This is a genomic window from Marivirga sericea (assembly GCF_900177665.1).
Lineage (GTDB): Bacteria > Bacteroidota > Bacteroidia > Cytophagales > Cyclobacteriaceae > Marivirga > Marivirga sericea.
The window spans coordinates 1-57,671 of record NZ_FXAW01000006.1; the positions used below are offsets into that span (position 1 = coordinate 1).

Genomic DNA, 57,671 nt, shown 5'->3' on the forward strand with positions numbered 1-57,671 from the left:
ATGACCAAAACATCGTTTACGGGGATGCGATCCCCGCACTATCCATCAGCTACTCAGGTTTTGTCAATAGTGAAGACCAAACGGATTTAACCACTACACCAACTGCCATCACTATGGCAGGTTTGAACAGCGATGCAGGTGATTATGTCATCTCAGTCTCCGGTGGAGTATCAGCTAATTATGCTTTTAACTATTCAGCTGGAAACCTCAACATCGCTAAAGCAGATCAAACCATCACCTTTGATGCCATTGAGGATAAAACATTTGGGGACAGCGATTTTGTATTATCTGCAAGCAGTGAAAGCGGATTGCCCGTTAGCTTTTCAATCAGTTCAGGACAAGGATCTATCACTGGAAACACGTTCAGCATTTCTGGGGCAGGGGAAATAACCGTTGAGGCAACCCAGGCTGGTGATACCAACTTTGAACCTGCCTTACCTGTAAGCAGGACCTTTGAAGTTTTAAAAGCGCAAGCAGACATTCAAGTTTCAAATATTTTACAAAATTTTGATGGTAATCCTAAAGAAGTGACAGTAAGCACACAACCCGAAGGACTTAGCTTTACTATTACCTACGATGGAAGTACAAGCCCTCCTTCAAGCGCTGGCTCATATACGGTCGAAGTGAATATAGTAGAGGATAACTATTTCGGCCAATTAGTTTCAGAATTAGTAATCAATTCAGCCCCGACCAGCACCGGCATTCCTGATCAACAAGAAGCAGAAGATGGTGGTCCTGTGCAACTCAACTTATTGAATTATTTTAATGACGTTGATGATGATAATGCTGACTTAACCTTTGAAATTCAAGGCAATTCCAATCCGGTACTATTTTCTCAGGTTGCAATAACAGATAACCTATTAGCTCTAAGCTTTGAACCCAATGCCAATGGAACTAGCATTTTAACTATTAGGTGTATTGATCCCAACGGCTTATTTGTTGAAGATGCCTTTGAACTAGAGTTAACACAAGTGCAAGACGTACCTTTCTTTACCAGTTCACCCATTACTGAAGTATTGCAAGACCAAGAGTACCAATATTTGGTTACTGCTGATGATTATGACATAGAAGATGCACTTAGCATTTCAAGTATTATATCATTGCCTTCTTGGTTAAATTTAAATGATAATGGTGATGGCACAGCCTTGCTATTTGGATCAGTAACGAACACTAATATCGGGACATATGGAATTGCCTTAAGAGTAGCGGATGACAATGGAAACAATACCAATCAATTTTTTGATATCGAAGTACTTAATGTAAATGATCCTCCTTTGTTTACGAGTTCACCAGTAGTAGAAGCAGTGGTAAATGAAAGCTATAGCTATTCCATTAGCACAGAAGATATCGATGAAGGAGATGAAGTGTCAGTTTATGCAATTGAAAAACCTTCGTGGTTAACCTTTTCCACAGAGGCCCTTCCATTAGGTGCTGCTATTTTGCAAGGAACTCCAACAAATGATGACAGGAATAGCTCTCAAAATGTAAGACTTGCAGCAGTTGACATTGATGAAGACAGTAGCTTCCAAACTTTTGAAATTGAAATAGACTTCCCCAACACAGCACCTTTCTTCACTTCAACACCTATAACAGCAGTTTTACAAAATGAAAATTATGAATATCAATTGACTGCTGATGATTTGGAAGGTGATGTCTTAGAGATTAGCGCTTTAACTTTGCCAAACTGGTTAACTCTTGACGAAGAAAATTGGGTTTTAACCGGGATTCCTGAAAATGAAAATGTAGGAACAAACCAAATCGCGATAGAGGTCGAGGATTTCCTAGGATTAAAAAACACTCAGGAATTTATCATTGAAGTTGAAAATGTAAACGATGCTCCAACAATCATTTCGACCCCTATCCTGACCGCTGTACAGAATCAGTTGTATGTGTATACTATAGAAACTGAAGATATTGACAAAAATGATATAGTAGAAATTGTAATCCTTAATAAACCAGATTGGCTGAACTTCGACAATCAATCATTACTAAGTGGAACTCCTACAATTGAAGAGGTAGAGAATAGTCCTTTTGAGATTGAAATTCAAGCTAAGGATAATTCAGGTGCAATAGATATTCAGCAATTTCAAATTATTGTCCAAATAGAAAATATAGCCCCTACTATTGATCCAATATCAAATCCTGCTGCCATAAATGAAGATTCAAGGGAAACTTTCAAGATAAATTTAACCGGAATTTCCGATGGAAATGACAATAGTCAAGCTATTGAGTTAGGTGTAACCACAGATTTACCTGACTTATTTGAAGAACTTTCCATCGAGTATCAATCGCCAAATGATAAAGGAGAATTGATATATAAAATTCGTCAAGACTCATTTGGGATTGCTACCATAACCATTAAAGTGGAAGATGATGGTCCTAGCTCCATAAATTTTATTGAAACATCTTTTCAAATAGTGGTAATTCCCATAAATGATACGCCAACATTTACTTCTAATCCTATAGAAAGGGCTCAACCCAATGAGTTTTATCAATACATTATTGCAGTTTCTGATGCTGACCCCGATGATGAATTAGCTATTGAAATAACTCAAGGGCCAGATTGGTTAATATTAACTGATAACAAAAATGGGACAGCAATTCTTGAGGGACAAGTTCCAGAGGACGCCATGAGTAATGAAATCTTCATTGCTGTTTCTGATTTGCAAAATGCGAGTAGCATTCAATCATTTCTATTGAAAATAAATGAGCCTCCAGTTGTAAACGATTTTACTGTTCAAACAGATGAAGATATCACTTATCAATTTGAAAAATCAGAATTCACAAATCATTTTAATGACCCAGAAGGTGATGATATTAAGGAAATAAAGCTATTCTTTTCTAGAGGAAGCTTACAATCAAATGGTACAGAAATTAATTCAGGAGAAGCAATTAAATTCAATGAAGGCCTAGCAGTACAGTACATTCCACCTCAAAACTTCTTCGGTAACCTCAACTTAGAATGGTCAGCAAGTGACGGTTTCATATTTTCTGATTTAGCAAGTATACTTATGGAGATCGATACAGTAAATGATAAGCCTTTATTATCAAATATAGAAAATTCAATTTTAGAATTCGTGCAAGGCTCAGAACCCGTTTCCTTAACAGAAACCATTACAGTCTCAGATATTGATAATTTGACAATGGACACCGCTTGGGTTCAAATCTCTGAAAATTATATTTCTGCAGAGGATAGATTATTTCTAAGCGATCTTAACATCAATGATATTGCCTTCGAGTTTAATAAAAGTTCTGGATTACTATTGATTACAGGCAAAGCATCAAAATCCGATTATGATTTAATTTTACGTTCAGTTAGTTATCAAAACATTAATCCAAGCTCAAATAATACAGATTTAAAAAGTGTGAATTTCAGTGTAAGTGATGGCGAAAGTCAGAGCGAAGCAATTTCTAAACAAGTTCAATTAGCAAATGTGTTACCTGAATTAGATTTTGTAAATGCCTTCACTCCAAATAGTGATGGAGTAAACGATACCTGGGATTTCAAAAATTTAGAAGCTTTTGAGCAAGTGAATATCTCGGTGTATAACACTCAAGGTGTAAGAGTATACCAGTGTGCTGCAAATGATTGTGAATGGGATGGTAATTTTAATCAACAAGAATTGCCGTCAGGTACTTATTTTTATTTAATTAAATTAAATAATGGCCGGAGAAAATATGAAGGGAATGTTACAATCCTTAGATAAAAAAACTGCAATAAAAGCCATTGCACTATCTATTATAGTGATTTTTGGGATGCTGGACTCTGTTTACGCTCAGGACGTGTTATCACGCACTCAAATATTTCATGCAATAGAATGGCAAAGTCCTGCTATGGCAGGTATACAGAATAATATGTCTGCTGATATCATGTATCGCCAAGCTTTGAATGGCTATGGAAATCAGTCTGGTTATGTACAGGCAGGATTCTTTTACCCCATCAAAGCAGCTGAAGGAAATAGCTTAAAAAACTCCTCATTTACCCTCAGCAATCCAGAGAGAGCTGAAGAATTTTACAACTCAAAAACGGCCAGAAGGAAACAGGGGGTTGGACTTCAACTTAATTCTATTAAGCTAGGCCCTCTAGATAGAACAGAAGTTAAAGGATTCTATGCGTATCATTTACCCATAAACAAAACATTTAATTTGAGTCTAGGAAGCGCACTGAAATTCCAACAGAACAGTATAGGATTAAAAAGTCTTACCGTCCGGGATGAAGCTAATGACGAGTTATATCAGAAATTAATTAATAATAATTCTGGAAGACAATCAAATGTACAAATGGATTTATCTTTAGCCTATTATAGTGACAAACTATATTTAAGTTTTGTATCCAATTCTATTTTTACTCAGTCATTTCAAGCGACTGAAATGTCAGCATATATGAATGACGGTATAAATTTTAGTCTTTTGGCAGGATACAAATGGAACTTAAATTCTGAATTGACTCTTTTGCCAAATGTAGAATTAAATTACTTTGCAACCACTGGTGGTCAATACAAATCATCAGTAAGGCTGAAATATAAAGAATTAGTCTATATAGGAATGGGAATGCATCATAATTTAAAATGGGCAGGATTGTTTGGATTTAATATACCTGGCAATTTTTTTATAAATTACTCTTATGATTATTATACAGGCTTTATACGAGAGTTCTCTAATGGAGTTCATGAAGTAAGCTTAAGTTTTCTGTTTAAGAATAAAAATTCATCTACACCTTATACATGGTAAGATTATTGTTCACTCACATCTTAGTCGTTGTATTTCTTTTAATAAATGTCCCTGTTTTTGCTCAAAAACAAGTTGAATCGGTAAAGAGGCTTTCCGAAAATATCAATACGGAAGCAGAGGAAATACTGCCCCTATTGAGTCCTACTGGAGACAGTTTGTTTTTTGCTCGGATTTTTCATGAATCTAATGTGGGTGGTAAGTTTAGTGGTTCGGATATTTGGCTCAGTACCTTTGACAAAAGTGATTTGAGGTGGACAATAGCACAGAACAAACTGAAGGATTGGAATGATAAACGGAATAATTTCATAATTGGAATAAATCCCAAAGAACGAATTATCTATCATAACAATCCTAAAAATCCAGAGAAAGGCATTCGATTTGTTAAAGAATTAAATGGCAATTGGACAAAGTTAGAGAATATTTCTCTTGAAGGAATTCCTAATACTGGGTATCAAGGATTATATGTAAGCCCTGATTACGAAGTAATAATAGTTTCTATGAAATTAGAGAAAGGATCAGGGAAAGAAGATTTATATATTATCACTAAAAATAATGCAGGCAAATGGTCTAAACCCATTAGCTTAGGCTCAACTATCAATACCCCTGAATCCGAAATATCTCCTTTTCTATCTGCAGATAAGAATACCTTATATTTTGCAAGTAAAGGCCACAGTGGGTATGGAGATATGGATATTTACAAAGCAGAAAGACTCTACAAAAGCTGGACAGTATGGAGCAAACCTCAAAACTTAGGAGAGAAAATTAACTCTGAAGCATTTGATGGCTATTACAGTGAATATGGTGATAGTTTAGCGTACTTTAGCAGTAATAGGGAGGACGAATTGAGCGATATATATGAAGTAAAATTCAAGCCAATAGAACTGCAGAAATCGACTACTATGCCAGTAGTAATTGGTAGCAGTGTCAGCGAAAGAATTTATCTAAGCCAAAAAGAAATCAAAGAACTATTGGGCTTCAAAGTACTTCAACCTATAGAAGTAAAAGTCAATAGTAATATTTCAGAAAACGAAGTGGCTCGAGAACTGATCTACTTTTTATCTAATAAATTAAAAATTAATAAAGAGGTGAAACTAGGAATTACAGTGAGTGCGCATCCAAGTATCAATACAGAGCAAATGGTGAAAACAGGATCAGATATTGCATTTTTTATAGCTAAAGAAATGAATAAAAATGGCATCCCTCAACAAAGAATTCAATATGAAGGCGTTACCATTGAAAATGAGTTGTATTCAAATGAAATCATTTTTCTAGTACGTTTTGTTTTTTTTAAATAAGCATAAAAATCAACAACAAATCTTCTAGGTTTAAAAGAGTGTGATACTTGCCAGGCACTGATGACTTTGTCGAAAAAAAGAAATCCAATTAGATTAAAAATATATTAATTTGTAGATTTACCATAAATTGTATAAGCTATTATAATGAAGAAAAGGGTTTATTTTGTTGATTTTGCAAGAAGTTATGCAATTTTTTTGGCGCTTTTTGATCATTCACTAAACGACTTTAATATATGGACAAACTACCCTTTTGAGCAATATGCTTCAATCAAGCTTTTTACAAGTTCTGCAACTCCTACATTTCTTTTCCTATTCGGGATGATGTTAGAATTGGTGTATTTGAAAAGATTGAAATCAAAAGGCTTGTCTTCTATACGTCCACAGCTCATAAAAAGAAGTCTTCAATGCTACTTAGGTTTCATGCTTACCTCATTAGCTGGATTGATTGGAGGCTATTTGACAATAACTGGTCTGTTTGGCTCGTCCTTTTTTGCAGTAAACAATCATTACGGTAATATTCTTAAAATATATTGCGTCCTTATCATCTTAGCTATGCCTTTATTACTCTTTAGAGAGAAATATGGGATTTGGCCAATTGTTATCATTTGTTGCTCTTATTGGTTATTCTACCCTATCACAAGCCAGATAGAAGTTACAAATGGTAATATTAATAATTTCACTTCTTCCATGTTGGGAATCGGAAATAGTGGTGGACCTAGTGTATTGCATTCGCTTTCCATCGTCTCTGTAGGAATGTTATCGGCTAATTTTATTGACTTTAAAGACAAGTGGAAGTTTCCTAGAATGAATCTTACGCTATTATCTCTATTGGTACTTGGTATTGCTATATACCTGATTTTCACTCCATGGAATGAATTTATCGAAAATTACTTCTCAAATACCTTTAGAAACAATAATCACCCGCTTTATTTTCTTGTATCCTTGAGCCTTGCCATCATTTTAGTACTGATTTTCTCTGTTTTGATTCCTGTGGGGATACAGCTAAAACCATGGACTAAGTATCTACTAGTATTTGGCAGAAATTCTCTAAGTGCCTTTACATTAGGGAATATAATTTTGAATCTAATATACACGAAAGCAAAAAATTATTCATTTAGCTTACTTGCTTCATTTGGTTTTATACTATTCGTTTATGTAATATTGTTTTTATACGAAAATTATCAAGTCAGAAGGAATGAAAAGAAATTAAAATATGTAAATAAATAATTTCAGAGTGTTATTCAAGCTTCTCTTCATAGAATCAGTTCATAAAATTGATGTGATTTATAAGATTTCACTGTAGTTTTGTATACGAAATGAAACCAAGAAACGATTGAATATGAGTCATTGCCTTTTCCGGCTCTCCAATTGTTAAATGGCACATTTTTTTACCATATTTGATTAAAAAATATTATAATATATAATAATGGATATCTTATACCTATTAAGAGTATTGTGGAGAAAAAAGTGGATTATCATAATGATTCCCGTTGTTTCCGTTATTGCAGCAATTGTATTTACAAGCAGTTTAAAACCCACTTATAAGGCCAGTACGCAAATAGCCACGGGGTTTACTACCAATGAGGGTGTAAGTATCACAGATGAAAAATTTAGTTTAAGAGAGGCCGATGTCAAATTCAGCAATCTATTGGCGACTATGAAATCAGGTACTGTTTTTAATATGGTATCATACAGTATAGCCGTAGACAAACTACAAAAAATTCAGACCGATGAAATTACTGCATTAACTTCCTTTACAGATCAGCAATTAGAAATCGTTCTAAACCTATTAAATGACAAACTCTTAGAACAAAAAACCTTAAATATCAATGAGGAAAATGCTCAATTAGTTATAAAGGCATTGAAAGAACTTAATTTAACATTTGGCAGATTCAACGAAGGTTTTGAAATAAGAAGAATTCCAAATACAGATTACATCAATGTGTCATTTGTATCACCAGACCCTGAGTTTTCAGCCAATACAGTAAACACTTATTGTGAAGAGCTTTTACGCTATTACGTTACATCTAAAAAGGAGTCGACCAGCGAATCAGTAGCTTTCATCAAAGAACTGGTAAAAAGAAAAAAAGAGGAACTTGATAACAAAACTGAAGCATTGCAGACTTTCAGATCGCAACATAATATGGTTTCAAGTCAACCGCAAGGTGAAACCCAATTAAGCCAAGTATATACCCTCGAAAGTCAAAGAGATGAGATAAATAATGAGATTTATGGACTTAGATTAAAATTAGAAAGTTTGAAGTCAAGTTTGTCTAATAAAACCGGTGGTAATGACAAAGGATCTACTTCAAATCAACGAATCATTGATCTAAAAAAGAAAATTGACATAATGAATGAGCGTTTTATAGGTAATGTTACTAATAACGCTAATCTTCTTGATTCACTTAACCTATTAAGACAACAGTATAGGATGGAGTTAAGCATGATGGAAAGGGGAGGTACCTCTGCTCAAGCTAGTAGCATGACCGCAGCCGAAATTCAAGAAGAAATTAGCAATACCGAAATTAATATTCAGGTACAACAATCACGGCTTAGCAGCGTCAATGAAAAGATATATAAATTGAGAGGAAGCATGACAGGCTATGCTAGTAATGAGGCTATTTTAAACACCTTGGAAAGAGATGTAAAAGTAGCGTCCGATGAGTACTTAGCAGTCGTAAATAAATATAATGAAGCGCAAAATAAGCTAATGGCATCCTCAGGTACAATTAGACAGGTTTATAAAGCCTCACCCCCAGCTAGTCCTGAACGCTCAAAAAGATTACTAATAGTCGCTTTGGCTGGTATTGCAAGTTTGGGACTTTCCGTATTTGTGATAGTTGCAATTGAAGTATTAGATAGTAGCATAAAAACGGTAGATCAGTATCAAAGAAAGGTAGGTTTACCACTTGCTGGAACCCTAATTAAAATTGACACTAAAAAATTGAACTTCCCTGCTTTATTTAGTAAAAAGCAGGAAGATAAAGACCTTGAATTATTTAAACATTTTTTAAGAAAGATTAGATTTGAAATAGAAAATTCAGGTGGTAAGACATTTTTAGTTACTAGTCCAAATGAAAAAGAAGGGAAAACTTTTATTACCTTCTCCTTAGCTTTTGTTTTGAGCCTTGTGAAAAAACGGGTGCTGATTGTTGATACTAATTTCAAAAATAATTCATTAACAAAATGGCTTGTGGTACCTAAGAAAAACCAAAAATACATTGATCAAAAATCACGAGGTTCGGATGAATTAAAAATATTTGAGAAAGGAGATAACCCCGAAATCGATAATCCACAAATCGATGAAACTGAATTTGTAACACCAACAAAGTATAAAAATATTTTTATAATCGGAAATACAGGTGGAAACGATTCACCTGAGGAGATTTTTCACAATAAAGACTTTCACAGTTTAGTAGATGCACTAGAAAATAATTTCGATTATATATTGCTCGAAGGTCCTTCTTTAAATGAATACTCCGATTCCAAAGAACTAATGAGATATGTAGATAAGATAATCCCGATTTTCTCAGCAGAATCATCTATTAGGCAAATGGATAAAGAATCGATTGAATTTTTTGAGTCTCTAAGTGACAAACTAACCGGTGCTATACTTAATAACATTGACCCAAAAAATATCAATGTTTAAGATCAGTTACAATTTTGATTACTAGATACTTAGTACGCTTTTATCAATTTGGAAAGCCAGACAGTTGCAAAAGCCTTGCAATATTACCAACATATCTTGACAAGATATAATTAGTAAATAGTAAAATGGCAAATTAGAAAATTAAGAAATGCTGTACCTTCGAATTTACAAAAGCCTAGAACTTTACTACCTGAAAGTACATAGTAGATCTAAGCAACTCTGATAACAATAATGTCATAGGAAATATCAAAAAGTACTCTCTAAACAGCTATTAAAAGAAAAGGTGTGAGATGTGGATTAACCCCTACAAAATTGCTATTCTTTCACTTTTGATTTTTTCATTATTTTTTCCTGTTTCTGGATAATTATCTGCTTCGCAATTCTTTTACCGCTTTGCACATCTAATTGATTTTCTAAATCATGCTTCTTGATGTATTTCAGTCCTCGTTCTACATGATGCATTTTCACGTGCTTGAGAAAGGAATCTTTCAAAAGATCTGGATCAAAAGCCTGAAATTTTATATGCTTTCTGCCTATACTATAAACTTGCTCAATTGACTGTAAATCGGTTTTGTACAGCTCTTCCAGAGCATCTCGAACATCCTCTTCTTTAATTTCATCAATAGCCTTCAACAAATCATCAATTGTAATTCCCTTATCCTCAGAAATTTTCATCACATCTGATACTTTGTTGTTTATTGAATCAGTAATTAAATTGAACCCATTTTTATACCGTTCAGGAATTATTGAAGCATATTTCTTATTCACAATAGCATCAGCAACAATTTTTGGATAGACATATAGGTACCCCATATAGCCAATTGTAATAAGTAATGTAGTTAAGGAAAATACAACGATTATGATCTTGTTCTTTTTCATGAAATAGGCAGTTGATAGATTTTATATGGAATTTAAATAATAAATACTTGACCAAAAAATTTTTTTTATCATAACTAATTTCAAAACAAAATCAGTAATTTCGATAAATACCTATTGTAGCGTGTTGAATTAAGTTAGATTTGAATTGTAATAGACAAAGCAAAATTATCACCTAATTTCCTTACTCTTTTTATATTTTAAGTAAAATTAAGAGCTCCACTCTTCACGATTTGTTATGAAAAAGAAAGCCCCGTCCAGAAAAGAAAAAAAACAAGAGAAAAGTACTGCTGCTACTAAGAAGATCAATATTTTTCTATGCATCAGCTACGTAATCCTAATCTATCTGATTATTTTTCTAAAAATAACTCTGATTGAATAAGTAACATGAAGTCAATAAATAAAAGTACTCTTCTTCTAATTTCTACTTTAGTATTGATTGCAATAATATTACCATATCTGATGGTACATATTTCTTATTTAATCGCACCCATGCTAATTTTAGTATTGCTAACCTTGTTTTTTGTTAGCATCACTATGGTCAATTATCAAACTGGAATGTATCTAGTTTTTATCTACGGATGCCTTTTCTCTCTTCTGAGTAGACTTTTAGGTGACATGATTCCCTATGGGATTTTATATGATCTTATCATTCTGCTCACTTTTATAGCAATGGTCATAAAAGTAAAAAGCCAAAAAGGATTTCTTTGGAAAACCTCGGAGCCAATTGTCATCATACAATTTATATTCTACTCATACTTTCTCTTACAAATTGCCAACCCGAACAGTGTAAGCATAATGGCTTGGTTCGATGCCGCTAGATTTATCATATTATTCCTACTCTTTTATGTTTTCATTCATCTCTTTAAAAACAAAGAGAGTATAAAAAACTTCACCAACTTATGGATCTTAAGCGGATTGATTGTCGCTATGTATGGTGTTTTTCAGGAATACGTTGGCTTCCGAAACTTTGAATATCAGTGGTTAACCGCTGATCCCCTAAGATTCCAACTATATCACATTTGGGGGCATATTAGAATTTTTTCTACTTTGTCGGATCCATCGGCATATGGGCTTTTTCTAGCTTTTACAGGTACAGGCTCACTAATTCTTGCTATTGGCCCAGGTAGTTTCTCAAAAAAATCAAGTTACTTAGGAGCTGCCTTGATTATGTATTTTGGAATGTCTTTTTCAGGAACAAGAACTGCTTACGCAATGATTTTGATAGGAACTGTCTTGTTTATAATAGCCAACCTTAGAAACCCGAAAATCCTTATAGCAAGTTTCGTCTTAGTCATGATTTTTGTCATTCTAATGGTTGGCCCTTTTTATAGTGGTCCCATTAATAGAATGAGATCTACCTTTGAATTATCTGAAGATGCCTCCATGTACGTTAGAGATGCAAAGAGAATTAGACTGCAAAGTTATGTCAAATCTCATCCAATAGGTGGAGGTTTAAACACTGCAGGAAATGAGGGTTTACGTTACTCTAGAGGGCATCCATTAGCAGGTTTCTATTCGCCTGATAGCGGTTATCTTCGAACAGCTTTGGAAATGGGTTGGATAGGCTTACTAATTGTAATATCCTTAAATACAGCAGTTGTCATCAAAGGTATTCGTAATTATTTCTACCTTAAAGACCCTCAATTAAAAGTATACTCCATGGTTTACATGGTGCCTTTCTTAGGGTTATCAGTAGCTCATTACACACAAGATGCACTGTATCAAAAACCAATAAATATTCTAGTAATGGCAACTTTCGCTTTAATGATCAAACTTAAAGATGTAGACACTACTCTGGAAGGCGATGCATAAGCACCATTTCTTAATAGCGATATTATTTTACTTTTATAACAATCATTATAACATTTTTAATAATTTTGCATAATTGTAAGATTGACTAAATAAAAACTCATGAGAATCCTCTTCGCAATATGCTTGCTAGCTTTTAGACTTAGTTTGTTTGCTCAAAATGTAGATTATAACAGAATTATATTACCTCCAAATAGCGAGAATATAGAATTTTCAGAAAAATTAGTTCAGCTGGCTTGGAAGAATCACCCTGACAACATTACTCAACAGGAACAAGTGGAAATCTCGCAAATAGATTTAAAAATATCAAGAAGAAGAGGATTAACTAACTTAAGGTTTGGTGCTAACTTAAATGAATTTAATATCGATCCTTCCAGTGATTTAGGGAATAGGTCCTTATTTTTCCCAAAATACAATTTCAGCATGTCGTTCCCTTTGGGAGACTTATTCCTGAACCCATTGGAGAATAAGCAAAATCAAATCTTAATAGAGATCTCCGAAAATGATTTAAAAGCTGCCAAATTATTAGTTAGGCGAAATGTTTTACAAGCGTATAATGATTATTTATTAGTAGAAGAAATTTACAAAATACAACGGTTAGCGATGGACAATGCAGAAACCAATCATGCTATTGTTGAAGAAAGTTTTGAACAAGGAGAAGAAACTTATGATAAGTACACTGCTAGTTTCAACAACCTAAATCAAAGGAAGATAACTCTTCTTCAGGCAGAAAGAGACTACAAAAACGCTAAACTAACTTTAGAAGAAATGATAGGTGTTCCATTAGAGAACATTAATTAAAACATCTTCTTTTAATATCATCATCTTAAATCGTCATCACCGCCATTCTTAAAATCATTGGAACTCGATAAAAGTAAAATAGTAATTCTTGCACTATCAAAATGGGATGGGGAATATTCATCCACTACCTTCTCTTTGGCCAAGGCATTTAGTGAAAAGAAAGAAGTTATTTACATCGATAAACCGGTTACTTGGAAGGACTACTTGCTAAGCGTTTCTAAGAAAAAGAAACCAGGTGCTATAAAAAACAAATTCTTCTCCTATACCCTCGAGTATCTGAACGATAATCTAATTATTTTCTATCCTCCAGCAACAATCCCTATCAACTTTCTACCTAAAAACTTTTTATATAAAAAATTAAAGAGGATAAATGAAAAGATACTTTTCAATTCTTTAAACAAATGCTTAGAAAAGTTGAACTGGGAAAAATTCATCTATCTCAATATATTTAATCCATTTTTTGATCATACCAACCATATCCAACCAATTCTCAGCATCTATTATACTGTCGACAATATTTCAGAATCAGCTTATGTTAAAAAACATGGGGTCTGGTTAGAACCAGATTTAATGAAAAAAGCTGATGTAAATCTAGCCACATCACTTATGTTAAAAAAAGCTGGTGAAAAATATTCTAAAAAGATTTATCACCTCCCAAATGCAGCTGATTTACAGATTTTCAACTTCGACAATAACTATGACAATCCAAAAGAACTAGAAAACATTAGTACGGAAATAATTACGTTTGTTGGCCACCTTGACATGCGAACTGATATTGAGATTCTAAAAACTGTTTTATCCAATCATAAAGACAAAACACTACTTATTATCGGCCCAATTTCCCTACCTAAAGAAATAATTCAAGACCTTAGGCACTACAAAAATATTTTATTTGTAGGTGCACAACCTATTGAAAGAATACCTTCTTTTTTAAAATACAGTAGTTGTACGATCATACCATTTAAATGTAATGAGTTAACAAAAGGAATATATCCACTAAAAATTAACGAATACCTAGCGATGGGACTACCAGTTGTATCAACATATTTCTCAGAAGACATTACAAATTTTGAACATTCCATTTCTTTAGCTGAGAATCCTGAGCAATTCTCAAATTTAATCGATTGGGAAATCAGTAATAATACCTCCACAAAAATTTCACAAAGAATTAAAATTGCAAAAGAGAATACCTGGCCTAAAAGAGTAAGTCAATTTTGGGAAATTTTAAAAGAGCAATAGTATAGCTCTTTTAATTGGTATGCTACAAAGTGCAAGACTTACTACTCTACAAATTGCCTTCAAAAGCTGACAGGCTTGCACCATTTCATGAGTGAGTGAGTGTTAAGTCCTTTAAGCCCAAAATATCAATGAATAATTCCATTAAATTTACAGCTTAAATGTTCAAACGCTTTCTGAGCAATTCTTTTAATAACATCTAAAGTCACATACCTGATCACGTATTGATTAGTCAGCCTAATCGCCAAATAATACTTGCAGCAACATTTTCATTGAAATTCACTAAATTGAACTGACTATTGAAACCTAAAACACTTTTAAAACTAAACTTTCTGAAAATGAGCCTGACAATCAAACCAATCTTAAGAGAAATAAAAATACTTCTAAAAAATGACAAAATCCTTGCTGATAATTATAAAACCGTAAGTCAACTACTTTATTCAGACGAAAACAGTTCTAAAGCAGACCACATTATCGTTAATATGCTTCCAACCCAGCTAAAAGGAAAAGTAAATGATGACCTAGAGCGTGCTGCAGCATCTGTTTTAGAAAGAGTTGTTTTAGGAGCACTTATTAAAAAACAAAAGCCAAAGAAAGTATTTGAAATAGGTACATTTAGAGGTTTTACTTGTTTAGCTATGGCAGAGAATGCACCTGAAAACGCGGAGATATATACACTAGATTTACCGCCGGAATTGAGTGCTAAGAACATTGCAGAAAAGTATTACAAAAAAAGCACCAGCTCAGGTTTTCATCAAATGGACAAAGCTGATATTGATAGGTCTGTCGGAATACTCATTTCACTATACAAAGGTAAAAATAAGATAAGTCAACTTTATGATGACTCTTCTAAAATGAATTTCTCAGCTTTTAAAGGGGAGATAGATTTTTTCTTTGTAGACGGCTGCCATGCATATGATATGGCCAAGAAAGACACCCTAACGGCTTGGTCCTGCTTATCCAAAGGTGGAATGATTGTGTGGCATGATTATACTTGGAAATCAGTAAGAAAAGCCATTAAAGATGCAAAACTTAATACCTCTATAACTTACGTTAAAGAAACTTCATTAGCTTTTGCTATCAAATCATAATTGGGGGAGCGTTTTATTAGATAGGTTGAATAATTTTTATTTAATCACTAAAATTAAATATTCGCCATTGAATTAGCTACGGATATTTCTCAACTTCCCTAAAATGCTCCTTCTATTTTTTTCATCAGGAAATGTCCTTTGTCCAATTCTAAGTTGTTCTAAACACTTTTTGACAAATTGTAGCTCATAGTTTATTTCTACAAAATAATTATGAGCTTACAGAGTAAAACTATTTTTCAGTAAAAGATTTCTGTAACCAAGAATAAATAATCTGACTAACATTTTTATACTAACTTCTTTAATTAATTTTATGAACACTCAAAACAGATTAATGAAAAAGAAATTCACTCAGATACCTGACTTTTTAATCATAGGAGCAGGGAAATCAGGCACCACTTCTCTTGATAATTACTTAAAGCAGCACCCTGAAATATTTATAAGTGAACGAAAAGAACCTAACTTTTACGGCTATGAATTGAATCAGCTATCTGATTTCTCAGTGAAGTCAGAAATTAACCATTACACAGACTCCGTGACAAACTTAGAGGATTATTTAAATTTGTTTTCTTCCGCAGGTCAACAACAATTAAAAGGTGAAACTTCCAATACGTATATGTATCATAACACTGCGGCCGAACGGATTCAACATTATAATCCTGAGATGAAATTAATTGCTATACTAAGACAGCCAGCTGAAAGACTGTACAGTAGATTTTTGCACTTAGCAAGAGAAAATGAACTCCCTACTGACAATTTTTTAGATTGTTTGGATAAGGAAAGTATTTGGTGGTGGAGAAACGATCTTGTCAAAGAAGGTTTTTATGGTCAATATCTAAAAAAGTATTACGAATTATTTGATCACAGTCAGATAAAAGTATTTCTTTTTGAAGATTTGAAAAATCACCCTGAAAAATTATTTAAAGAAGTGTTCCAATTCCTCAATATTGATTCAGGTTTTGAACCAAATCTATCAGTAGAATATAATCAATCGGGATTCATAAAAAACAAAAAAGTCGATGCCATCTTTGGCGGAAAAGGAATTATCAACAGAACAATGAAGTTTATTCTTCCGAAGAAAATTATATCTTCTTTAAAAGGAAATATCCAAGTCCAAAAGAAAATTCAATCTCTAAGAAGCAAGAATTTACATAAACCAAAATTAAAGACCGAACTAAAACAGCAAATAACAAATGAAATATATCTTGAAGATATTAAAGAATTGCAAAAATTAATTGATAGGGACTTAAGCCACTGGCATTCCAGTTAATAGGTTTCATGCAAGTAGTGCTAATCACAAAACTCTATTGTTTCAGGTAGTTCTAGGCTGTATATTTTTCCTCCTAAAATTCCGCTCGTCAGCTCATCAGTAATCAAAAGACGCATTTCAATTTCATCGAAATCAATCGCCTCTTTTTGACTAAAGTGACTTAATGGATACGCCTGAAATTTACCGCTGAAAAAATCATCGTCTTCAAAGCAGCTAAAGAAAAAAATATTGTTATGCGAAAGAAGAGCCAAAACATTACGCTTCTCTATCAAAGCCGCCCCGGTAATCCAGTTTTCGAACATACTTCCGTCTCCGGTATAAAATGTATCCATTAATTGTGCAATATGTTCACCCGGTTGGTCACTTAATTTATATAATTTAATTTCTCCTTTGAAAGGCTTACCTCTGCTCTTGGAAAACAAGTAAATACTATTATTAAAATGAATCATTGCTTCAATATCAAATTCTAACATGCCACTCCCAGGAGGAAAAGCCTTTTGGTCAGATAATTTAAATCTTATAATTTTAGCTGTAAATATCTTTTTAGTAATACTGTCCGGATTAGGTACTATATAAATTTTCAAATCTCTTCTATCGTTTTTATTATTCCCAAAATCACCTATATAGAAGTTGCCTAAAGTATCAGAAGCTAGATCTTCCCAGTCCTTCATGTTATTGTTCAAATAGACCGTATTAATGATATCAAAGGAATCTCTACTAAGCTGGTACAAGACCGGTTTTCCATGATCATTAATAGTCCAAATACTCCCTGCATCTGTAAGTTCGAGACCTGAGGATCCCTTTAGTATCTCAGGTAAATCAGATAGCTGCTTAAGCTTCTGAGAAAAAAGTAACGAAGATGATAGTAAACTTAGAAATATAATAAATGCTCTTATTTGTACCATACTAATCTAATGTTTTAGTCAAATCAAGATCTCAATAAACGCTTAAGTTAATTTTTTACTGAGTATTTCTTTTTTACATCATCAAGCTTATCTAATAATTGCTCCCCTTTTGATCTAAGAATAGACTCTTGACTTAAATAAGGATCCAAAGATTTAATCATTTGAAACTCATCTACTACTTTCGGAATAATACTTCTATCCTGATATTTTTTAAAGATTCCAATTATCGGACTCAGAGATGACAATGGTAATGGATAGCCAGTCTTTTCTCTTATCACATTTCGTGTAAAACTAGTATCATCATAAAGTGACCTTATTTTAAAAGGGTCATATCCTAAATTAAAAGTAGACGTCCAGTCCTTCCATTTGAAATCATTAATCCCGCCATAGGCTTTTGCAGGTATCCAAGGAACTCTTAAAGCATCAGCAACAACAGCTCCATGCATTGCCTCTGCAATCAATACTTCTGTCTGTTTTAATTGTGTGATAATACTTTGGCTATCAGAAGTAGGATCAATCAGATGGACATCAGACATTTCACAAATAACTTTCCAATCGTACTTTTGCATACTTTCCCAATGAGGCATATATGCGTATTTATATTTCTTATCAAGCACTTTTTGGTCCATGTACTGAATCAGAATTGCACCATCACTTATCGCCAACTTCTTGTCGATTTTTAATGCTTCACAAGTCAAAGGGCCCCTGACGCAAAAAATATCAAATGAATCATCTATTTTTGGTATAGCGCCATAGGCGAATCCACTACTAAATACAATTTTCTTCTTCGCTTCTCTTACATTTTTTAACCCTAAAATAGAGCCGATTCCCACGAATGATGTTTCTGGATCAGAATCAAAAAAATCAGGTAAAAAATGGTTGAAAATGTAAGGGTTTAGCGCATCGCCAAAATTATTTGACTGAAAGTAATTTAATATCATTAATAATTAACATTATGCGACTCAATAAACATAATTCAAAAATAATTAAATACTTAATAACATTTCTATTTATAAGATTAATTTTGTCCATTTAATTATTAGTATTTTATATTTATTTACATGTAGTTCATACTGCTGAAAAAGCGTCCTACATAGTAATGAGATTTTAAAGAAATCACATACCACAGCTCAATAATATGAACACTAAAAAATTTATCATTTCAAGGCTAGTTCCTCAAAGATTTGAGAAAATGCTCCGTAGTTTCAGAGATCAGTTCATCAGAAGCTACAAGATAGAAAAGTTGCCTAAAGAGATATACAGTAAAGAACTCAAGTTTTACAAGGTGTCTTTTTGCATAACTTGCATGAATAGACTTTTTCATTTAAAAAATACTCTAGAAAAAAATATTCTAGATAATAGAACCTACAAAAATCTTGAATTTATAGTCATTAACTATAATTCCAAAGATCATCTAGATAAATGGATGAAACAGCATATGCTGAAATATATAGAATCAGGAATAGTAAAATATTATAAAACAGATGATCCCAGCTCATTTCACGCGTCAAAAGCTAAAAATCTGTCCCATTTATTAGCTGAGGGAGATATTGTATGCAACCTAGATGGCGATAATTTTACTGGAAAAGACTTTGCATTTTATATTAACTATATGTTTAATAAATACGAAGAAGATCTATTTCTCCATTTTACTAAAAAGCCATTTTGGGGAACAGAAGGCAGAATGGCTCTTTCAAAAGAGAATTTTCTTAAATTAGGTGGCTATGATGAAGATTTATTACCCATAGGGCATGAAGACCATGATTTGATGAATAGGGCAAAAGCATCTGGGTTTAAATATTTGAAGATAGAGATTGAAAATTTTCTTAGATATCTAAGTAATACCGAAAAAGAAAAAGCAGAAAACTGTGTGGATGACTCCACAAGCTTTTATGTGTTAGAAAAAGGTAATCAAGAGAAATCTAACGAGAACATCAACAATGGCAAACTAATAGCAAATCCAAGTGGGACAGAAAAATTTACACTATTCAAGAATTTCTCTACTGATCCTATCCCATACCCTTGAACGATTTTATGATCTAATGCAGAATACTCATTTTCTGATGTATACTTCTACAGAATCAGTTTTATAACCCGTAGGAGATAAAAACTTTGCGCTCATCTCATAATTATCTAAGGCACAATCTCTCACTTCATAAGGAAAAAAATTATTTACATCGGGCATATCTTCAAATAGGATAATATCAAACTCTGAATTCTTTATTGCATTACAGAGCATCTCTATTTCCCTATCAAAAACAGCCACCCCCTTGTGAAACCACAAAGGAAATTTTTGTCCATGTGGTGGCTCATAATTCAGCTCGTAAGCTAAAAAAGTCAAATTAGACATATTCAATACTTTCAGGTTCTCTTTCTTGACTACGGGTAAATTCTTGATGTGGATTAACCCCTCCATAGTATTTTTAGGGATTTTAATCCTATTGAGCGACTTAAAGTCTGATTCAATCCAAATTACAGGTTCATTTTTCACTACTGTATCGGCTTTGGCTGCCCAATTACCCTTTGCCACCACATCCGAAGGAGGAGGTGTTAATAAAGAGGGTGCTACTTTTGATATTATCGGTTGGGAGTACTTCCAATAATTATCTGATTTCCAGAAAAATATGAATATGAGGACAACCAGAAACACAATGGAATTCTTGAATTTCACTGCATTTTGCAGGGCATATAAAATAAAAGCAATTGCAAAACTATGAAAATACAAGTTAACCGTTGGAGGACTAAAACTTGTAACCTGAATAATTGTAGCTTGAAGAATAATGCCAATAGTAAAGAGCGCAAACAATACAAAGTTTTTATCTCTCAAGCTTGCTTTAAACCCTTCCTTATTGATTCTTAAACTAATGATGATGACAACTGCCAATAAATGACCTTTGAGCCATTCCGATCGAGCAAAAATATCATTAATAAAGTGATAACTGCTTACTCTTGAATAATGAGGGGATTGACCATAATTAAACCAATAGCCAAAATCGTATTGTAGAAATGGCAGTACCAATGTTAAGTAGAAAAAAATAAAAGAAGAAATTGCAATCAAAAGAGATTTCCAATTTCTAGAATAGACAAAATCAATGATTAAAATACTAAAAACGAATAAAACTGTCAGGGCTCCACCATCTTGTTTCGTCAACAAAGCTAACCAGACAAAAAAGAAACATATAATTAGGTAGTAAAATTTAGGCTTACTTTTTACATAAAGTAGAACAAAATACAGCGCAATTAACTCAAAGAAAAATACGGTATGATTATACCAAGGCCAAAAATTAATAAGGGTAAATGAAAGGCACATAACAAGAATTGAAAAAAATACTGTAGCCTCATCTAACTTGAAAAGTTTTAATATACCTCTGAAAGTAAATAAACTAATCAAATTGATGAAAGCCTGTGCCTTTACCAATGTAATCATGTACGGACCAAATATTTTAAAAAAGATAAATGGGATGATCCAAAACCCGTAGCCTAACGGCATTCCAAAATCTTTATACGGTATTTGACCCAAAAACATTCTATAAGCACCTTCCCAAGTCACATAAATATTTACTCTAAAAGGAAATTTAAGTAACAAAGGCAGTAAAGAGAAAAGGAGTATTAACCCAAAACCAAACCACTTAAGACTATCATTTTTTAACTCATACGAGAAACGCATACATTTACTAGTTGAAGAGCTGCAAAAATATTAAAAATATTTAATATCTTCTTAGGTTATTAATATTAATTATTCTTTTAACTGGTTGGGAGTTTAACCTACATTGTGTGAAATAAATTGTAGCGACTTATCGTATTTTTCTTACAAAATATCTATTTACAGGAATTTAATATAACTTTACATATATAGCCTATAATCTTAATGTAATCAGCTAGCGTCATTCTATTTACTATGAAATATTTTAAAAATCCAGAATGGATTAATAAGACATTACTTCAGATAAAAAATTATGACTCCCTGCAAGAGGACATTTTCAATGACATTAACTATAGATTAGATGGTATCATTTCTAAAAAACCAGAGGTCTCAGTTATCATCTCAGCTTGGAATGAAGAGGTTAATATAATTCGCTGTATTGATTCTCTCTCAAAATTAGAAACAAGCATACCTTTTGAAATAATTGTTGTAAATAATAATTCTACTGATAGGACCGACAAAAGTATCAAAAAGCTCCACGTAAACAACTTCTTTCAGCCTATTCAAGGTTGTGGACCAGCGCGACAATTAGGACAAGAACAGGCACAGGGAAAGTATATATTATTAGCGGATGCCGACTGTTTATATCCGCCCAAATGGCTGGATTTAATGTTAGAACAGTTAAAGAAAGACCAAGTAGTCTGTGTTTATGGGCGTTACTCTTTTTTAGCAGATTCTAAATGGTTACGCTTGAAACTGTCTATTTATGAAAGAATGAAAGATTTGATGGCAGAAATCCGTGCTTGGAAAAGACCCTACTTAAATGCCTATGGGATAAGCATGGGATACCTGAGAGAAGCTGGATTAAAGGCTGGATATATACAGCATAATACCTGGGGGGATGATGGAAGGATTGCATTTGACATGATGGAATATGGTAAAATCAGGCAGGTAAAATCGGCGGAGGCCAGGGTTTGGACAGGGTATAGATCACTTTTAAGAGATGGCAGCATCACTAATGCTTTTATAACCAGAGTGTTTAAAGAGCTGCTTAGACTTGGTGATTATTTTAAAAAGAAAAAAGATCATGACACTCATAAATCTGCAAACCTTCCTCATTCAATTGATGAAAATTTTCAACTTTTAAAAAATAAATTTAAGAGGCGCAAAAAATAAAATCTAATCTACTTATTCTGTTTATGGGAGGAATCATTATCTTAAATTTAATTCGAAGCAATGTTCAGTCAAGCTAAAAATATACATGTACCGTATTGGATTAAATTGATACGTCCCCACCAATGGATCAAAAATTTATTCCTTTTCCTTCCTGCTTTCTTTGCAGGCATCCTTTACAATTATTCACTATTTGCGAATCTATTCCTGGGTTTTTTGGCGTTTAGTTTTGCCGCTAGTTCCATTTATATTTTTAATGATATTCAGGATGCAGAAAGTGACAGAAATCATCCTATTAAAAAATATAGACCTATCGCATTTGGCAAAATCTCAAGTACTCTCGCATACGTTATGATGGGTATATTACTCTCTATATCTATATCAATATGCTATTTTCTAAGTAGCGCATTTTCATCAATAGTAATTCTATATCTTTTTTTGAATTTGTTTTATTCACTAGGATTAAAGAAAATAGCGATTCTTGATATCATTATTGTATCAAGTGGCTTCGTCTTTAGAACTTTAAGCGGTGGGATAATTGCAGATGTTCCCGTTTCAAAATGGCTTGTTTTGATGATATTTCTACTGGCGTTATTTTTAGCAATGGCTAAAAGATTAGATGATTTGTTACTAGAAAAAGAAACTGGAATAGTAGGTAAGAAAAATGAAGGGAAATACAACATTCCTTATACCACCTCTGGAATTACAATGTTAGCCGGAATTCTGATTGTATGCTATATCATGTATTCCATTTCAGAAGATGTGATGGGTCGTCAACACAGCGACCAAGTATATTTAACAAGTATTTTTGTTATAGCAGGAATCTTAAGATATCTTCAAATCATTTTGGTGGAAAACAAAAGGTGGTCGCCTACCAGAGTTCTTTATAAAGACCCTTTTATTATTGGCACTGTTTTTCTTTGGGCTGCTAGCTTCATATTTATTATTTATTTTTGATACAATAATAACATACTTTTAATTTCAAAATCATCCTTTAAAACAACCACTTAACATGTGAATCTACTATAAAGATTAGACCAACTTTTATTAAAAATAAATGATAGAGCTATGAATATTATCCACTTATAGTAGTAAATTTATCTAAGGATATTTGTAGTCAAAAATCGTTTTTATTGAATGCCCAGAAATAAAAAAAGCATATCAAACTGGAATAATTTTCCAAAAATAGAAGCAGAAGAATATTCAGTAAACTACCAAGCTGATGCAATTAAAATCATTCAAAACACAGATCACTCCATTATTGGTCGCGGGAATGGTAGGTGCTATGGGGATGCATCATTAGCGAAACAAGTTATTTCAACTCTCAAACATAATTGCATCCTATTTTTTGATACTCAAAATGGTATTATAGAGTGCGAAGCTGGTATTCTATTTAAAAACCTCGTTGATTTTTTAGTTCCAAAGGGATGGTTTCTACCAGTAACTCCAGGTACAAAATACATTACCCTAGGTGGAGCAGTTGCTTCAGATGTTCATGGTAAGAACCATCATAAAGAAGGTAGCTTTTCAAAACACGTTTTAAGCTTTTCCATAATGATAGAAAGTGGAGAAATACTTGAAGTCAGTTCAGAAACCTACAGTGATTTATTTAGCGCAACAATGGGCGGAATGGGGCTAACTGGCCTAATACTGTCCGTAAGATTTCGACTAAAAAAAATTGAGTCCGCCTATATCACTCAACAACAAGTTCAAGCCAAAAATCTCGATCATGTCATTGATCTATTCACGGAGTATAAAAACTCTACCTATACAATGGCCTGGATAGATTGCCTAGCAAAGGGAAAAAATCAAGGTAGAAGCATTATGTATGCTGGCGAACACAGTCAAATAGCGGAACTGCCTAAGAAAAAGCATGATCAACCTTTATCAATTCCAAGTAAAAGAAAAATAAGTGTGCCTGTCAATCTTCCCTCTTTCGCACTTAATCGGTTCTCGGTAAGCGTCTTTAATCAGTTTTATTACACTACTCACCCCTCTAAAAGAAACCAAATTATAGATTATGATAGCTTCTTCTATCCGTTAGATTCGCTCTTGGAGTGGAATAAAATGTATGGAAAGAAAGGTTTTATTCAATATCAGTTTGTAATTCCTTTAGCCGACAACGCGGCAGGACTAAAAAAAATATTAGATAAAATAAGTCAAAAAGGATGGGGCTCATTTTTAGCAGTCTTGAAACTGTTTGGTCCGCAAGACAGCATAATCTCATTTCCTATGGAAGGACTGACCCTTGCATTGGATTTCCCTATCAAAAAAGGACTTTTCGACTTTTTAGATGAATTAGATAAAATTGTGGAGGCACATGGTGGTAGAATCTACCTATCTAAAGACGCTAGAATGCAAAAAGAAACTTTTGAAGCGACTTACCCAAATTATAACAGATTCATTCAAACAATTGAGAAATTCAATCCCAATAAAAAATTCAACTCTCATTTATCGAAAAGAATCGTCTATTAATCGATATAACTTACACAAGTTGTTAATAGAGGGTTTTTCTCCTCTAACCTAAAATCCAATCATTTAAGTTTGCGTCATTAAATCTATTGCAAACTTTAAAAACTGAAATGACACAATTCAATATAAAAAATAAAGGAGTCCTGTATTATAATCAAAGATTGTACATTCCAATACAGATTTGTTATTAGAATACATTGTCTACTCTAAAATCTTTACCCTGTAAATATTCTTCAAGTGATAATTACTAAATGTATTCCGCTTTAGTCTAATAACCAATACGAGACTGCAAAAAAGTTCGAATAATATGGGATTCTTAAATTTTCTCAACTCATAACCCATTTCATTCACTTCTCTTCAATTATATCAAATCACACTTAAAAGTGTATTAAAAATTCAATCAACATGCGTACTCATAAAACACAGTTCAACAACCTACTTGCTATAAAAAAGATAGTACTAGCAAGCTTTTTACTATTATTCATTTCTACTTTTGAACTTCAAGCGCAACAATTAGCGAAAGTCTCTTCCAATGGAATAGGCTTTTTAGAATATTTGCCAAGCAATTATGACTCGAATGCAGATCTCTATCCAGCCATAATATTTTTGCATGGGAGCGGAGAGAGAGGAGATGGTTCTGCAGCTTCGCTTGAAGCGGTAAAAAAGCATGGCCCGCCAAAACATATCAAAAATGGTGAGACAATGTGCTTTGATAATAACGGTGTTGAAGAATGCTTTATCGTTTTATCCCCTCAAACATCCAGATGGACTTGGGTAGGGTATGAAATGATCCCGTTTGTAGATTATGCATTAGAGACTTACCGCATTGATCCTGAAAGGGTGTATCTGACTGGATTAAGCATGGGTGGCGAGGGCACTTGGAAAGTAGCCTATTCAGAAGAAAATACTACGAATCGCTTTGCAGCACTTGCACCTATCGCAGGCAGAGGAAATTACCAAGACGCTTGTATAGTAGCAGGCCATGAATTAGCTGTCTGGGCATTTCATGGAGAAAATGACGGAGCAATTAGCTTATTTGCAGGAAAGAGTCCTATAAATGGCATGAACCTCTGCAATGCAGACCCTGCACCTATATTTACGGTTTATGAAGGAGTTGGGCATTCGGGTGCATGGCAAAGAGCTTATAAAACTGATAACTCCCTACACTCACCAAATTTATATGAATGGTTTCTTTCGCAAAAAAGACCTGCTACAACTCATGATGATATACCAACTGCACCTGATAATTTAGCTAGTGGTTTTAAGAACGACAATCAAATAAGCCTAAACTGGGATGATAATTCAAATAATGAAACTAATTTCCTAATCGAAAGATCAATCAGTTCAACTACTAATTTCAGTGTAATTCAAAGTACTGAAAGCAATGTGATACAATATAAAGATACTAATTTAACACCAAACACTCAGTACTACTATAGAACAAGAGCTAAGAATAATAATGTCTACTCCCCTTACTCAAATGTTATATCCGTTAAAACTAATGAATTTGTATCTAACGAACCTCAAAGTGTACATATCATCGATAATGAACATCCATCAGTAAGTAAAACCGGAGATTGGATCGTAAGTACCGCAGGCGGTAGCAATAAATATGAAACGAATTATCTCCATGATGGAAATAATCAGAAAGCAGAGAAGGAAATTACCTTTGACGTGGAGTTGGAATCGGGAAGATATGAGGTTTTTGCTTGGTGGTATGCTTACCAAAACAGAGCCTCAAATACACCTTTTGAAATAAATAGTGACGGTGGAACTACTACTGTTTATAAAAACCAAAAACGGAACAATGCTCAGTGGATCTCACTTGGAACCTACGATTTCTCATCCAATGCCATCGTTAAAATCAGTAATGAGAATACAGATGGATATGTGGTTGCAGATGCACTGAAATTTGAATCAGTTGAAACCTTCAGTCCCCAGCCACAATCGGAGCTAATTCTGGATAATCAAGACCAAGGAGTAAATACAAATGGTAATTGGGCATCTAGTTCTTTCGGTGGTAGCAATAAATACCATGAGGATTATTTTCACGATGGTAATGCCCAAAAGGGCAGCAAGAGTGTTAGCTTTAGTACTGCTGTTAGCCCGGGAAATTATGAGGTCTTTGCGAGGTGGTATGCTTATAGCAACAGAGCTACAAACACACCTTTTGAAATAGTCTCATCAACTGGATCTAATACCATTATTAAAAATCAACAACTAAATAATGCGGAATGGGTTTCATTAGGGATATATCAGTTTGAAGAGGTTGCAGAAGTAATTATAAGAAATAATAATACTGACGGCTATGTTGTTGCTGATGCTATCAAGCTAGTACCAACTTCCACGGCTGCAATGGAAGCGAAATCCACACAACCAACAAATACAGAAGAACTACAGATATCTTCTCTTGATGAATTGACGGTTTTTCCAAATCCTGTCCATAACACTTTTACTATAAATTCTCCCTTTGAAGAGCCAATTAGATTTCATTTAAAGATTAGAAATCAAAGCGGACATTTAGAATGGGAACAAATTGTAGAAGAATTGGGAGATATTAAAATACATTTAGACAGAACGCTTATCAATAGTGGTACTAAGTACTTAAGTATCGAAGTGGCAGGCCATCCAATCAAGATACTACAACTACTAATGCTGTAATCCTGTCATATAATAATACTAAAAGAATGACCCATTAAATGATGGGCCATTCTTCCATTTACGCAAGTTCCCCTCCTTCTTACAAAAATCTGAACTATGCACTACCCTTACAAAGAGGGTAACCAAAACACATCAATGCTTCCTTTTTATTCTTCATGTTTGATACCCTTCCTAAGCCTATAATAAAAGCAAATAAATGGGCTTCTATAACCTCAAATCAAATAATTTGAAAAGCTAAATCGCTATTCCCCCTTGAATGGAATTACTGCAGTGACTTTGCGATGAAAACCTTAATAACTAATCAGTTCGTTTCTATTTTAAGTCTTCTAATTCACCTTTTTATTTGAGAATTATTTAGGTAGTTTTAAATATCTTTATGTAAGATTATTTCAAAACTAATTGTCTTCAGTTAACACAGATATGGTAACTCCCTTAAATGTAATCAAACACAGCTTAAAATGAATATCTTAATATTAGGAGCCACTTCTGACATGGCAAAAGCACTGGTTTCAGAACTAGCCAACGACAAACATCACTTTTTTTTAGCAGGGAGAAATATTAATAGGCTAGAGCCTTTTTCAAAGGATTTGCTGATCCGCTTTGATGCACAATCAACTCTAATTGATTTTGATGCACAAGACTGTGAGTCTCACGAAGAATTTTACAAGCAACTAACTCTAAAACCTGAATGGGTCATTAGTTTTATTGGTTATTTAGGTGATCAATCCATAGGACAGACTGTTTGGGAAGAATCCAAAAAAATCATTGAAATCAATTACACAGGAGTCGCCTCTATCCTCAATATTGTTAGCCAAGATATGGAATCCAGAGGTTCAGGCTCAATAGTTTGTGTTTCATCAGTTGCTGGAGACCGTGGCAGAGGTAGCAATTATTTATATGGCAGTACAAAAGCTGGTTTAACCGCCTATCTTTCTGGATTGCGAAATAGATTATGCAAAAAAGGAGTGCATGTAATGACAGTAAAACCTGGGTTTGTTGATACTCAGATGACAGCCGATCTCGATTTACCAAAACCAATAACAGCTAGTCCCGAGCAAGTTGCTAAAGCAATAATAAAAGGACTAAAGAAGCAAAAAAATACCGTTTACATACTACCTATCTGGCGATTGATTATGTTTGTCATCAGAAATATCCCTGAATTTATTTTTAAAAAATTAAAGCTTTGAAGCGTAATCTGGCACTATTTGATTTTGATGGGACTATCTCCAAGAAAGACTCAATGTGGGAGTTTCTTAAATTCTATTCTGGAAAAAATAAAGTTTATGCACTTTTTCTAACACACGCATACTGGTTCCTTTTAATGTACTTCAACATTACTGAAAAAGGGAAAATAAAAGAAAAAATATGGGTCAGCTCATTCAAAAACGCTTCAGTAAAGCAATTTCAGATTAAAGCAACTTCCTTCTCCTTGAACATTTTGCCAACCTTCCTATATAAGGAAGCATTGGAAAAACTACGTGAGCATCAAAATAATGGCGATAGGGTCATAGTGGTATCAGCTTCTGCGGAGGACTGGTTACAGCCCTGGTGTGAAATAAATAATATAGAACTAATAGCTACAAAACTGGAAAAAAAAGACGGTAAATTAACAGGGAAAATGGCAACTTTAAATTGCAAAGGACCCGAAAAAACCCGTAGGATTAAGGAATTACTGAATCTTGATGATTATCAATCTATTTACGCTTATGGTGATTCTGAAGGAGATAAGGAGATGCTACAGATTGCTACCTTTCCAAATTACAGGATATTTAAAAAATAACTTCTTTTACAATTGTCTCTTATTAAGCACGATTTATCTAAAACTTCTTCCCTTAAGTAAGCGATAAACACTGTGTTAAATACTTGTGCTTTAATTGATACCTAGCTTGATTCTAGCACCGATAAAATCTTGGGAATTAAGAAACTATCATTTCACCATTAACCTCTTCGCAAACGTTCTTTTGTGATGAATAATTTGAATCGTATAGGTACCGGAAGCTAAATCGTCAATATTCAAGGAATATTCACTTTTGCCTTCCTGCAAAGTACTGCTATGCACTTCCCTACCAGTCAAATCAACTATTTTGATATTTACAGATTCATCCAATAATTGACTAAGCGCAATATTTATTTCTGTTGAAGCCGGATTAGGGTAAATCATTAAGCTAAAGGACTCTTGTTCAGCATTGCTACTGATTTGATATTCATATACATCTGAGAAGACTTCGCAAAAACCATTCGTAACACTAACCGAGTATGCACCCATCGCTGAAGCTAAAAGTGTGCTGCCAGTCTCCCCTTCAATAGGGTCTTCATTAAAATACCATTGATTTCCCGATTGACTACTTGATTCTAACAATCCGTCCTTTGATGTGATGAATGGCTTATCTATCCCATCGACATTTACAATAACTGCTTTCCGTTCTACACTTTCACAACCGCTTGAATTCACTGCACTATAAAAATAAGTGGTCGTATCATATAAGATTTCTGTCTCATAGGCAGAAGTATCTGACTCATAGATTGGATTTTGAGCCGTTTCACTTAAGTACCATCTATAAATCAAGTCTTCCTGCTTATTATCGACAACAATCCATGCTGGTTCACCAGCACAAATATTCATAGGCTCTACAGTTTCAAGAACCGGAGGAGAATTTAAATTAATTACAAGGGAATCATCAAATTCCATACTACTACAAATAGTTGATTGAGCCTTTACCCTTATCACATTCTCTCCGTTGGATAATTCACTATTAGCTACTTGAAAGCTTATGTTGGTTCCAGTCCCTAACTCTTCTGCCAATATCTCCCCCTTAACCAAAACACTGTAGGTAACACCTAGCTGAGATCCTGACAATCCCACAATGCTGTATTCATCATTCACACAAACATCAGAGGCAGAACTGAACAATTCAATTGACATATCTAGAGAATCCACCAAAACTTTAACCGCTTCCCTGACCTTACTTTCACAACCATTTGAATTTACTGCCGCATAAAAATAGGTGGTCGAGCTGTCTAGAAGAGGCGTTTCAAAAGTGCTTGAAGCTGACTCTAAAATAGGATGATTATCAGATTCGTTTGCATACCATCTAAAACTTAGGTCGTCTTCAGTAGGTTCAACGGTGATTACAGTTGAGCTTCCTTTGCATATTGTTACTGGTAAAACTGCATTTACATTAGGCAACTTCAACCTATCTATTACTATTGAATTATCAAGTTTCACCACTTTGCAATTCGTAAATCCTGCTTCAAAACCAATAATATTTTCTCCAAAATCAAGATCTTCAGCATTAATAGTTAAGCTTATGTCATTTCCAGTACCAACTACCTGATTATTCTGATAACTTCCATTCAGCATCAGGTTATAAATCACATTTTTTTGTGAACCTTCTAAAGTAACAGCTACTTGATTTTCACCTTCACAAACAGTAGAGCTCGATTGAGTCAAGTATAAATCCTGTGCTATTTCCGGCTTCTTAACGACTACTGTAAAACGATCTATCGCTGATGGACCCGTACTATTGACCACTTCAAAATCATAATTAGTTTCAGGGGTAATTCTTATTTCAGTATTGCTATAATGATCAACTAAACTAAACAATTCTCCATCTTGAAAAGACTCCAACTGCTCAAAACTTAAGGAGTAGTTTCCGGTGGACATATTGCTTGTTACTAGTGAAACACTATCTTGACAAAATACTTCAGGCAACTGATTAATAGCTAAATCCACACCATCTTTCGTTGCAGAAGCAATATTAAATATACCATTTGCTCTTTTCCTTCCATGAACATAAGGATTATACATTTCTGAGCCTTCAGCGCTAAATTTTATGAAGGCTTTATCTTCCAAATTATCTTTAGTTAGGCTTACTACTACAACAGGGGATTGAGATGCACTATTTCTGTAAAAACTAGTGTTATTCTGCTTCACCTTTGCAGATTCTGTGATACGTAATTGTGGATTTGCTTCTATAGCTTGTACCCAAAATCCTTGACCAATAGCTATCTCACCATCAAACAAAGACTCATTTACTCCTACCCCTGCATAATAGAATTTTCCTCCACCAGGATAATCTGCATCCCACACAGATACTATTGGTCCAAGGCCTTGACTGGTCCAACCTGTTGCTCCCCATTGAATAGGAGATTGATATGGATTGGCTACTAAATTCCATCCGTCTCCCAGGCCCCCATTAGCAAGTGGATCACCCGTACCAGGTGTTAATGAAAAATCAAAATCACCCTGAACTGCCTCTCCCGAAAGCTCTAATGTAAGAGGATTATTAAGATCCCTCATGTAAACCGCAAAGCCTTTTCCTGGCTCCATAACCTCTTGATTGCTCACAGTGGGATAAGCCATCCATTTTGCTGTTTGAGTTTCATCATAATAGAATACAGAGGGGCTACTTCCCAAGCCCGAACCTGTAGAACTACCAGTAAAAGCACCTGTAATCGCAATATGTTCTTGCCAATCAGCAACGGTGGCATTTTTCACCATACTTCCATAATACCTATATAATTTGCTAGCTGGAGGAGCTACATATCTCTGCGCCTTTATAGCACCCTGAATCTCCCCTCTATTTTGTATTTCACTAATATAGGCCGTTCCTGCAGCAGTAGAGACCATTGTTAAATTACCTCTTACATCCACAATACCATCTATAACCTCCAGTTCTTCTGAGATATGAAGTGGAGAATTGATTTCAACTTTACCGAGATTGACCATGTCTGCAACCAATGAATTTAGTGTATCGCCTCCTGGCTCAAAGTATAAGTGCGAAGTTAAGGTAGAAGTAGAATGAATTTCCAAATTACCGTTGTTAGATTTGATTTTTCCAGTTTGATTTTCGGGGTTAATAACTCCTCTACCGTTAACCACCAAATTGTGCGCGCCAATATCCAAACTCGCCCCATCTTCTATTATAATTCCTCCTCCTGCTGCGTTTCCTACACTTACTTGCAAATTAGGACTTTCCGTATTGAAGACCACATCGGCACCATCTCTCACTTGCAGTGCATACAAATTAATATTTTCACTAAACGTTTCAATCTGTTGTGAACCTGTTCCTGCCATCACAAGACTTAACATTTGTCCTGTTTGAGCACTAGCTCCAATTCCATGAAAAGAAACGGATCCCTTAGCCACTATTGTGGTTCCGTTTGGATCTACGCCATTCATCGCTACTCCATCAGATACATTTAAGGTACCTTCAATGGTGACATTACCGGCTTCAAATTGCTTTGTGGAACCAGTACTACCTAAATTGAGATTACCATACTTAGCAGCTGGTATAGCACTATTTGCCGAATTAAAACTTACCGTTGAGGATGGGTGCATCTCTATAAATTCAGGTGAGGTATCTACATTTATGTCTACGCTGGCATTTGACAGTGCAGATATAGTACCTGTGAAATTGGCATCAAGGGTTAAAATCACATCATTTGAAACTTGTAACCTTGAACCAGCTCCTGAGATTGTCCAATCACTACCTAAAGTAGCATTGCTATTTAATATAAATAAATGATTTTCTGAGGTGAAGTCGGTTGGTGCTGTACCGCTACCATTTTCCTCTGAATTCCAGCTGTTCACATCATTTAAACCTCCTGATGGTTCGTAATAGTAAGTGATTAAACCGCCTGCAGCTGGGGCTGTATTGATAATTAAATCATTTGAGAATGCGGATTTATTACCATTCCTATCTACAGACCTTACGGTATAGAGATATTCGTAATCGGGAACAAGACCAGTTACACTTAGAGTAGCTTCTTTGGTAGTCGCGATCAATGCGCCATTTTGATACACTTCGTATCCACTTAAACTGACATTATCTGTGGCCGTATTCCATAACAAATCTAAGCTGTTCTCTGTAATATTATTGGCTACTAGGTTTTGAGGAACAGAAGGTGCTATCCTATCTAAAGCTACATCAGCCGAAAGATGCTCTTCTATTACAAGGGAATTAAAAAGACCATATTGTGCCGCATTTTCATTGGAAGCATCTACCTCAAACAAAATTGTGCTATTATCGTCAGGAAAAACATCATGAATAGTAGATGTCCGGTATCTATTGCTTTTACCAAATCCGGTAACTGTTTTTTCTCCTACGGTATAATCTGTAATGGCAAACAAGGCACCTCCATGTGATCCCATAAAAGTAAGATCATAGGCCATATCATCAGATAAATTACTTAAACGAAATAAACCAGGAGCCGCATTCGGCTCAAAATAATAGTAGGCCTGCATGACTGCTGCTGGATAAACCAGACCTTCACTAGTGAATCCATTTTTATTGTTACTACCATCACCAATATCCTCTATGGATAATTCCACTCCAACAGCGTTACTCTCCATATCGATTAGATTATCGAAAACAAGACCTGTTGTTGGTACTCTGTTGGTATTATTCCATGGGGCAGCTGCCTGCAAATAGTCGGAAATATCCGTATTAATATTAATCAATATCTTATTATTAATAGTAACTGCGGCTTTCTCAGCTGTGAATTCAGAAGTGCTATTGGCTGAAATAGCTCTCACCTTATAAATCATTGCGGTATTTGGAACCAGGCCATTATGTAAATAATACTCCGAATCGGATGAAACAGTATTTAATAAAGTAAACGTTTTCCCAATTTCATCCGTCACATAAATTTCATAACCAGTTTCATTCACTGAATTATCCTGCCATCTCAACTCTATTTCTGTCTTCGATATACCCTTTACCATAAAATCGGATGGTTCAAGCGGAGCCTCTCCTGGAATATTTTCTCTTACTACCAAAGCATTGATAAACATCGCCTCTGTTAGCGCATCAAACCGATCTAAAACGATATCAATTTCTCCACTTGGATTCGGTTGAATTCCGCTAAAAGACAATATGTTATCTTCATTTTTTGTAACGTTTATATTGTCGCGATTTTTGTTTTGAACAGTGAAATTTGTTTCCGTATTTAGCCATTCGTTACTTGATGATAACAACTCAATTGTATAGAGTTTTGCATTATCCAATCCCGTCAGCTTTAAAGAGGCTGAAGTATTGTTACTGCGCCAATAATTTTGAAACACTTCATCTTCAAAAATAAAGCTATTACTACCACTTGACATACCATCTGCTGCAGCAATAGACCATCCACTTCCTATTTCCAGACTTATGTTGCTGGCTACCCCATCAAAATCCTCTATAGAATTGTAAGTGGTTCCTTGAGCAAAACTTCCATCTATATTATTCCATGGGGAACTAGCGTTTGCATTATCCCCAAAGTTCAAATAAACAGTATTAGCGAAATCATTATCGACCACCTGAATATTAAAAGACACTTCACTACTTAATCCAAAAATATCGGTTGCTTCCACAATATTATTACCGTAAAAACCAGCATCATTTGCAGCTGGATTTAAATTTAAGACCCCAGTACCATCTGCATTATCAACTAATTCTACGAAGCCAGGTAAGGACGCCCCATTTAAGATGATGTCATCTCCTTCAGCATCTGTAGCAGTTAATGGGATTGATAGGGTTTCACCCACAGACATGGTCACATTTTGGATAGTAGCTAAAGCAGGAGCACTATTTTGTGTAGTTATAAAAGCTACTGAAGACTCTGCAGTGCCGGTTGAATTTACCGCTCTCACTTTGTAGTAATAGGTAGTGTTTCCGCTTAAATTTTCATCTGTATAACTTCCTTGATTAGCAGCTACTGAGGCAACATTTTCAAATGGTCCAGTTTCTGAAACTTCAGACCGATCGATTTCAAATCTTTGTTCATTGTTAGAGTTATCATTCCAAGTCAATTCAATTTCAGAATTGGACACTGCTGTTAACGCTAAGTTGGAAGGAGCTGCAGGAGGCAAACCATCTTCGTAATAAACATCAACGACCATTCCATTTAATATAAATGTAGTACCCCCGCTTACCGCCACCTGTAACACACCTTGAGAATTAGGCTTTATTTTTTTAAAAGTGACCGTATCTGAAGTGTTATTATAAAAATTAATATTCCTACTCGTACCATTAATATTAATTGCAGTAAAATTAGAAGCTTGCAAAATGTTAGATCCTGCGTAAAACGATAAATCGTAAGATAAACCAGGATTTAAATTTCTAAGCTCAAAATTTGCACCTCCACCATTAAACTTCCTTAAATAAGACTGGACTACTTCTACTGGAAAAAGTTGAGAACTCAAGGTGGATGTTTCATTGTTTTGGTACCAACCGCCACCAACGAAATGTATTATTTCATTCGTAACACCATCATTCGAGAGCAAAGGAATTTCTTGTTTGGCACCGAAACCTGCGGGTATATTAGTCCATGGTGAAGGTGCGTTGCTACCATAATTCACGAAAACTGAATAATTTCTATTTACAGATTCGACAACCAAATTAAAGGATACCTCAGAAAACCCTCCATTACCATCGCCTGCTAATAATTTGATATTATTGAAGATACCTGATTGATTTATTTCAGGAGAAATAGTAAACGTGCCACTTCCATTTCCATTATCAACAAATGAAACAAAAGCAGGTTCATTTGAAGCAGACAGCACTAAGGAACTAGGTGTTTCATCACCTACAATTACCACGAAAGAATTAGTAAACCCTTCCTTCATTACAATATTACTAATAGGCGTTACAACTGGATTTTCATTATTGCTTATAGTAACTAAAAAACTTTCCGAATCCGTACCTCCAGAGCCATCGTCTGCAATCACTTCAACTGTATATACGTCAGCATTTATTAAATCCGACACTATAGTTAATTGACCTGAACCATAGCCGTTATCCGTGAAACTCATAAAAGTAGGCAAGCCATTGGTAAAACTAAAAGTTATTGGGTCACCATCAGGATCATTGGCTATAATAGGCAATTCCAGCGTGTTGCCATATTTTACTGACCTGTCAATGATTGACTCAATTACAGGCGGATTATTATCAGTAGTTATATTTAGTGTAGGTGTGAAACCCGAAAAGTTACCATCTCCTTTGGCTCTAATTCTATAATAGTACGTACTGTTCCCTTCTGTTTGTTCATCTAAATAGGTCATTATATCAGATGCTGTGGTATGTATCAATGTAAAGGTTGATTCGACTGATGAGGTAGATCGGTAGATTTCAAATCCTACTTCAGTTGTGGCATTATCTGACCAATTTAACCTCACTGAACTGCTGTTTTCTACTTCTAAACTTAAATTACCAGGCGCTGCCGGTGCCGCAGGGTTGGCCGCTGTAGTAGCAGGAACTGGCGTTGTAAAAGCAGAGCTCCCGTTTAAATTAATGGCTTTAATTTTATAATAGTAAGTTGTACCACCCGATAAATTAGTATCGCTCCAACTTACTGCATTTGCAGCAGCTAAATGCACCAATTGATACCCTAAATTTTGGTTGAGAGAACGATAGATTTCAAAATTATCCTCATTATTACTGTTATCCACCCAACTTAAATCAATTTGCTTATTGGAGATAACTGTTGCTTGAAGACCTGAAGGCTGAGCTGGAAAACCTGATAATTCAAAGCTGTTATTGAATAGTCTGTTATCTGGTATATACTGCTTACTTATTCCAGGCCCTTGCCATCTTACTTCCAAACACTGGCCCCCTCCATTTTCAAACATAGGCACCCTGATCGCTGCTAAACCTGCAGGTAAATTCACAGTACCACTGCGTTGCTGGCAACCATGAGTACCATCGTTATCAACAATTAACTGATTATTGATGTATAACTTTGAACCATCATCTGAGTTAGTAAAGAATGTGTACTCTCCTGCAGTTGGAATTTCGACAAGACCTTCAAAAATAAATGCAAACCGATCTGAACGCTCTCTTACACTTATATCAAAATTATTCACTATGCCTGTTTTTATAACAGTCGCATTTGATTCTATCTGATCAACACTACTAAAATTACCATGGTGATAATAGGTATAATTTAACCCTTGGCTCACAGAGGTTTTGGCCGTTACCTGATTGCTGGGCAATGAAATATTACCTGTCGCATCTTTGGCTTTCACTACATAGCTATAGGTTTGATTGATTGCCAGGCCCGTATTGGTATATTGAAATTGCTCACTGGACAGAGAAGCTACCAAAGCATTATTTCGAAATATATCATAGCTTACTACTCCAATATTATCTGTAGAAGCAGTCCATTCAATACTAACGCTATTCGTGGTTGATCCAATCAGATTTAAGACGGGTGCAGAAGGAGCATCGCTATCCACCAAAGTAGAAGCACTCACTTCCCCTGTATAATCAGAACCACCTGAATTATTGACTGCACGCATTCGATAATAGTAAGTAGTGTTAGCATCTAAAGGAGTATCAATAAAAGATTGCGGATTGCTTCCGTTTGTAGAGGGGAGTCTCTGAATTAACGCATACCCTGTTCCACTTTGTACACTTCGGTACAACTCAAATGCTAACTCATCAGATGAATTATCATCCCAGTTAATAACAATACTATTGTCATTTAATATGTTTGCTGAGAAGTTAGTTGGTTTTGCAGGCACATTTAATCCATTTTCCGTTGTAACTATTAATGGATCTGAAGGCTCACTAAAGCAAGGCTGCGGTGGTGCCTGAAATTCGGACGGAATGGTTTCAGCTTCATCTTGGAAGCCTAATTCTTGAGCTGTCCTAACACTTACAGCATACTCCCCCTCTGCAGAAGTGGTGTAACTAGAACTATTGGCCCCAGAAATAATAACATCATTTCTAAACCATCTATAAAAATCTAGTCCTTGCGGACCTAAAATCTCTACGGTCTGCTGACCAGCAAGAGTAGGTAGATTAAGACTTTGATTCTCTACACTAACACTAGGTTGAACAGCACCTTCCAAATCTCTATTAACATCAACTGGTTTCGACCATTTTGTCCAAACACCATTTGCACGTTGGAAGCGAACATAATAATTTCCCGTGCTTGTCACATTAATAGTGTTCGACCCTGAACCTGTGGCTATGAAATTGGTACTTGTTGTATCATTTTTTACCCATTGGTAATTAGCAAAACCAGCTGTGACCCCTAAAGTAATATTTATGGGGTCCCCTTCACAAAAGGAACTCTGACCATAAAGCACCGTAATGTCTGTTTTATGCTTTTCTAAAAACCAAGGAAAAAACTCTGATTTAGAATATTGTGCATTCCATGTACCATGCCCAGTTGTAGGCATATAACTATACCGAATATTTGCGCCTTGATTTCTCCAACTTGTGACCCTACTATTACCTGTAACAGGTGTAGGATTTCTATCTCTACCTCCTTGCGAAAGCCAAGTAGGGATAAATCTTGTGACTCCAGCAGTATTACCACCGACCACTCCTGACATAGGGAAAATAGCAGCTGCGTACTGCGGATATTGAAAGGCAAATCTCCAGACGCCCTCGGCTCCTAAAGAAAGTCCGTGTACATAAATTCGGTCTGGGTCAGCATGATTTTTAGCGATTAATTCATCAAGTAAATTAACAACAGATGTTAAGTTACCGCCATCCCAACTAACACCAGTTGTTTGAGGATATACTGCCATACCAGGGAATTCTCCACTATTGATAGCATTTAGTGTTCTTTGTCCACCATGTTTTAACTGATTTTCATTGTCGGTGCCTCTCTCACCAAAACCGTGAAAAAATAAAATGACAGGATATTTCTTCGTTCCGTTGAGTGAGTCGTAATTGTTAGGGTATTTAATTCTGAAATGTTGGCCTTGAAACGTATAAGATTTGTAAGGGTGAGCCCAATTAAAAAGCACTTCATTAGGATATTCTTCGAATTGAGAATACCCTTGGCTCGCTATTAAAACAGCAAAGAGCAAGAAGATGTAATATTTTTTCATTTTTAATTGGTATTAAAAAATACACTTTCTACAAAATTAAAGCTAATTGTTTGTAAAATTCAATTAAATTCATAAATAATTCTTTTTTTAGACGAAGATAACAATTACAAAGATGAAATAATTTAAAAAACAGCAAGATTTTTAATACTCATGATGTAAGTTCTATTTGGAATACTATGCCAGGAAAATGATAGTGGCTAACTATCCCTAAGGTCTTTAACTGAGTACTTTTTTGAGGTAGACAAACTCAACATAATTCTTGCAATTCACAAATAGCCATCGCACTTTTCACACAGCTCAATTTTTTATGATAACTAAAGAAAGTAAAAAGTTGTGATGCTAAAATATAACTTTGCTCATTTAAACAAATCACGACTACTCCCTTGACAAAATATCAAAAACTAAAACAGGGAGAAATGTGAGGGCACTCCTTTGTTGCAGTGAACTAACAGCCGATTAAATAGCGACTCCTTTTAGGGAAAATCAGCTTTATCAATCGGACAACTACTAAGGAAATGATTAATGTGAGCCCAAAGACCATAATCCAATTAACTAAGCTGCCCTTTAAAAACCAAGGATACACTCGTTCCGAAACCATTCTAAGTACCAAGAATACTAAATAATGAATAAAAAAGATTCCAAAACTATAGTCCGCAAAAAGGGCTAGAATCTTATTTATTTTTACTGGGACGACATCATCTTTCCTGTATAGTAGATAAAATAGCCCCCAACATAAAAATATTTTCTGCAAATACTGTAGTTGATCATACCAAATCCCCTCATAGAATACTATGGTTGAAAGGAAGAAAACAATAAATGGAATAATAACTAACCATTTGAATTTTACTGACCAAGATAATATTTTGTCATTATAGTGAGAAAACCACATACCAAAAACATATATGGACAGGAAATGAAAGAAATTCATATGTATGTTATGAAGATCCCCCCTATTACCTCTTTCAATAAAGAATGATAAAACTATTAGGCATGGTAAAATATATTTATAAAAACTTGGTCTGTTATCTAAGAAAACAAAGATGGGTGAAATCAGATAATAGATGAAAATCATGGGAATAAACCAGAAAGGTAAAAGGTGAGTGCCAGTAACAATAAAAACTAGTACCTTTTTAATTAATGACCACTCAAAATAGTTTGGAAATGCATTGTAAACATCTTCTGGAGGACTAACAAACAGCCTAAAAAGTATGACGGGAATGGAAACAATTAAATACGGTAAAATTACAAACTTGATCTTTTTCCCTAAATAAGTTCTGTATCGGTACTTAGATTTTAAATATTGAAATAAATATCCAGCAATAAATACGAATAATACAGTACCATTTCTCCAAACTGCGTCAAGAACAATTTTTACAAAGGGCGCTTCCTTTTGAATGTCCCAGAATAAAAACATATGAGCGGCAACAATAAAAATAATGGCTATACCTCTAAAATTATGGATATAATGAAGAAATGCTTTTTTAGTCATACTGTAAAACAATAAAAATTGGACCTAGGAAAAAAGTGGTTTTAGATCATTTGACTTCCAAAGTCTTCAAGATAAGGATAAATCATTCAAACTTGTAAATCCAAACATCCGAAAATTGCTTGATATTAGAATATATTGCTTGAGTTGATTTTGCATCAACTAAACTATCTGTTTCGAGCTTATAAACGTAATAAAATTGATTTTTCCGATTATACGCCATCTTAAAATTAAAGCCTTGATTAGTATTTGCCCTCACGTAATTTTCTGCATTTTCTTTAGAACTAAACACCCCTGTTACTACATAGAACCCTTTTTCCATAAGCGGCACTCCATCAGGTTTCTCAACTGTTCTAATTACTTCCTCGTTTTCGCTACTCATAAGATCCGTATCTTCCCACTCTTCTAGCAGCTGATTGTAATTAGCACTGTCTAACTCTGAATTGCTACTGACGTTACTCACAGCTACCGAATCCACTTTTTTAGAAACAACCTTAGCTTTTTCAAATGCAACCTCTTTTTTAGATTGCTGAGCTATATCATTAGCAGTATTTGGCTGCTCACTTTTTAAAGTCCTCTCAATTTGAGGTTGTGACACTTCTTCACTTATCACTGGAGATCTACTAGATCCTCTATTAAAATTAAATCTCAACATTAATTCATGAGACCCACTACGTACATTATTTATCTCCCTTGGCGGAAATTCAAAGGCATAACTAAATCGTAGATTTCGCATCAAATTAAAACCTACAAAAACTGCTGGATTACTCTCATACCTATAAGCACCTCCAACCCAAATTTTGTCAAGATAGTAGAAGACACCAGCTGCTTCAGCTTGTTGGAAATTCGTACCTAATCTACTATACAGTAAGTAGGGCTCAAAAGCGATTGGGTTATTCTTGAAATGAAACCGATAACTGAAAGAACCTACTACGCTTTCCAGATTTGAAAATTTCAGATCACTTAGATTGTCTTGAGAATAGGGGTTCCCTTCAAAAATATTTACAACTGCAACACCAATTTTCAGTTCTTTTAATTGGTACATAAAGCCGAAATTACCATCGGCATATAAGGTTGAATTTAAGGAATTACTCAATGCCGGATCTGAAAGATCAACTTGATTTAGATCAAGTCCATATCTTCCTATTCCAGCAGAGAGACCAAAAGTAACAGATTGTTGAACACCTATCGGCAAACGATAACCAACTGTCATAAGCGCAACATTCTTTTCTAGGATCACAACACTTTCGTGGGTAAAAGTCAAGCCTAATCTAACATTGGATTTCGCTGCATGTTCTAAAGTAAATGTCCCTGAAACGGGAGCATCATCGATTCCTAACCATTGCTGTCTATAAACGGTATTGAGCACTGTACCTCCTTCAACACCAACATAAGCTGGATTGTATAAGAATGGATTAAAATAAAATTGGTTATATACAGATAAATCTTGAGCATACCCCTTATTAAAACAAAAGAGAATAGTAAGAATCGCTGATCCCCAAACAAAATGCAATACTCTTTTCATTACTTCTTAATTCTTATACCACCTCTCTTAACAAAATTGCCTTCGCAGCTTATCAAGTAAAAATAAGCACCCTCATCTAATATTCTTCCGTTTTGATCAGCGCCATTCCAATTATTTTGATAGTTGGTGTCCTCAAAGATTTTTACACCTAACTTATTGTAGACAATGAGAGAACAATCATTTAAATTATTTAAGGTTTCAGAAACCCATACATCATTAATACCATCACCATTCGGAGTAAAGAGTTTTGTGAAATTTGCTGAAGTCACTGGTTCATCCTCAGCAGCAACCACAAATACCTTTAACCTATCTGACGAACTTAAACTGTCGTCATCCGTCACTGACAATTGAAAAGTATAACTTCCCAATTCTAAATTTTCTACAACAGTAAATGACGAATCTGGGGTGCTAAACGATATTTCACCTCCTTCAATCAGCTCCCATAGATATTGAATAATTGTTCCATCATCGTCCTTCGCTTCTCCCATAAGTTCCACAGAATTTTTAGGTAGCTGAACAGTTATGTCCTCTCCCACCTCAACAACAGGTGCTATATCGTCATCATCATCATCACCATCTGAAGTCACTATTACCTGTAAAAGATCGAAAGCTGATGCGCCTTTATTATCAGTTACAATGAACTGAAATACATAGGTCCCTTCAACGAAACCACTAATTTCTGTGATGCTTTGATCAGGATTACCGAAAACTACATTGTTTGGTCCGTCTAATTGAGTCCATAAAACCCCCTCTATGGTTCCATCCAAATCCATACCTTCTCCTTTCAAAGTCATACTAGTTACTGGAAGTAAAAGCGTTGTATCAGCTCCTGAAAAAGCAAATGGCTTTTGATTGGCTTTTGCAGTAATTGTAACTAAATCAAAATTTTGCAAATCTTCACTGCTTTGCGCCACAAGACGAAAAATATAAACTCCTGGTTCTAAGTCCTCTACAGTTGCTTCCAAATTATCTGAATTAAGGATACTTGAGGTGGAAGGACCTGACAATTGTTCCCAGCTTATCCACTCAATTATGCCTACAGTTGTACTAGCTTGTCCGCTCAACCGTACTTCCTCCACAGGTAAAATAATGCTCTGGTCTTCACCTGCATCAACAAGAGGAGGTTCAATAGGTAATGCATTATTTACGGTTACAGAAACATCATCAAATCCAATTTCACCTTTATTATCTGTTACAGTAAGTCTAAACACGTAAAAACCAGCTATTAAATCGTCTATCTGCAAGATTAGATTGTCTATCCCTGACAGAGACGCTTGATTTGGTCCAAATTGCTGCGCCCACTGGATATTTTGAATAGTTCCATCAATGTCAATAGCTTCCCCTTGGAGTTGAGTTTGATTTTCAGGTAAAACCAACGTCACATTGTCACCTGCAATTGCTTCAGGAGGCATGTTAGGTAATGATGCGTTTACTCTAACATTTAATTGATCAAAACCCTTTAATCCTTGATTATCCGTTGCCTCTAATCTAAAGACATAAGTCCCCACTTGTAAATTATTCACTTCTGTAGTAAAATCAGAAGAACTTGTAATACTGGCGGTTGAAGGACCGCTTACATTAGTCCAACTACTGGATGAGATTGTACCATCATTATCAATTGCTTCTCCGCTAAGTATAGCACTATTTTCTGGCGCAAAAATCAGTTGGTTAGTACCAGAATTTACAATTGGAGGTTGATTGGCTAAAGCTTCTAATATTCTAATATTAACCTCATCAAAACTGCTAACTCCTGAATTATCGGTTACTGTAATTCTATAAACATAGGTACCTAGACCTAAATCCTCTACTTGCAAATCCAATGCAGTAGGACTAAGTAGGGTAGAAGGAGAAGGGCCGCTAATTTGCTCCCAATTTATACTTGTAATAGTACCATCAGTGTCATTAGCAGTTGCACTCAGAGATCCGCTAGTCTGCGGTAAATTAATTATTTGATTATTGGAAGCTATTACATTCGGTGGTTGATTAGCAGGTTGAGGATTAACTCTAACGTTTACCTGATCAAATGCTTCCCCGCCGTTATTATCGAAAGCAGTTAGCCTAAAAGTATAAATTCCTTCGACAAGCCCATTTACCGAAGTTGTTAGCTGGTCTTCGCTGGCTAAACTCGCTATATTAGGCCCCTGTGTTTGTGTCCAGTTGTAGCTTGAAATCATACCATCAACATCAAATGCATTTCCATTTAACTCTACAGAATTGCTAGGTAGTGTAATAGATATGTTAGAGCCCGCATTAGCAGAAGGTAATTGATTACCTGGAACCGTTAAGACTGTAATCCTGATATCGTCAGATCCTTCTGCACCATCATCATCTATTGCCGTGAATCGAAGGGTATAATTTCCTTCGATAAAACCTGTGAAAGTAGGTGTGGCAGTGGTTATATTAGTACCCTCTAACACGATAGGTCCATTTAACTGCGACCATTGAATGCTATTTACAGTTCCATCTCCATCTGTATAACTACCATTCAAGATCACCTCATTTACTGGTAATGAGACTTGTAGATCACTTCCGGCATTGACATTGGGAGGCATATTAGGCGGCACAGGATTAACAGTTATCCGAACTTGATCATTATCCACTAATCCGTCATTGTCTTCTATATTTAGATTCATAGTATAGACTCCGACAATCAAATCACTTATACTAGTATTTAAACTTAACGGATCAGCAATATTGACAATATTCGGACCACCAACTTGCTCCCAAATAGTATAGGTTACTTCTCCATCAGAATCGGTTGCAGATCCGTTAAGACTAGCATTACTTTGCGTAAGAGTAATAGTAATATCCTCTCCTGCATCAGCTTCTGGGGTTGAATTAGGAACATTCACAAATATTCTAATTTGATCGCTAGCAGAGATAGCACCATCATTATCAACTACACTGAGACTAAATGTATAAATACCTTCTTCAAGCCCTGAAATAGCTAAGTCCTTAACCTCAAAATCAACTATATCATCAATATTACCCTCACCAGCATCGAACACATTCCAAATATAAGATTCGATGGTACCATCTGAATCGGTACCTCCCCCAAATAATGTAGTACTATTGTTTGGCAAAACAAGAAATAAATCTTCGCCAGCATTTGCCGTAGGAGGAACATTAATTGGCTGAGGCAACACTGTTAAGTTCATCTGATCAGTATCAGTTGCACCATCATTATCTGTTACTGAAAATCTAAAACTATAAACTCCCTCTATAAGGTTCTGAACAGCTGTGGTAGCTGAGTTGGCCTCAACTATTGTAGCAGTGTTAGGTCCGGTTATTTGCGTCCAACTATAAACATCTATACTACCATCACTATCCGTAGCGCTTCCTTGTAAATCCGCCTCATCAGTAGGCAATGTAATACTGATATCAATCCCAGCACTTGCTTCTGGAACTTCATTCTGATCAGCAAAAACAGTTAACACCACCTGATCAGAAGCTGAAGCACCTTCATTATCGGTCACAGTAATAGTAAATTGATAAACCCCTTCAATCAGATTGCTTAAATTAGCTTCTTGATTATTCAATGTATTTGAGGTAGCAGTATTGGGACCTGATATTTGTTCCCACTGATAAGACTCAATAGTTCCATCTACATCAGAAGCAGTAGCATTTAAAGTAGCACTATTTATTGGTAAAGTTAAATCTAGGTCTGCTCCTCCGTTTACTGTAGGTGGCTCATTTGGTGGTTCAGGTAATACGGTAACTTGTACATTATCAGTATTGAAGCTTCCATCATTATCTGTTACAGTGAGAGAAAAAGTATAAATCCCATCAATTAGGCCTGTAACATCAGTATCTTGAGTAAGCGGAGTCATTAAGGAAGCAACATTAGGTCCATTCTGTTGTTCCCAAAGGTAAGAATCAATTGTCCCGTCACTGTCAGTTGCTGACCCTTGCAAATTGAAGGTGTTTTGAGGTAATGTAATTATTTCATTATCGCCGGCATTTGCTACAGGAGGGTCATTGGGCGGAATAGGTAAAACATTGATTGTTACCTGATCACTATCACTATCCCCATCATCGTCTGTCACAGTTAAGGTATATACATAGGAGCCCTGAATCAAATTATTAATAGTGATTTCATTCACATTTAAATCGCTTGAGGCAGCAGTGTTTGGACCACTACTCTGAACCCAGCTATACGATTCAACAATTCCATCAGAATCAGTTGCAGACCCCGAAACGATAATTGAATTAGCAGGTAGCGTGATTTCTAAATCATTTCCAGCATCTGCGATTGGAGGGTTATTGGGTGGTTCGGGCTGAACAGTGACCAGCACATTATCTGTTGATGTAGCAGATTCGTTATCAATAACAGTTAAATTGAAAATGTAGATACCTTCAATTAGATTATTTATTTCAGTGCTTAAATCATTTGATGAAACGATCCCCGCGGTATTTGGACCAGAAACTTGTTCCCAAAATATGCTTTCAATAGTACCATCTGAATCTATAGCAGATCCGTTTAAAGTTAAAAAATTAGCTGGCAATACAATTACCTCATTATTTCCCGCATCAACAGTTGGTGGAATATTAACCGGTTCAGGGAGTACTGTAATGGTTACCTGATCTGCATCAACTAATCCGTCATTATCTGTTACCGTTATACTGTAGCTGTAAGATCCTTCTATTAGACCACTTAATGTCAAATTCAATTGATCTAAATCACTTTGCGCAGGTGTGTTAGGTCCAGAAACTCTTGCCCATAGAATACTCGTTATCTCACCATCTCCATCGACAGCAGTAGCTGATAAATCTACGGAGTTTTCAGGCAAAATAATACTTACATCATCCCCAGCATCAACAGTGGGTGATTGCAGAGCCGGTTCCCCCATGCTTTGAGCCAAAAACCATTGGTACAAATTAGGAGTGTGGAGAGAATTATCAGTTCTATAGGCTCTATTCCAAGTGCCTGAATGCCCCACATTCTCATACAAAGTAAATATTGGGACTGGATCGGGGTTACAATCTAGCATCCCGAGGTACGGTTTTCTCCCTTGCCAGTATGAAATTGCTCCGTCACTATCTCCATGAAAAAGCCAAACTGGTGTATTATCTTCTGCTACCTTGCAAGCTTTAGCCTGATCACCCCTCCCCGCAATCGGAGAAAGTGCAGCAAATCTATTGGGAACATTTTCATCACTGTAGGCAATCTTCCAAGTACCCTCTCCTCCCATACTTAAACCAGTCAAATAAACACGTGAAGGATCTATTCGATAATTATCTATTGCATAATCTACAAAAGGAATGATTTCATAACCCACAAAAGTCCATCTACTAGTTTGTGGAGACAGAACGATAAAACATTCTTCGACTCCATTATACTCAAAACACATATTATGGCCATCTCGAATAAGTTTTGGAGGTCCATTACTTTTTAATTTTTCAAGGTCTCCAGCTGAGCCATTCCCTCTTTCTCCGCTACCGTGAAGAAAAATAATAACTGGATACAGATCAGTATTTTCACTGTAACCCGGGGGCAAGTATTCTAAGTAACCAAGGTCGTTGGCATCTTTTTTAGGTGTTTGTTGCGCATCAGCTCTATTAATAGATATAAAAAATAGTAGCAAATAAGCAATAAGTCCTAAATGGAACCATTTTTTTAATATTACCGAAGTTGTTCCAATTTTACCTGCCATGATGCACACACTTGTAGATTACAAATATTTATTAATAAAATTATACAATAAAAAGTAATAAAAAAACAATTTACTAAGAAAACACTTCTATTTCTGTAGCTAACGAAGCGCTTCATTATCAGGATGAACCTACCATTTTTATCGATGAATATAAAAATTTACTGAGTCTCTCAGCTTTTTATATAATGTCTAATGGATCAAATTCCAGTACAGGCCTTTGCAAAAACTTTTTAAACTCTTTAGATCTCCTTTAGCTATATAAAGAATTAAATTTTTTGGGATCGTGAAAAACATTATAAAAAGCATCCAAGAAACTTTCTGAATACCTCTCGTATTGCGTCTAAGAAACAATACTCGGTTTCTTGTCATATAGTAAAGTTTGAAGGGAGAATTCTTTCCTACACTCATAGACTCTTTATGATAGACCACTGAATTACCATTTACCCAAATTTCATACCCAGCATCTTTTGCTTGTGTACACCAATCAATTTCTTCATAGTATAAAAAGAAAACTTCTGGCATTAGCCCTATAGCATCAATAACTTCCTTTTTAACTAAGACGGCAGCACCATCTATCATTTCAGTTCGAAATGCACCATTATACTGACCTAAATCTTCTTCTTTAAACCCTATTCGAGAACTCCTACCAGTAAAATTACTAATAGCACTGTTTCCGGCATATTGAATTATGTTAGTATTAAAATACTTAATGAGTGGGCAAACCATCCCTACATTAGGATTCTCCGCAAAATGTTTCACGAGTGGGTTCATGAAATCAGTCTCAACCTCTGTATCGTTATTTATGAACAGCAAAAGTTCACCCTTTGCCTCTTTTATAGCCAAGTTGTTACCTCCAGCAAATCCGAGATTACTTTCACTTATAATGAATTTTATTTCCGGGTACTGTTCGATTAGCGGTGCAATAGGTTCACTTAAAGACCCATTATCTACAATAAAAATCTCAACATGAGTATAATCAATTTGCAGAATACTTTTTATAAACTCTTCTGTAACCTTTAAATTATTAAAGTGAACACTTATGATAGAGACCAAGGGTGGATTAATGTCTTCATAAGTACCTGCAGTAGTTTCCATGAATTTAAATCAATTTTAATTTCTTTTAAAATTTGGGATTACTTACTGTTTATGCGGGGTATGAATAAATCCTTTCTTAGATTCTTTCATTTTAAATAAAATCAGCAGCATTGTAAAAAACACGATGGGTATTCTTAAAATGGCATAAAATAAATGTTTATTGAAATACTTTTTGGGCACAGACAAGAACAAACTCAAAATGAATGTCACTAACAATCCACCCCAAATTAAAGGTGATATGAGCATATATTTGGGTAATAACAAACTAAGCAAAAAGAATAGCCCGAAAATACCTACATTAAATAAGCGCGGGAGGTGGAGCTGAATAAGTACACTCATATTAAAGAAATGTTTATTTCCTCTAAACCCTTCAGCAAATCCTTTGAAAAAGTATTTTCTTAAGAAATAGAAATGAACCGAAAGCCATCTTTTCCTTTGACTCTGAAACACCTCTCTTGAACCAACCTTTTCGTCAAATACTATTGCCTCATCTATATAATTAATAATATACCGCTGTTGGGTAAGTTTTAATTGGAGTTCTTTATCTTCACCAACATGACTTACAGTTTTCATTACTTCCTCAAGTACTTTGTAGTCAAACCCCATCCCAGAACCTGTTAGGGGTCCCGATAAACCAATGGACTCAGCACCCCTGCGATAGATGAAATTGCTTATTTCTTCATTAATTCCATCAAGTATAGAATAAGAGGAATTACTATTTTTAGCACATCTCCTGCCCTGAACAATCTTCATTCCATTATCAAAGCCAAAACTTAAATGATTTAAGAAATCAGGATCCATTACATTGTCAGCATCTAAAATTACGCAGTGAGAGTAACCTTCAAAATGTGCAATAGCATTATTAATTGCCTGTGCTTTAGTACTTTTTTCAAAAGAAACCTCATGCACTATGGCATCAGTTTGCCTCAGTTCTCGTAGAGTTTCCGCTTTGAATGAATCTGCTATCACTATCAGATCATATAAATGAGACGGATAATGAACTTCAAGATTTTTCCTAACCACATTAACTATTATACCATCTTCTTTGTAGGCAGGTATAAATACAGCAATTTTTTGTTGAGGATCGAACCTTTCAGGCAAATATTTCTTCTTGTAAGCATAACCGAGGAGCATAAAGAAAAACGTATAGCATACGATTATGATCGAATAAGTCAGAATTACAAATTCAATCGAATGTAGAAAAATCATATTTATACTCTTTCTTCCTGCACTAATGCTGGAAATGTTTTCAGTAACAACTTCATATCCTTGATAAAGGAATTATTTTTGGCATAATCTACATCAAGAGCAATTCTTTCCTCTTCGGACATTTCGCCTTTGCCTCTCTTAGTGACTTGCCATAGACCTGTGATCCCAGCTGCTGCCATAAATCTTAGGGCACATTGATCTTTAGTAAGTTGTTGCGCTTCATATAATGGAAGTGGCCTATTACCGACAATGGACATATCGCCCTTTAATACGTTAATAAGCTGAGGCAATTCATCCAAACTACTATCTCTTAAGAATTTCCCAAACTTAGTAATTCTAGGATCACCTTTTATTTTGAAAAACACTGGGTTGGCACCATTATCGTCTTTGTTCTCGTATTGATTTAAATGCATTAATTTACTTAATTCCTGATCTGCTCCAACGGACATCGATCTGAATTTCATGAAATTAAAAACTTTATAACCAACGCCTGCCCGTTTCGAGATATAAAATACAGGTCCCTTCGATTCTAGTTTTATAATAATTGAAATTAGCAGCATGATGGGACTGGCTAATAACAGCAATGAACCAGACACTAAAACATCAAATACCCTTTTTATCCTTGAGATCTTGAATCCTAATTCTTCGTCTCTCTTCTGTTCATCTTCTTTAGATAACTTCTTAAATAATTTTAAGAAATCTATCCAGTAGTTTAATTTCTCTGGATTAAAAACTATTGGAAAGCAATCGTCAGCACCGTGCTGTAGAACCTTCTTTTTATTTTCTGGAGCAATTTTATCAGAAACAATAATCACCGGTATTATGGCACCAGACTTGCTAACTAAATGACCAATAGAGCTTAGATTTTCAAAAAATATACCATCGATATATGATGAATAAAAAATAATAACGTCTGGAGCATCAGAATACTGAATATTCTCCAATTTACGAATCAACGCAGGCACTGTGAATTTTTCCACCTGGCTGAAATTTTTTAACAAATCAGTTTCAAAAACCTCATTTGTTACACAGTACAGTTTTTTATTAAAAGTTTGATGCTTATTAATCCATACTTCATCAAAATTATCTTCCAGTACGTAGTTGATTGATTGCATATCCTTAATTTTCTACTGTTAATCTTAAAACCCTATTTAATAATTCGTACAATTGGGATGGATCAAAAGGTTTATCCAAAAATCCTTTTGCGCCCGCATCAAAACACCTGTCTTTAAACTTCTTATCAGTCCGACTACTCAACATTATAAATGGAATATCAGAAAAAATTCCACTTTGAGACAAACTGTTCAGAAGGTCAAACCCATTCATTTTGGGTAACATGAAATCTGACATTATTACTGATGGTATATTACCCTCCGACAACCATTTCATTCCAGCCAAACCGTCTTTCTTAAATACTAAGTCGTACTTATTTTTCAATAAAACATCCAATAATAACCTCATTGGTTCATCATCCTCAGTGATCAATATTGTATGCTTCCTTACATGTGTCATTTTTTCTGAATTCGGTTGATAAATACTAATACTATTTTACCCATTTATCAATCTATCAATATAATATTGTTTTATTTTAAGATTATAAAAGTAAGAAATATTCATAGTTATACATAAATATTGCAGAGTTATTTTTTTTAATTTTCGTCTTTATCGTTAAACCAGTATAAATAGAAGGTGGATTAAGTTTTTCTGTAGATAAAATACACCAAAATGAGTACATTTATGTGTCCGATATTACATCATTAGCTCAATCTTAAGCTTTCCGAAACCCAATCTTACCAAACCTAAGGCCAAAACACTTCCATTAAAGCCCAAATATCACCTTCCTGAATAGATAATTACACATTATTCATCAAAAAGACGCCAACAGAACATGATTAAAACACTCAATTTTACACCCTGAATCTTCAACTAAGCGCACTATTTATTTACGAAAGTATTCACATTAAGATGCATCATACGGTAATATATTACCTTTTATTTATGCAAATCTATTTTTATATATGTAGTAGAAATCACTTTCTTTCCTTACACATAGAATAAATAAACATAAAGGGTAGACACATACTAATTTAGGATGTACTGTTTTTTAAGAATAGACACATAAATAACACTTAAAGTCGATATATTCAAGCTTTACTAGTGTGAGCAAACATTAAAAACTGTGCTGACTTAAAAAACAAAAACAATCGCCTGATTAGAATATAGCCAAGATAACTCTTGGTCTGCCAAGCAAGACAAGGTATTTCCTATAGGGATTAAACCTAACCAAAAATTAGAATTATAAAAGATAAGAATTGCGGCCTAGTACTAAATAATTAGCATTGCAAATTGAGTCAGCGTCTTCTCTTGGCCAAATATTTCTTAGTATTTTCAACTATGAATAGAAGCCCTTCAATTCGGATGAGGTACCCATATAATAAATGTGTAACCCCAAAACCTACTGCCAGAAACACTCGATCGTAAATACTAGCTAACTCAACTAAGTTAAATAATAGAACAAAAATAATTAATGGTACCATTCCTTCAAATATCTTGCGGAGATGGACTCTATAAGGAATTTTAATAATCCTATTAGAAAAATATACATTAACAAATGTTAAAAAATAATCTGCAATTACTAAGGCAATGGTGAACTCATATATACCATAAAAGTATGCAATAAACAATGGCAGAATAGTTATAAACTTCCTAAACAAACCTAAATAAAAGTTTTGCTTTGACTTTCCTTTACTCATAAAAGCATTCACCATCATACCGTTCAAAGGAAAAACACAGACTGCTAAAACTAGTATCTGAAAAACCTCAATTGAGGGAATCCATTTTTCCCCAAATAGAATCACAATCACATCAGCCCCCATAACATAAAGCAGTCCAGTAAGTCCATAACTTACGAAACCCACAACTGAAACAACTTTAAAATACACTCTTGTATATTCTTTATGCTGATCTTGCAAACTTGATAAAACAGGATAGAAAACTTTTACTAAACTTTGAGATGTATACAGAATAACCTGATCCTTCAATGAAGAAGCTCGACTATAAAACCCTAAAACTGAAGCTGAGAATACTTTACCGATAAATAGAATATCTATTTGTTTAAAAATCGTATAAATAAACTGATCAAAAAAAACAAATGCACTAAACCCGGTTAATCGCTTCACTTCATAAAATGAAAATTTTAATTCCGGCTTCCAATTTGAAGAAGTCCAAAGCAGCAACGTTGTCAATAGGGCCATAGAGATTTGCTGAACAACTAAACTATATACTCCGAATCCTTGAAATGCGCAGATCACCCCTAGTATACCGCCAACACTACTTGCGATTACATTTCGCAGCGTTAAAACCTTAAAGTCAAGCTCCCTTGTGAAAATTGCTGTCTGAACTAGATTTAATGAGTTAAAGACAAATATTAGGGAAAGCCATCGAATAAGTGAAGTGATTTCTTGATTATCGTAAAAATTGCCAATTATCGGTGCCCCAAAATAAAAAATAGCAGTAAGTACTATGCCAGCAGCAAAATTCAAATAAAAAATGGAGCTATAAGTAAGACTAGTATTATCTTTATTTTGAATCAGAGCGGAACTAAAACCTACATCAATAAACACTTGGCTAATCGTTATAAAAACCATCGCCATTCCTACTAAACCAAATTCGGCAGGTTCTAATAGTCTGGCTAAAAAAATGGAGATAATAAACCCGCTGCCTTGTTTAAGGACGGTTCCTGCTATATTCCAAGCAAATGCCTTCGCAGAGCGGTTCTTAAGAGAGGTCAAATTATTGCTATTTTACTAAAATTAGGAATTCGAAGTTAATGACAAATTTGATTTAGAAATATTTATGAAAGCCTTTTTTTGAACCTTGCCTTTTTCACTGTAGCTTAAATTCTTCAAAAGGCGTAATCATATATTGCATCGGTATATCATACTGATCAACAAATACACTACCATCTAATAAAGGCGCAAGGTTTATACCAACTAGGAGTGTATCCTGAGAGCATTTCTGCAAGAACCTATCATAATATCCCTTCCCATAACCAATGCGGTGACCATTCTTGCTTCCAGTTACCATGGGGACCAACACCATTTGAATCTTTTCGACCGGGAAAGGAACGCCATCTTGTGGCTCTGGGATTCCCCAGCTGTTCTCTAGAAAGCTAGTATCCTGTTTTATCTCAACATGATACATCGCGGGTTTTTTCAAATCGGAAATTCCAGTTATTACATTTACATATGGTTTTTCAGTCCATAAATACTGAATAAAAGGAAAGGTATCTGGCTCTTTGTTTTTTTTAATTGGTACAAAAGTGTGAACACATTGGAATTCTCTTGTCTTAAAAAAGGCTATGAGGCGAGCACTCAGCAACTGATTTCTTCTTTCGTACTCAGCTTGACTTAAAAATTTCCTTTTTTCTAAATATACTTTCCTTAATGTATTCTTATCCATCCCATCTGATTATGTGGAATTCTAAGTTAAATGGATCAAAAGCTTTCATCAACTTTTCAAGGAACTTTACATCTGCTCGATAATAGGGGATAAAATTTTCTTTTCGTTCTTGCAAACCATTTCCAGGGAAAAGGAAATCTTTAACTTCATCGATTTGCCTCATTTTATCAGAATGTTTCCTTTTCTCAGCAGCCACCATCTTTTTTTCAATTTTATCGACAGCATTACTAATTTTCTCATTTTCGGCATCTGTCATTTGAGCAAGAGTTGGATCTACATCACCTGCATATTGTTTAATCTCCAATAATAAAGACTTTAATTTCTGCCTCTCATCATTCAAATTCAACTTTTGCGCACTTACTTTCTTGGTGATCTCTTTTTTAAGCAACTCTCTTTCCGTGAAGAGCTCCAAATCTTTCAATTTCAACTTTTTGATTTTATGGCGTATTCTATTTGGAATTATCATACCGAAGTTACGCGGAAGCAGTATTGGAAATGGAATTTTAAAAGACTCGAATACAGGCTTCAATTGCATCCAATACGCCACCTCGGCAGGACCACCAGTGTATGCCAAATTAGGTAAAACAGCTTCTTGATACACTGGTCTTAGAATCACATTCGGACTAAAACGCTCTGGATGTGTGTCAATCTCATTTTTAATTTCCTCTTCTGAAAAGCTGATATCAGAATTTAGAACCACAAACTTCTCTCTTTCTTTTACGATTCTTTCCCTCAGACCATCTTGTAAATAAAAGAAGTTAATTTCCCTTGGATAAGTCTGAGTCTTATAGCCCATATCATCCAAATTTGTCGAACACTTTTCTACTAATTCGTTGGCAGAATTATTAAAAATATCATCTGCTATGATGTGATTGAGCTCTGACTTCAGTTGGGCATTGTCAGCATCTAGTACTACTAGTCCATACTTGCCATAGAAGGCATTAACATATTCGCGCACAGCTTGAGCAAGATTTTCTGACTCAGCATATGCTTTATAAAAAACACTTTGCTCACCTACCACATCTTTAGCTAGTGCAGCTAAGCCTTCTGTCTTCATCCTACCAACTGCACCAGCCTGTTCTGTATTCCACTTGTACTTTTTACCCTCGACTTGCATGCTCTTAATTTCATCCAAATCGTGGTCTTCTGAAGCCATCCAGTAAATTGGGACGAAATTGTAGTCTGGATATTTAGCTTTCAACTGATTACAAGCATTGATTACTGTAATGATTTTAAAATGAAAGTACAGTGGCCCAGTAAAAATATTAAGTTGGTGACCAGTTGTTAGCGTAAAAGTCCTATCATTACCTAAGCTTTCTATATTTTTTGTAACCGCTTCCTCTACAGCAGCAACTTGATCATATTGGGCTTCTAAAACCTCAACAAGCAACTTTCGGTTAATATGATGTTGTGATTTTTCTTGAATTTGAGCTCCAAAAGATTCAGGACTTGGAAACCGATGGTAGAAGGTCTTAAGTTCTTCTTTTTGTTGAATAAAATCATTAAATATAGGAGCAAATAGCCCTGTTTTAGAAAAATCAATACACCCTACCTTCATATTTTAATGTTATTTCAAATTACCATATAAGTCAAACTCTGTGGCATCAGTGATTTCTACATCAACAAAATCTCCAATTCTTGCATAGCTTTCAGTAGCATCAATCAAAACTTCATTATCTACTTCAGGAGAATCGTGCTCTGTCCTTCCGATAAAAAATCCACCTTCTTTTCTATCAACAAGAACTTTGAAAGTTTTGCCAATTTTCTCTTGATTCAATTCTTGAGAAATTTGAGTTTGTAATTCCATTACGGCATCAGCTCTTTCTTGTTTGATTTCTTCAGAAACATCATCCTCAAAACTATAGGCATGTGTGTTTTCTTCATGGGAATACGGAAAAATACCAAGGCGATCAAATCTAGTCTTTCGAACAAATTCCATCATTTCTTGAAAATCTTCCTCTGTTTCGCCAGGGTGCCCTGCTATCAAAGTCGTTCTTAAAGCTATACCGGGCACTTTTGCTCTTATTCTCTCAATTAATTCTTCTTGCTTTTCTCTAGTGGTCCCTCTACGCATCATTTTCAGCATTTTGGTTGAGCCATGCTGAAGCGGCATATCTAAGTAGTTGCAAATATTATCGCGCTCCGCCATCACATCCAGAATATCTTCCGGGAATCCTGTTGGAAATGCATAATGCAGGCGAATCCACTCTATTCCTTCAACATCTGAAAGTTGTTTTAATAATTCAGCTAGATTTCTTTTCTTATAAATGTCTAAGCCGTAGTATGTAGAATCTTGTGCTATAAGCAAAATTTCTTTAGTGCCATTTCTAGCCATATTTTTCGCTTCTTTCACTAATTCTTCAATCGGTCGAGAAACGTGTTTTCCACGCATGATAGGAATCGCACAAAATGAGCATGGTCGATCACAACCCTCTGCTATTTTCATATACGCAAAATGATTAGCCGTAGTGGTAATTCTTTCCCCCACCAATTCATGCTTATAATCCGCATTGAACTTCTTCAACAACATCGGTAATTCCATAGTACCGAAGAAGGCATCTACTTGAGGAATTTCCTTTTCTAAATCATCCTTATATCGTTGAGAAAGACATCCCGTTACATACAATTTTTCTATCATCCCCTCTTCCTTCGCATCAGCATAACGCAATATGGTATCAATAGACTCTTGTTTTGCATTATCTATGAAACCACAAGTATTCACTACAATAATGTTGGAATCATCTTTATCTGATTCGTGCGTGACATCAATAGCATTCCCTCTCAATTGCGTGATCATCACTT

General features: G+C 34.9%; 33 protein-coding genes (1 of these 33 running past the window's edge). 17 read left to right on the top strand and 16 right to left on the bottom strand.

Annotation, left to right across the window (positions count from 1 at the left end; translation table 11 throughout):
- From B9Y84_RS13785 to B9Y84_RS13805, 5 genes are all read left to right on the top strand, one after another.
- Nucleotides 1–3,707, top strand: a 3,707-nt coding sequence (locus tag B9Y84_RS13785) for a putative Ig domain-containing protein (protein ID WP_139828041.1), incomplete at its 5' end; no start/stop codon positions are given.
- Nucleotides 3,688–4,731, top strand: a complete 1,044-nt coding sequence (locus tag B9Y84_RS13790; protein WP_176223803.1) for a PorP/SprF family type IX secretion system membrane protein — start codon at nt 3,688–3,690, stop codon at nt 4,729–4,731. The genes B9Y84_RS13785 and B9Y84_RS13790, both read left to right, overlap by 20 nt.
- Nucleotides 4,725–6,026, top strand: coding sequence for a PD40 domain-containing protein (locus B9Y84_RS13795; RefSeq protein WP_085517980.1), 1,302 nt, complete (start codon nt 4,725–4,727; stop codon nt 6,024–6,026). Before B9Y84_RS13790 ends, B9Y84_RS13795 begins: the two co-directional genes overlap by 7 nt.
- Before the next feature lie 144 nt (nt 6,027–6,170).
- Nucleotides 6,171–7,253 carry an OpgC domain-containing protein gene (opgC, locus tag B9Y84_RS13800; protein WP_085517981.1) on the top strand — a complete coding sequence of 361 codons (1,083 nt, stop codon included), beginning with the start codon at nt 6,171–6,173 and terminating at the stop codon, nt 7,251–7,253.
- A gap of 199 nt (nt 7,254–7,452) precedes the next feature.
- Nucleotides 7,453–9,675: an exopolysaccharide transport family protein gene (locus tag B9Y84_RS13805; RefSeq protein ID WP_085517982.1), complete on the top strand. Its 2,223-nt coding sequence runs from the start codon at nt 7,453–7,455 to the stop codon at nt 9,673–9,675.
- Nucleotides 9,676–9,990: 315 nt separating this feature from the next.
- Here B9Y84_RS13805 and B9Y84_RS13810 read toward each other — a convergent pair whose 3' ends face one another.
- Complete coding sequence (locus tag B9Y84_RS13810) at nt 9,991–10,554, bottom strand: hypothetical protein (protein WP_085517983.1); 564 nt, start codon at nt 10,552–10,554, stop codon at nt 9,991–9,993.
- A 384-nt stretch (nt 10,555–10,938) separates the two neighbouring features.
- On the opposite strand from B9Y84_RS13810, the gene B9Y84_RS13815 reads away from it, so the two are divergent.
- The 5 genes from B9Y84_RS13815 to B9Y84_RS13835 all read left to right on the top strand — a co-directional run bounded on the left by B9Y84_RS13815 (nt 10,939) and on the right by B9Y84_RS13835 (nt 16,758).
- On the top strand, nt 10,939–12,366 hold the full coding sequence (locus tag B9Y84_RS13815; protein ID WP_085517984.1) for an O-antigen ligase family protein: 1,428 nt from the start codon (nt 10,939–10,941) through the stop codon (nt 12,364–12,366).
- A gap of 99 nt (nt 12,367–12,465) precedes the next feature.
- The gene (locus B9Y84_RS13820) at nt 12,466–13,164 is read left to right on the top strand and encodes a TolC family protein (protein ID WP_085517985.1); all 699 of its coding nucleotides are present in this window, start codon (nt 12,466–12,468) and stop codon (nt 13,162–13,164) included.
- A 57-nt stretch (nt 13,165–13,221) separates the two neighbouring features.
- On the top strand, nt 13,222–14,403 hold the full coding sequence (locus B9Y84_RS13825) for a glycosyltransferase (RefSeq protein ID WP_085517986.1): 1,182 nt from the start codon (nt 13,222–13,224) through the stop codon (nt 14,401–14,403).
- A 335-nt stretch (nt 14,404–14,738) separates the two neighbouring features.
- Nucleotides 14,739–15,491 carry a class I SAM-dependent methyltransferase gene (locus B9Y84_RS13830; protein WP_085517987.1) on the top strand — a complete coding sequence of 251 codons (753 nt, stop codon included), beginning with the start codon at nt 14,739–14,741 and terminating at the stop codon, nt 15,489–15,491.
- Between the two features lie 331 nt (nt 15,492–15,822).
- Entirely contained in the window at nt 15,823–16,758 is a 936-nt protein-coding gene (locus tag B9Y84_RS13835) for a sulfotransferase family protein (protein WP_176223804.1), read from the top strand.
- 20 nt (nt 16,759–16,778) lie between these two features.
- On the opposite strand, the gene B9Y84_RS13840 is transcribed toward B9Y84_RS13835, so the two are convergent.
- Together B9Y84_RS13840 and B9Y84_RS13845 are read right to left on the bottom strand one after the other, a co-directional pair.
- Nucleotides 16,779–17,663 carry a hypothetical protein gene (locus B9Y84_RS13840; protein ID WP_085517989.1) on the bottom strand — a complete coding sequence of 295 codons (885 nt, stop codon included), beginning with the start codon at nt 17,661–17,663 and terminating at the stop codon, nt 16,779–16,781.
- Between the two features lie 47 nt (nt 17,664–17,710).
- A complete protein-coding gene (locus tag B9Y84_RS13845; protein ID WP_085517990.1) occupies nt 17,711–18,604 on the bottom strand; it encodes a polysaccharide pyruvyl transferase family protein in 894 nt (297 codons plus the stop codon).
- Between the two features lie 197 nt (nt 18,605–18,801).
- On the opposite strand from B9Y84_RS13845, the gene B9Y84_RS13850 reads away from it, so the two are divergent.
- Complete coding sequence (locus tag B9Y84_RS13850; protein ID WP_085517991.1) at nt 18,802–19,689, top strand: glycosyltransferase family 2 protein; 888 nt, start codon at nt 18,802–18,804, stop codon at nt 19,687–19,689.
- A gap of 27 nt (nt 19,690–19,716) precedes the next feature.
- Here the strand turns inward: B9Y84_RS13850 and B9Y84_RS13855 are convergent, their stop codons facing one another.
- Nucleotides 19,717–21,330, bottom strand: a complete 1,614-nt coding sequence (locus tag B9Y84_RS13855) for a hypothetical protein (protein ID WP_085517992.1) — start codon at nt 21,328–21,330, stop codon at nt 19,717–19,719.
- Between the two features lie 231 nt (nt 21,331–21,561).
- Here B9Y84_RS13855 and B9Y84_RS13860 point away from each other — a divergent pair, with 231 nt between their 5' ends.
- The 6 genes from B9Y84_RS13860 (at nt 21,562) to B9Y84_RS13885 (ending at nt 29,392) form a co-directional block, all read left to right on the top strand.
- Nucleotides 21,562–22,482, top strand: coding sequence for a glycosyltransferase family 2 protein (locus B9Y84_RS13860; RefSeq protein WP_085517993.1), 921 nt, complete (start codon nt 21,562–21,564; stop codon nt 22,480–22,482).
- 60 nt (nt 22,483–22,542) lie between these two features.
- Nucleotides 22,543–23,436: a UbiA prenyltransferase family protein gene (locus B9Y84_RS13865; protein WP_085517994.1), complete on the top strand. Its 894-nt coding sequence runs from the start codon at nt 22,543–22,545 to the stop codon at nt 23,434–23,436.
- A 180-nt stretch (nt 23,437–23,616) separates the two neighbouring features.
- Entirely contained in the window at nt 23,617–24,954 is a 1,338-nt protein-coding gene (locus B9Y84_RS13870; protein ID WP_085517995.1) for an FAD-binding oxidoreductase, read from the top strand.
- Nucleotides 24,955–25,356: 402 nt separating this feature from the next.
- Complete coding sequence (locus tag B9Y84_RS13875) at nt 25,357–27,612, top strand: golvesin C-terminal-like domain-containing protein (protein ID WP_085517996.1); 2,256 nt, start codon at nt 25,357–25,359, stop codon at nt 27,610–27,612.
- Nucleotides 27,613–28,070: 458 nt separating this feature from the next.
- On the top strand, nt 28,071–28,799 hold the full coding sequence (locus B9Y84_RS13880; protein WP_085517997.1) for an SDR family oxidoreductase: 729 nt from the start codon (nt 28,071–28,073) through the stop codon (nt 28,797–28,799).
- Nucleotides 28,796–29,392: an HAD-IB family hydrolase gene (locus B9Y84_RS13885; RefSeq protein ID WP_085517998.1), complete on the top strand. Its 597-nt coding sequence runs from the start codon at nt 28,796–28,798 to the stop codon at nt 29,390–29,392. Before B9Y84_RS13880 ends, B9Y84_RS13885 begins: the two co-directional genes overlap by 4 nt.
- A gap of 147 nt (nt 29,393–29,539) precedes the next feature.
- Here B9Y84_RS13885 and B9Y84_RS13890 read toward each other — a convergent pair whose 3' ends face one another.
- From B9Y84_RS13890 to rimO, 12 genes are all read right to left on the bottom strand, one after another.
- Nucleotides 29,540–39,439, bottom strand: a complete 9,900-nt coding sequence (locus B9Y84_RS13890; protein WP_085517999.1) for a fibronectin type III domain-containing protein — start codon at nt 39,437–39,439, stop codon at nt 29,540–29,542.
- A gap of 445 nt (nt 39,440–39,884) precedes the next feature.
- On the bottom strand, nt 39,885–40,928 hold the full coding sequence (locus tag B9Y84_RS13895; protein WP_085518000.1) for an acyltransferase: 1,044 nt from the start codon (nt 40,926–40,928) through the stop codon (nt 39,885–39,887).
- 82 nt (nt 40,929–41,010) lie between these two features.
- Complete coding sequence (locus tag B9Y84_RS13900; protein ID WP_085518001.1) at nt 41,011–42,450, bottom strand: PorP/SprF family type IX secretion system membrane protein; 1,440 nt, start codon at nt 42,448–42,450, stop codon at nt 41,011–41,013.
- On the bottom strand, nt 42,450–48,104 hold the full coding sequence (locus B9Y84_RS13905) for a PKD domain-containing protein (RefSeq protein WP_085518002.1): 5,655 nt from the start codon (nt 48,102–48,104) through the stop codon (nt 42,450–42,452). The genes B9Y84_RS13900 and B9Y84_RS13905 overlap by 1 nt, the downstream gene beginning before the upstream one ends.
- Before the next feature lie 189 nt (nt 48,105–48,293).
- Nucleotides 48,294–49,199: a glycosyltransferase family 2 protein gene (locus B9Y84_RS13910; protein WP_085518003.1), complete on the bottom strand. Its 906-nt coding sequence runs from the start codon at nt 49,197–49,199 to the stop codon at nt 48,294–48,296.
- Nucleotides 49,200–49,241: 42 nt separating this feature from the next.
- Entirely contained in the window at nt 49,242–50,408 is a 1,167-nt protein-coding gene (locus B9Y84_RS13915) for a glycosyltransferase family 2 protein (RefSeq protein ID WP_085518004.1), read from the bottom strand.
- A gap of 2 nt (nt 50,409–50,410) precedes the next feature.
- The gene (locus tag B9Y84_RS13920; protein ID WP_085518005.1) at nt 50,411–51,523 is read right to left on the bottom strand and encodes a sugar transferase; all 1,113 of its coding nucleotides are present in this window, start codon (nt 51,521–51,523) and stop codon (nt 50,411–50,413) included.
- Between the two features lie 4 nt (nt 51,524–51,527).
- Nucleotides 51,528–51,920, bottom strand: a complete 393-nt coding sequence (locus B9Y84_RS13925) for a response regulator (protein ID WP_085518006.1) — start codon at nt 51,918–51,920, stop codon at nt 51,528–51,530.
- An 839-nt stretch (nt 51,921–52,759) separates the two neighbouring features.
- A complete protein-coding gene (locus tag B9Y84_RS13930; protein WP_085518007.1) occupies nt 52,760–54,199 on the bottom strand; it encodes a lipopolysaccharide biosynthesis protein in 1,440 nt (479 codons plus the stop codon).
- A 94-nt stretch (nt 54,200–54,293) separates the two neighbouring features.
- A complete protein-coding gene (locus tag B9Y84_RS13935; protein ID WP_085518008.1) occupies nt 54,294–54,869 on the bottom strand; it encodes a 5-formyltetrahydrofolate cyclo-ligase in 576 nt (191 codons plus the stop codon).
- Nucleotides 54,862–56,427 (bottom strand): bacillithiol biosynthesis cysteine-adding enzyme BshC, encoded by a 1,566-nt coding sequence (gene bshC, locus B9Y84_RS13940; protein WP_085518009.1) that lies wholly within the window; start codon nt 56,425–56,427, stop codon nt 54,862–54,864. The genes B9Y84_RS13935 and bshC overlap by 8 nt, the downstream gene beginning before the upstream one ends.
- A gap of 9 nt (nt 56,428–56,436) precedes the next feature.
- On the bottom strand, nt 56,437–57,671 hold the 3' portion of the coding sequence (gene rimO / locus B9Y84_RS13945; RefSeq protein WP_085518010.1) for a 30S ribosomal protein S12 methylthiotransferase RimO. The gene runs 76 nt beyond the window's last position; only the last 1,235 of its 1,311 coding nucleotides appear in the window; its start codon lies beyond the right edge, outside the window — the gene reads right to left on this strand; it ends in the stop codon at nt 56,437–56,439.

Excerpts from the sequence above, each read along its gene's own strand:
- B9Y84_RS13870 (WP_085517995.1), top strand. The coding sequence starts at position 23,617 with ATGCCCAGAAATAAAAAAAGCATATCAAACTGGAATAATTTTCCAAAA.
- B9Y84_RS13935 (WP_085518008.1), bottom strand. The coding sequence starts at position 54,869 with ATGGATAAGAATACATTAAGGAAAGTATATTTAGAAAAAAGGAAATTT.
- B9Y84_RS13820 (WP_085517985.1), top strand. The coding sequence starts at position 12,466 with ATGAGAATCCTCTTCGCAATATGCTTGCTAGCTTTTAGACTTAGTTTG.
- B9Y84_RS13850 (WP_085517991.1), top strand. The coding sequence starts at position 18,802 with ATGAACACTAAAAAATTTATCATTTCAAGGCTAGTTCCTCAAAGATTT.
- B9Y84_RS13880 (WP_085517997.1), top strand. The coding sequence starts at position 28,071 with ATGAATATCTTAATATTAGGAGCCACTTCTGACATGGCAAAAGCACTG.
- opgC (WP_085517981.1), top strand. The coding sequence starts at position 6,171 with ATGAAGAAAAGGGTTTATTTTGTTGATTTTGCAAGAAGTTATGCAATT.
- B9Y84_RS13865 (WP_085517994.1), top strand. The coding sequence starts at position 22,543 with ATGTTCAGTCAAGCTAAAAATATACATGTACCGTATTGGATTAAATTG.
- B9Y84_RS13915 (WP_085518004.1), bottom strand. The coding sequence starts at position 50,408 with ATGATTTTTCTACATTCGATTGAATTTGTAATTCTGACTTATTCGATC.
- B9Y84_RS13890 (WP_085517999.1), bottom strand. The coding sequence starts at position 39,439 with ATGAAAAAATATTACATCTTCTTGCTCTTTGCTGTTTTAATAGCGAGC.
- B9Y84_RS13830 (WP_085517987.1), top strand. The coding sequence starts at position 14,739 with ATGAGCCTGACAATCAAACCAATCTTAAGAGAAATAAAAATACTTCTA.
- B9Y84_RS13855 (WP_085517992.1), bottom strand. The coding sequence starts at position 21,330 with ATGCGTTTCTCGTATGAGTTAAAAAATGATAGTCTTAAGTGGTTTGGT.
- B9Y84_RS13875 (WP_085517996.1), top strand. The coding sequence starts at position 25,357 with ATGCGTACTCATAAAACACAGTTCAACAACCTACTTGCTATAAAAAAG.
- B9Y84_RS13920 (WP_085518005.1), bottom strand. The coding sequence starts at position 51,523 with ATGCAATCAATCAACTACGTACTGGAAGATAATTTTGATGAAGTATGG.
- bshC (WP_085518009.1), bottom strand. The coding sequence starts at position 56,427 with ATGAAGGTAGGGTGTATTGATTTTTCTAAAACAGGGCTATTTGCTCCT.
- B9Y84_RS13790 (WP_176223803.1), top strand. The coding sequence starts at position 3,688 with ATGTTACAATCCTTAGATAAAAAAACTGCAATAAAAGCCATTGCACTA.
- B9Y84_RS13900 (WP_085518001.1), bottom strand. The coding sequence starts at position 42,450 with ATGAAAAGAGTATTGCATTTTGTTTGGGGATCAGCGATTCTTACTATT.
- B9Y84_RS13810 (WP_085517983.1), bottom strand. The coding sequence starts at position 10,554 with ATGAAAAAGAACAAGATCATAATCGTTGTATTTTCCTTAACTACATTA.
- B9Y84_RS13925 (WP_085518006.1), bottom strand. The coding sequence starts at position 51,920 with ATGACACATGTAAGGAAGCATACAATATTGATCACTGAGGATGATGAA.
- B9Y84_RS13845 (WP_085517990.1), bottom strand. The coding sequence starts at position 18,604 with ATGATATTAAATTACTTTCAGTCAAATAATTTTGGCGATGCGCTAAAC.
- B9Y84_RS13910 (WP_085518003.1), bottom strand. The coding sequence starts at position 49,199 with ATGGAAACTACTGCAGGTACTTATGAAGACATTAATCCACCCTTGGTC.
- B9Y84_RS13860 (WP_085517993.1), top strand. The coding sequence starts at position 21,562 with ATGAAATATTTTAAAAATCCAGAATGGATTAATAAGACATTACTTCAG.
- B9Y84_RS13795 (WP_085517980.1), top strand. The coding sequence starts at position 4,725 with ATGGTAAGATTATTGTTCACTCACATCTTAGTCGTTGTATTTCTTTTA.
- B9Y84_RS13840 (WP_085517989.1), bottom strand. The coding sequence starts at position 17,663 with ATGGTACAAATAAGAGCATTTATTATATTTCTAAGTTTACTATCATCT.
- B9Y84_RS13815 (WP_085517984.1), top strand. The coding sequence starts at position 10,939 with ATGAAGTCAATAAATAAAAGTACTCTTCTTCTAATTTCTACTTTAGTA.
- B9Y84_RS13835 (WP_176223804.1), top strand. The coding sequence starts at position 15,823 with ATGAAAAAGAAATTCACTCAGATACCTGACTTTTTAATCATAGGAGCA.
- B9Y84_RS13905 (WP_085518002.1), bottom strand. The coding sequence starts at position 48,104 with ATGGCAGGTAAAATTGGAACAACTTCGGTAATATTAAAAAAATGGTTC.
- B9Y84_RS13805 (WP_085517982.1), top strand. The coding sequence starts at position 7,453 with ATGGATATCTTATACCTATTAAGAGTATTGTGGAGAAAAAAGTGGATT.
- B9Y84_RS13895 (WP_085518000.1), bottom strand. The coding sequence starts at position 40,928 with ATGACTAAAAAAGCATTTCTTCATTATATCCATAATTTTAGAGGTATA.